Genomic DNA, 55291 nt, shown 5'->3' with positions numbered 1-55291 from the left:
GTCAACTGAAGCATGGCAGATTTTGTTGGTGCTCTGAAAAAGACGCTCGATAAACTCGACAACCCGACGCCGGAGATACGCGCGAGGGTCTATGACAAGGCCCGTTCGACGATCGCGGACAAGCTGGCCAAGAACATACCGCCGCTGGCGCCTTCGGTCGTTGCCCAGCATAAGCGCACCCTGGAGGAGGCCATCGCCAGCGTCGAGCGGGAGTACGCCAAGCCTGTGCCGGCATCCGATCCGCTGTCGGAGCTGGAGGACATCTTCTCCTCCATCGACCGCAACAAGAACCAACCCAGCCACGTCCGGCAGCCGGAAAAGGCCGAGCCGGCATGGCAACCGGCAAAGACCGAGCCGACATGGCAGCCGGCGCCTGCCGCCAAAGCCGCGCCGAATTGGCAAAAACCGCCATCCGTTGCTTCTCCGCCAGAGCGCACCGATGCGGTGCCTTCGGACGCGGATTTTCCGGCGGCGGACGAGAAGAGCGATACGTTTCGAGACGATGTCTTTCCCAACGACGAGGAGCCTGCGCCGGACACCTTTCAGCGTCTGCGTCCTGCCGAGCGCAAGCGCAGCTATGGCGGGCTGATTGCCGCTGTCGTCGCTTTGCTCGTCGTCGCCGGCGGCGGCTACGGCGTCTGGCTGAACAAGGACGCGTTCACCAACATGATGGGTCTCAACAGCACGACTGTTGCAACCATAGAACCGTTGGTGAAGCCGACCCCGGCCGAGCCGGCTACCGAGGCCGCGGCAAGGCCCCCGGCCGCAGCGGCTCCAACGGATGCCGAGGGCACAAAGTTCACCCAGCGGCTGACACCGGAGGGCGGTGAGGTCGATCCCGGCCCCGCTTCAGGACAAAGCGGTATCGGAGAGGGCGAATCCGTCGCAGCACTGACCACACCGCCGCCGGCCGCACCTGCGCCTACAGCGCCGGCCGGCGATACGCCAGCCACGACTGCGCCCGCCACGCCGGGCGCTGCCCCCACAACACCGCCTGCCGATGAAGGAACGCCGGCGCCGGCGGCGCCGACCGATAGCGCAGCCGCCCCGGCAGCGCCGGCCCCGGGTGCTGCGCCGGCCGCGCCGACAGCCGCGCCTGCGGAAACCGCGCTGGCGGTCGGCCAAAAGGCAATCTTCTACGAGGAGCGTACCAGCACCGCCCAAGGCTCGGCCGAGCCCGGCAGCATCGTCTGGTCGCTGGTGCAGGAATCGCCCGGCGGCAATTTGCCGCCCGAGCCGGCAATCCGCGCCGAAGCGAGCATTCCGGGCAAGGACGTGCAGCTGCGCATGACCATCCGCCGCAACACCGACCAGACACTGCCGGCCAGCCATATCATCGAGATGATTTTCCTGACGCCCGATGGTTTCGACGGCGGCGGCGTCGACAATATCCTGCGCGTCGCCATGAAGGGGTCTGAACAGGATGCCGGCAGCCCGCTGATCGGCATCCCGGCCAAGATCGCCGACGGCTTCTTCCTGGTCGCTCTCAACGACACCAAGGCGGACGAAGACGCCAATCTGACCCTGCTCCGGGGGCAGAACTGGATCGACGTGCCGGTCGTCTACAAGACCGGACGGCGGGCGCTGCTCACCATGGAAAAGGGCATCCCCGGCGAGAAGGTGTTCGACGAGGCGCTGAAGGCCTGGCAAACAAAGACGGCGGGCTGAGGCCGGCTCACCAGCCTCAACGCTCCCTTTGGCTCAGAAGCCTTGGAACAGCATGTCGAGTGCGGCCACGATGTCGTCGTGACGACTGGAAAGATTTCCTTCGGCAGCAGGCAATTCAGAAGCCCATCAAGGCTAATATGAATTGAGTGACCATGACATGGTCACTGCCGTTGATCGTGAAGGTGGGGTTTAGCCGGCGGCCCGGCACCGGGGCCGTGTTGGGCGGCATCAACGGGATGACAACCCTTGTGTTTAGACTTTTAAGAAGATCAGCCTGAACGTCGAGCAGATAGCCGTCGCCTTCAGCTCTCCGGTAGAAATCGTAACGCGCGATCAAAACGGCCGGTACTTGGCCAGTGGCAGTCCGTTGCGCCTGACATAGCCGTTAGAGCTCTCGATCGTCTCCCTGTTTTCCTCCTGCCACCGGCGCGTTTTTTCGGCTGAAATCGCCTTGGCGATACCCTCCTCGGCGGCGCGAGATATGTTAATACCGAGCGCCTTGGCGTCTTCGATCAATGGAGCAGCTCCCATTCATGCGCATAAGGTAGGCGCATAAAAGCACGCATGAAATCCCTACCCCTCCATCTCCTCGCGCAGCATCTCCAGCTCCAGCCATTCCTCCTCGAGCGCTGCCAGCGTGGCGCGCTCCTTATCGAGGGCGGCGATGGTCTTCTGGAATGAGGCCGGGTCGCGCTCGTAATAGGCCGGGTCGGCGATGTTGTTCTCCAGCCGTGAGATCGAGGCATTCACCGCCTCGATCTTCTTCGGCAGTGATTCCAGCGCGAATTTCTGCTTGAACGACAGTTTCTTTGCTGGACCCTTCGGCGCAGCTGCTTCGGTCCTGCCTGCCGCCGCCACTTCGCTGGTCTCCGCCTTTGGCGGCCGTGCCTTGCGGTTGTCTAGCCTGGTGCCGCCGCGCTGCGCTAGCATGTCGGAATAGCCGCCGGCATATTCGATCCAGCGGCCGCCGCCGTCCGGCGCGATTAGGCTGGTCACCGTGCGATCGAGGAAATCGCGGTCGTGGCTGACCAGGATGACGGTACCGGCAAAACCGGCGACCAGTTCCTGAAGCAGTTCCAGTGTCTCCATGTCGAGATCGTTGGTCGGCTCGTCGAGCACCAGCAGGTTTGCCGGCCGCGCCAGCACGCGGGCGAGCAGCAGCCGCGCCCGCTCGCCGCCCGAAAGCTCGCGCACCGGCGTGCGCGCCTGTTCCGGCTTGAACAGGAAATCCTTCATATAGGAGACGACGTGGCGCTGCTCGCCATTGATGACAAGGTTCTCGCCGAGCCCGTCGGTGAGGTATTGCGCCAGCGTTTCGGCCGGGTCGACCGCCTCGCGCTTCTGGTCGAGCGTGGCGACCTCCAGATTGGTGCCGAGCCGCACCGAGCCTGAGTCCGGCTTCAATTCGCCGGTCAGCATCTTCAACAGCGTCGTCTTGCCGGCGCCGTTCGGGCCGACCAGGCCGACACGATCGCCGCGCTGGATGCGGGTCGAGAAGCCCTTGACCACGGTAAGATCGCCAAAGCTCTTCTCGATGTTCTTGGCCTCGATCACCAGCTTGCCGGATTCGGCGGCGTCGCTGGCCACCATGGTCGCCGCACCCTCGGCGCCGCGATGGCCACGAAAACGCTGGCGCATGGTCTGCAGTTCGCCGAGCCGGCGCATGTTGCGCTTGCGCCTTGCCGTCACGCCGTAGCGCAACCAGTGCTCCTCGCGTACGATCTGGCGGCCAAGCTTGTGCTGCTCGCGCTCTTCTTCTTCCAGCACGTTGTCGCGCCATTCCTCGAAATGGCCAAAGCCCTTGTCGAGCCTGCGGGTCTGGCCGCGATCGAGCCAGACAGTGGCGCGTGACACGCGCTCGAGGAAACGGCGGTCGTGCGAGATGACGATCAGCGCCGAAGAGGTGCGGCCAAGCTCCTCCTCCAGCCACTCGATGACCGACAGGTCGAGATGGTTGGTCGGCTCATCAAGGAGGAGAATGTCGGGCTCCGGCGCCATGACGCGGGCAAGGGCGGCACGGCGCGCCTCGCCGCCGGAGAGATCGTTCGGCCGCTCGTCGCCGGACAGGCCGAGATGCTCCATCAGATAGGTGGCGCGGTAGGGATCGTCGGCGGGTCCGAGCCCCGCCTCGACGTAGGCGCGGACGCTGGCGAAACCATCCATGTCGGGCATTTGCGGCAGGTAGCGCACTGTCGCCGAAGGCTGGCGGAACACCTCGCCGTCCTGCGGCTCGATCAATCCCGCAGCGATCTTGAGCAACGTCGACTTGCCCGAGCCGTTGCGGCCGACCAAAGCGATCTTGTCGCCCGCCGACGCCGTCAGTTCCGCTCCGTCGAGCAGCGGCGTGCCACCGAAGGTCAGTTTTATCCCGTCGAGATTGAGAAGTGGCGGCGCCATGTCAGCTTTCGGTAAGCGGGAATGGGTGGGCGAGCAACAGCGCGCGGCCGCTACCCAGCGCGATTTCGAGCCGGCCCTTGACCTCATTGGAAATGGTCAGCGACGAGCCGAACGCCATCTCGATATGGTTCAGCGGCCATTTGGCGCCGGTCACGGTCAGGCCGGAAAGGTCGGAAAAGCCGAGAATCGAAAACAGCGTGCCATCGGCGTAGTCGAAGCCGGCCTTTCCGCGAAGCAAGGGGATGCCTTCCTGTGCGCCGCTGGTCAAAAGCACCTCCGTCCCTGCCTCGGCCAGTCGGACGCTGAGCGCCAGGTGCAAGAAGGCGTGGTCGGTCCGCTTGCCACCGAACGCGCCGGCAAGCACGAGGCTGGTCGCGCCGCGTTCGAGCGCGGCGGCGATAGCCAGTTCGCCGTCGGTCTTGTCCTTTTCTGCCGGAAACACCTGGCGGGGCACGGCGGTCAGCTCGTCCGGCAGATCCGCCGGCACCGAATCGAAGTCGCCGACCCAGAGTTCCGGCGTCAGGCTCAGCGTCCGGGCATGGCTCATGCCGGCGTCGGCGGCGATGACACGCGTGCCAGCGACCTGGCGGTCGAGCAGCGGCGTGCGGATCAGATCGCCGCCAAGCAGGATGGTGAATTTGCTCATATGCGTGGCCCTTACCAGCCCTGCTTGCGAAACGGAAGGCCGCGTTCCGGATGCCCGGCAAACTTCCGCTTGCGCCACACCTGGGCCGGGCCTATGTGTCGAAACGCTCTAACGGGGTGCTGGACGCGATCTTCGCGGACCAGCTGAGAGGCAACCATGCCAACCCGCTGAACCTGATCCGGTTTGTACCGGCGGAGGGATTAGACGTTTCGGACAGCCCGACGCCTCAATTCCTTTCAACGTGAACGAAGGAGGCGCCGATGCGCACGTTTTTATACACTCTTGTTTCGGCAATGCTGCTTGCGGCGGCCCTTCTCGCCGGCATCGGGCCGGCATCCGCGCAGGAAAAACTCACCGTCTATACCTATGAGAGCTTCACCGCCGACTGGGGTCCAGGCCCCGCGGTGAAGAAGGCCTTCGAGGCCGAATGCGGCTGTACTCTCGAATTCGTCGCGGTCGCCGACGGCGTCGCCCTGCTCAACCGTGTCAAGCTGGAAGGCGCCGCAACCAAGGCCGACATCGTGCTCGGCCTCGACACCAATCTGACGGCCGAAGCCAAGGCCACCGGCCTGTTTTCGCCGCATGGCGTCGTCATCGACGTCAATGTGCCGGGTGGCTGGAGCGACAATATTTTCGTGCCGTTCGACTATGGCTATTTCGCCGTCGTCTACGACACCGAAAAGCTAAAGACCCCGCCGAAGAGCCTGAAGGAATTGGTCGACGGCAATGCCGATGAGAAGATCGTCATCCAGGATCCGCGCACCTCGACGCCCGGTCTCGGCCTGCTGTTGTGGGTGAGGTCGGTTTATGGCGACAAGGCGCCGGAAGCCTGGGCCAAGCTTAAGGCAAAGGTGCTCACCGTGACGCCGGGCTGGAGCGAGGCCTATGGCCTTTTCACCAAGGGTGAGGCGCCGATGGTGCTGTCCTATACCACGTCGCCGGCCTATCACATGGTCGCCGAAAACACTGAACGCTATCAGGCGGCGTCCTTCGAGGAGGGCGAGTATCTGCAGATCGAGGTTGCCGGCATAACCACCACGGGTGCGAAGAACCCGTTGGCGAAACAGTTCTTGACTTTCATGACCGGGCCGAAATTCCAGGATGTCATCCCCGAGACCAACTGGATGTTTCCTGCCGGCAAAACTGACAAGCCGCTCAATCCGGCCTTCGACAAGCTCGTCAAGCCGACCAAGACTTTGCTGTTCAGCCCCGAAGAGGTCGCCGCCAACCGCAAGGCCTGGGTCGACGAATGGCTGTCGGTGATGAGCAAGTAGCTTGTGATTGAAAGATGATCACTCTACGGCGCCCCCCTCTGTCCTGCCGGACATCTCCCCCTCAAGTGGGGAGATCGGCTGTCACTTCCGCTTTCGCCAATCGCGACAGTCGAAAGATTGAGGCGAGGGTAAAGCTGCCAATCTCCCCCCTTGGGGGGGAGATGTCCGGCAGGACAGAGGAGCGTGGGCGGGAACTCGGCCTCAGCCATATTTTCTGCTTCGACGATCGTTGAACCAGGCAGGGCGGCATGCATACCGGATATCCTGCCGATCCCCGCGTCACCGCCGGCACCATCGCGCTTGCCGCTGTTGCGCTGCTGATCGGCGGAGCGTTCGCCGGGCTCATCCTTGAAGCTACACGCAACCCGACCGGCGCCGCGTCGACTTTCGATTCCTACCTCTTCCGTGTCGCCCGTTTCACGCTGTGGCAGGCTTTGCTGTCGACACTGCTTTCCGTGGTGCCGGCGCTGTTCGTTGCGCGGGCGCTTTCGCGGCATCCGCGCTTCTTTGGTCGTGCCTTGATCCTGCAGCTCTTCGCCGTGCCGCTTGCGCTGCCGGCCATCGTCGCCGCACTCGGCATTCTGGCTCTCTATGGCCGTGCCGGCTATTTCGCCGGCGTGCTCACCGCGATTGGCGGTCAGGGCTGGCCGGGCATATACGGCCTGTCCGGCATCCTCGTAGCCCATGTCTTCTTCAATCTGCCGCTGGCGACGCGGCTGTTCCTCGAGGCGCTGGCGACGGTGCCGGCCGACCAGTGGCGGCTGGCGAGCCAGCTCGGCATGGGTGCCAGGCCCGCATTCCGGTTGATCGAATGGCCGACGCTGCGTGCGGCACTGCCAGGCGTCGCCGGGCTTGTCTTCATGCTCTGCATCACATCCTTTACCATCGTGCTCACGCTGGGCGGCGGGCCGCGCGCGACGACACTGGAGGTCGCCATCTATCAGGCGCTGCGTTTCGATTTCGATCCTGCCCGCGCGGTGACGCTGACACTGCTGCAGATCGCGCTGACCTTCATCGTGGTGCTTGCATTGATGCGGCTTGGCTCCAACACCGTCGGCGACGCCAACCTGCCGGTGGCACCGCGCCGGTATCTTTCGGCTGGTACGGCCGAGACCGCGCTGAACGCAGCATTGATCGTTCTGGCATTGCTGTTCGTCGCCGGGCCGATGGCGGCCACGGTGACGTCAGGCCTTGGCGCCGATCTCGGCCGGCTGGCGGCCGAGCGCGCGGTGCGGCAGGCAACGCTGACCAGCGCCGTGCTCGCCTTGCTGGCGGCGCTGCTTTCAGTGGCGCTGTCGCTGTCGCTCGTCATGGCACGACGGGCGCTGGCCTTGAGGCGTCGCGTCGACGCCAAGACGCTGCTCGAATACGCCACCGATACCGGCGCCGGCCTCGTCCTCGTCGTGCCGCCCATCGTAATCGGCGCCGGCTGGTTCCTTCTCCTGCGTACTTTTAGCGATGTCTTTGCCATCGCCCCTGTCATGGTCGTCGCCGTCAACGCGGTGATGGCGATGCCGTTTGCCATCCGCGCCATTCGCCCCGGCTATGATGCGGCGAGCGAACGCCACGAACGGCTCTGTTTACTGCTTGGCATTTCGGGCTGGGACCGGTTCCGGCTGGTCGACTGGCCGTCGCTGCGGCGGCCGCTCGCCACCGGTTTCGCGTTCGCGATGGCTTTGTCGCTCGGCGATCTCGGCGTCATTGCCCTGTTCGGCAGCGACTCCCTGCAGACGCTGCCTTATCTCTTGCTGTCGCGCATGGGCAGCTACCGCACTATGGACGCGGCAGGCCTGGCATTGCTGCTCGGCCTGGTCTGTCTCGCGCTTGTCCTGGCCGCGGAGTGGCTGGGACGGGGAGAAAAATCATGACGCTCAACAGCGAAAGCGGTACGGCTGTGCGGCTGGAAAAGGTCTCGTTCAGCTATGGCGAAGCGCCGTTTTTATTCGATGTCGAGTTCGCCGCCTCGAAGATCACCGCCATCATGGGGTCGAGCGGTTCGGGAAAATCGACACTGCTCAATCTGGTGGCCGGCTTCGAGACGCCGCGATCGGGCCGCGTGCTGATCGGCGGCGCCGATTTCGGCGCCAAACCGCCGTCGGCGCGGCCGGTGTCGATGGTGTTCCAGGAAAACAATCTCTTTGCCCATCTTTCGGTCGAACGAAATGTCGGCCTTGGCCGCTCACCGTCGCTCAGGCTGACCGAGGCCGACCACGCTGCGGTCGCCGCAGCGCTCAAGCGCGTCGGCCTTGCCGGCAAGCAACAGCGCCTGCCGCGCGAACTCTCCGGTGGCGAGCGGCAACGCGTCGCGCTCGCCCGCGTCCTGGTGCGCGACCGGCCGGTGCTCTTGCTCGACGAACCGTTCGCCTCGCTCGGACCGGCCTTGCGCGACGACATGCTCGATCTGGTAGCCGACGTTCATGCAGAGCGGCGCATGACGGTGCTGTTCGTCACGCATCAGCCGGAGGACGCCCACCGTATCGGCCAGGACATGGTGTTCCTGGACAATGCCACGGTTGCCGCAACCGGGACTGTCGCCGATTTTTTTACCAAGGCTGGACCGGAAGCCTTCCGGCACTATATCGGTGCAGGTCCGTTTGGCGCGGGATCACGAGATGTTGCCCGGAAGCGGACATAATTTACGGCCAAACCGGGTTCAGGCGATGTGGTGCTTGCTTGCCATGGTCAAAGTAGTGTGGCTAGGTCCTCCGATACTGGTCCGGCATAGGTTGTGATTTGCCACTTCGGTGTCATGCGTGCTCGTGGGCGCGAAGGACGCTGTGGCAGTTGATTGTGCGTATGATCCTTTCTGAAAATCGATGCCCGATTTTCGGGGCCATGTGCTGAGACCCGAAAGGAAGCTGTTCTGCCGACCGGCACCGACAGAGTGAGAAGGAAACCGCTGGCGCGCTTCCTCGCGCTGGCCGGCTTTGCCATGGCGCTGGCAAGCTGCCAGATGTTCACGCCTCCGGACGTTCAGGAATCCGGGTTCCAGCCTTCCAACAAACCGATCACGGTCGACAATGTCGCCGCCAACAGCAAGCTCGCTGAAATGGCGAAGGCGCAGCACCCGCGCATCCTCGCCACCTATGGCGGCGAGTATTCCGATCCTAAACTCGAGCGCATGGTCGCCAAGGTCGTCGGCAGTCTGACCGTGGTGTCCGCCAACCCGACCCAGACCTACCGCATCACCATCCTCAATTCGCCCAACGTCAATGCTTTCGCGCTGCCGGGCGGCTATCTCTACATCACGCGCGGCCTGTTGGCGCTGGCCAACGATTCGGCCGAGCTCGCCGCGGTCATCGCGCATGAGATGGGCCACGTCACTGCAAACCACGGCTTGCAGCGCCAGCAGCTCGAGGCTGAGGAGGGGTTTGCAACCAAGGTCGTCTCGGATGTGCTCGGCGACAGCCCGACCGCCAAGGCGGCACTGATCCGCGGCAAGCTGCGGCTTGCCCAGTTCTCGCGCAATCAGGAGCTTGAGGCCGACGGCATCGGCATCAAGTCGATCGGCGAGGCGGGCTTCGATCCCTTTGCCGCCGGCCGCTTCCTGCAGTCCATGTCGGCCTACACCGATTTCCGCTCTATCAGCGGCGCCACCGACGCCAGCCTCGACTTCCTGGCGACGCATCCCAACACGCCGCAACGCATCGATCTGGCGCAGCGTCATGCCCGACAGTTCGGTGCGCCCGGCGTCGGCACGCGCGACCGCGACGCCTTCCTCGCCGGCATAGACGGCCTGCTCTACGGCGACACACCAGAGGAGGGCTATGTGCGTGGCGAAACCTTCCTGCATCCGGGGCTCGGCGTGTCGTTCTCGGTGCCCGACGGCTTCATCATCGACAACTCGGCCGCGGCGGTGACGGCAACCGGGCCAGGCGACATAGCGATCCGCTTCGACGGCGTTTCGATCGACAAGAGCCGCTCGCTGACCGACTACATCCGCAGCGGCTGGGTGGCCGGTCTCGACGAAAGCAGCGTGCGCCAGGAAACGATCAATGGCAACGAGGCGGCGACAGCGCATGCCAGCGCCGAGGGCTGGCAGTTCGACATCGCGGTGATCCGCGCCGGCGGTCAGGTCTACCGGCTGTTGACCGCGGCACCTTCCGCAAGCACCTCGCTGGATGCCGTGGCGCGCTCGGTCAGCGGCTCCTTCCGTATCTTGAGCGCAACCGAGAAAGCGGCGCTGAAGCCGCTGCATATCCGCGTTGTCACGGTGCGGCCGGGACAGACCATGGGGTCGCTCGCCGCGCAGATGGTCGGCGTCGATCGCAAGCTGGACCTGTTCAGGGTGCTCAACGCGATGTCGCCCGGTGCAGCAGTGTCCGCCGGCGACAAGGTCAAGATCATCACCGACAAATAAGATTCAGGCGGCTGTCGCCAGAAACTCGGGGTTTTGCTTCACCAGCGCTATCTTGAGCTTTTCCATGGCGCGTGCCTCGATCTGGCGGACGCGCTCCTTGGAGATGCCGAGCGCCTCGCCGAGGGCTTCGAGCGTCGCGCCCTCGTCGCTCAGCCGGCGCTCCTCAATGATCCTGAGCTCGCGGGCATTGAGCGCGCCGAGCGCCGTTTTCAGCCAGACAGAGCGGCGTTCGACATCAATCGTGTCGCCTACGACCTCGTCCGGCAAAGGATCGTCAGAAACCAGGAAATCCATTCGCTCGGTGGCGCCCGCATCGTCGGCGAGCGGCTGGTTGAGCGAGCTATCCGGTGCCGAAAGGCGGGAGTCCATCATCGCCACGTCGGCCTCCGAGACGCCGAGCGCCACCGACACCTCGCGGTAGAGCGAGGTATTCGAGATCGGCTCGGCGCCGTTCGCCAAGCGGGCGCGCAGGCGCCGCAAATTGAAGAACAGCGCCTTTTGCGCCGAACTGGTGCCGCCACGCACGATCGACCAGTTGCGCAGGATATAGTCCTGCATCGAGGCGCGGATCCACCACGTCGCATAGGTCGAAAACCGCACCTCGCGCTCCGGTTCGAAACGGGCCGCTGCCTCCAGCAGGCCGACATGGCCTTCCTGGACCAGATCGCCGAGCGGCAGACCGTAGTGGCGGAATTTCGAGGCCATGGAAATGACCAGCCGCATATGCGCCATGGCGATTTGGTGCAGCGCCTGCTGGTCGTTGTCTTGCTTCCAACGCAGCGCGAGAAGATGCTCCTCGTCGCGCTCGAGATAGGGGGCTTTCATCGCCGCGCGGACCATGGTTCGCCCCGCCATATCTTCCATCATGCCACGCTCCCTGTTCCGGGCGTTGCGGTGCGATCGCTCGACCCTGAGCTGGCATCGTGGTTGAATTGGCGACGCCGCGCCCTACAACAGCCAAGAACGTGCCACGCGGGCGAATGGTTCCGCCGCTGATGTCGCGTGGATTGCACTGGCGAAAGCTCGTTGCGGCGGTCGCTACGCGGTCGGTTGGCGTGACTCGATGTGGTTTTGAGAATTGGATTTCAAAAGCGTCTTATTTTTGAAATCCGGTTCCTTATTTCGCCAGCCTGCATCTGTCAGTTTCCGGCGCTCAACAAATACGCCGGACGCCGGCCAAGCACGGGATCACAGAAAAATGAAATGGCTTAAATCGCTTATCGTCGCCGGAACACTGCAGGTTTTGGCCGTCACATCAGGCCATGCCGGCGCAAATCTCGATCAGATCAAGCAGGTCGGCGTCCTTAAGGTCGGCACCGAAGGCACCTATGCCCCCTTCACCTATCATGATGCCTCGGGTGCATTGGTCGGCTTCGACGTCGAGATAGCCCAGGCGATTGCCGAGCGCCTCGGCGTCAAGGCCGAATTCCTCGAAGGCAAATGGGACGGGCTGATCGCCGGCCTCGACGCCAAGCGTTATGACGCCGTCATCAATCAGGTCGGCATCACCGAGGCGCGCAAGGCCAAGTATGATTTCTCCGATCCCTACATCGCTTCCAAGGCGGTGCTGATCGTGCGCGGCGACAATACCGATATCAAGAGCTTTGCCGACCTCAAGGGCAAGAAGGCGGCGCAGTCGCTGACTTCGAATTTCGGCAAACTCGCCGAAACGAACGGCGCCGAGCTCGTCGGCACCGATGGTTTCGACCAATCGATCCAGCTGCTTCTTACCGGCCGCGCCGACGCCACCATCAACGACAGCCTGTCCTTCCTCGATTTCAAGAAGCAAAAGCCCGACGCCAATGTGAAGATCGCCGCGCAGGAAGAAAACGCCGACTATTCCGGCGTCATCGTGCGCAAGGGCGATCCGGAACTGGTCGCCGCCATCAATCAGGCACTGGCCGACATCAAGGCCGACGGCACCTACCAGAAGATCGCCGACACCTATTTCGGCCAGGACGTTTCGAAGTAAGCGCATCGCACGGAGCGGGCCGGTTGCCGGCCCGCATGGCAAGCATCGCGGCGAGCCGTCTTTGACGGCCGCCGCTTTTCGCGTGATATGACGATCGTATGGTCGCGCCTCGATGCTGCCGGGCCGGTTTTTGGGCGGCAATCTCGCAAGGAGGGTTTTCGTGCCCCACTGGCTGCAATTGATGCTGGACTCATTGCCGACGCTGCTATGGGCCGCGCTGATCTTCACCGTGCCGCTAACGCTCCTGTCGTTCGCATTCGGTCTCTTCGTAGGGCTGGTTGCGGCGCTTGTCCGGCTGTTCGGCCCGAAGCCGCTGGTCGCCGTGGTCCGCTTCTACATCTGGATCTTCCGTGGCACGCCACTTCTGGTGCAGCTCTTCCTGATCTTCTACGGCCTGCCCTCGGTCGGCATCCTGCTCGACGCTTTTTCAGCCGCGTTGATCGGCTTCACGCTCAACATCGGCGCCTATACGTCGGAAATCATCCGCGCCGTCATAGGCTCAGTGCCCAAGGGGCAGTGGGAGGCGGCCTACTCGATCGGAATGACCTGGAGCCAGGCGATGCGGCGCACCATACTGCCGCAGGCCGGCCGCGTCGCGGTGCCGCCGCTGTCCAACACCTTCATCTCGCTGGTCAAGGATACATCGCTGGCCGCCGCCATCACCGTGCCGGAAATGTTCCAGGCGGCGCAGCGGATCGTCGCCACCACCTATGAGCCGCTGATCCTCTATATCGAGGCGGCGGCCCTGTATCTGGCGCTGAGCTCGGTGCTGTCGGCATTGCAGACGCGCTTGGAAAAGCGGCTTAACCGCTATGGCGGCTTCCTGGAGGCGCGTTCATGATCGGCCTCACCGACATCGAGAAGCGCTTCGGCGACAACCTCGTGCTGAAGGGCGTGACCGTCACCATCGAGGAAGGCAGCGTCACAGCCCTTGTCGGTCCCTCGGGCGGCGGGAAAAGCACGCTTCTGCGCTGCATCAACCTGCTTGAGATCCCGACTTCGGGCACGGTGCGCATCGGCGACGACGCGCTCGAATTCCACCCTGGCGGCAAGGTTTCCGCAACGGCCATCCGGCGCCTGCGGCTGCAGACGGGCATGGTGTTCCAGAATTTCCAGCTGTTCCCACACCGAACCGCGATCGAGAATGTCATGGAGGGGCTGGTGACGGTGCTGAAATGGCCGACCGCGAGGGCGCGCGAGCGGGGGCTCGCTCTGCTCGAAAAGGTCGGGATGGCGCATAAGACCGATGCCTGGCCGGCGACGCTGTCGGGCGGCCAGCAGCAACGCGTTGCGATCGCCCGGGCGCTGGCGCCATCGCCGAAAGTGCTGTTGTGCGACGAGCCGACCTCGGCGCTCGATCCGGAACTGGCGCAGGAGGTGGTCGACGTGCTCAGCCAACTTGCCCGCGAGGGGACCACCATGGTGATCGCGACGCACGACCTGCGCCTCGCATCGAAGATCGCGCAGGAGGTGGTGTTCCTCGACGCCGGCAGCGTCGTCGAGAAAGGCCCCGCCGCTGTCCTGTTCAGCAATCCGGAGCGCCAGCGAACCAGGCGGTTCATCGCGACGCTGAAGCAGGAGGCAGAGAAGGAAGGAGGCGGCGAAGGTTAATGCATGTCGCCTAAAAGTTCGTAGCGGTTTTGGGTTAACGACATGCATACAAAGAAAAACCCGGCGCGAGGCCGGGTTTTTCCAATTCGAAGGCGAGAAGCGCTCAGGCAGCTTCTTCCTGCTCGGCTTCTTCGTTGTCGGCCTTGGCGCCGCGCTTCGGACCCTTGTTGAGGTTCACCTCGATGAGGCGCACCGCTTCGGTTTCCGACATGCGGTTGACGGCCGCGATCTCGCGCGCCATGCGGTCGAGTGCCGCCTCATAAAGCTGGCGCTCGGAATAGGACTGCTCCGGCTGGTTGTCGGCGCGGTAGAGGTCGCGCACCACTTCCGAGATCGAGATCAGATCGCCGGAATTGATCTTCGCATCATATTCCTGAGCCCGGCGCGACCACATGGTGCGCTTGACGCGGGCGCGGCCCTGCACGACCTTCAGCGCGCGATCGACATAATCCTCTTCCGACAGCTTGCGCATGCCGATGGAGGTCGCCTTGGCAACCGGAACCTTCAGACGCATCTTGTCCTTCTGGAAGTCGATGACGAACAGTTCCAGCTTGTGGCCCGCAACTTCCTGCTCGTCGATCGAGACGATCTGGCCGACGCCATGCGCCGGATAGACGATGTACTCGCCGGTCTTAAAACCGTGACGCGCTGCGCTGGACTTCTTCTGCGGGGTGATTGTTGCCATTACGCCATGAACTCCTTGGTGTGGTACCGGCATTCTGCCGGCCGAACTCGCGCGATCGGGTAACCGATCGTTAGCCGCACAACTGCGAAACCACCGGAATAGCCGAGGTCGGCAAGCCGCATAATTGCGACTGCCTGCCCCAGATCACTCTGGTCCGGATTGAGAAATTCACCTTTCAGTGATTTGGGGCGTTTGCGCCATAAATCGACGTTGTGTCACCGGCATGTTTGGCTGATATAGCACAAAAAGTCGGAAGAATCAAGGCTTTGCTGCACGCGCGAAGGTCAAGCGCGATCTCCGCCTATCAGCGCAGTTAATGTGCGGTGCCTATTACGCCGGGTCATGCCGATCAAATCGGCGTCGCCGTTACAGCGCCACGCGCCCGTTTTGGACGTGCACGGGACGCTGTGACAGTTTTGATCTTGCGCATGATACTTTTCGAAAATCGATTCCGACTTTCGGAGTCAGGCGCTAGTCGCCCTCGCCGGGCTCGGGGGAGAAATACTTCTCGAACTTGCCGGCCTCGCCATCGAAGGATTTGGCGTCGGCCGGAGGCTCCTTCTTGGCGGTTATGTTGGGCCATTTATCGGCATATTCGGTGTTGATCTGCAGCCATTTGTCGAGCCCCGGCTCGGTGTCAGGCTTGATCGCGTCGGCCGGGCATTCCGGTTCGCAGACGCCACAGTCGATGCACTCGTCGGGATGGATGACGAGCATGTTCTCGCCCTCATAGAAACAGTCGACCGGACAGACCTCGATGCAGTCCATGTATTTGCATTTTATGCAGTTATCGGTCACGACATAGGTCATCAGTCGGCTCCGGGACGTCACGTTTTATCAGAGCGAGGTGCGTCCTATCGGACGCACAAATGCACGCTCTAACGCTTTGAATTCACGCATCGTGTTCCCCAATGCGGTAGGCTTTTTTGGTGAGGTAACGTCTTTGCCCGCCGCTTGCAAGAGCAGCCATTGCGCGATGCCGGCGTTTCCGGAATGGAATTCCAGACGGGCCATGCGACGAAAGCCAGTTATGCGTCAGTCATCGCCGAGCAGCCGGTCGGTCTCCCGGCGTTCCTTCTTGGTGGGGCGGCCACTGCCGGCATCGCGCAGTGCGGGAATCGCATCGGGAACGGCCTCGCCTTTTGGCACCGGCGGTGGCGACATATCCTCATAGAGCAAGCGCGCTTCCTCTGCGGGGCCGCGCCGGCTTCCCGTGCCGAGCACCTTCCAGACGAAGATGCGCCGCTCGAGAGTGATGGTCAGGACGTCGCCGGCGCGGACCAGATCGGAGGCCTGCGCTGCTTTGTCGCGATTGATGCGGACGCGTCCGGCCACCACCAGCTTCGCTGCAAGCGAGCGCGATTTCACCGCACGCGAAAAGAACAGCCATTTGTCGATGCGCTGGCGGGCATCAGCGACCATCGGAGCGAGCGAACCTACTTCTTCAGCTGGTCGCGCAACGCGGCGAGCTTGGCGAAGGGGGAATCCGGGTCGAAGCGCACGGGACGCTCCTCGCGCGGTTTCGGCTGGAACGCGGGCTTTCCACCGGGCGCGCCACCCTTGCCCTCCGGCCTGCCGCCCTTCCAGTCGGGTCGGCTTTCGCGACGATCGGAACGCTCGCCCTGCGGCTTGCCGTCGCGCCGCTCTCCCGTCTCGCCCTGGGGCTTGGGCTTGAACTTGCTGCGGTCGAAGCGCGGTTTGCCGGCGCCGTCGCGGCGTCCTTCATGGGCGGGCCGGCTGCCTGGAGCGCCGACCGGTTGTCCGCCGGTGGCATCTGCCGGTGCGTCGCCACGGCCATCGCGCGCGGCTTGCCCGTTGCGCGGGCGATTGTCCCTTTCACGGGGCCGGTTGTCATGGTGGCGGTGGCGCGGGCGCTGGTCGAAGCGGCCCTGCCGCCACAACAGAATGGGCTTTGGTTCCTCGGCTTCTTTCTCGGCCTGGGGAGCAGCCTCGCCGGTGGCGGCTTCCGCCGTCGCGGCAGGTTCGGCCGACACTGCTTCCGTTGCAGGCGAGGCTTCGGAGGCCGGCTCCGCCGATGCGACTTCAACCTCGGCGGTTTCGAGTTCTGCCTCTGGTTGAGCCGCTGATACCGGAGGCGCTTCGGCTGCGGCTTCGGCTGCAGGCAGCTCCTCATCCGTGACCTCAGCCGGAGTTTCCCGCTGAGCTTTCGCGACAGGCTCCGCTTCACCTTCGGTGGAGGGTTCCGCAGGGGCTTCGGCCGTGGCTTTTGACACTGCATCCGGCTCAGAACTCCCGGCCGGCGCCTCGGCGGCTGCGTCCGCAATCGCGGCTTCGGCTGCCTTGGCCTGCTCGGCTTGTTCTTCCGCCGCCTGCTTGGCCGCGGCGGCTTCGCGCGCGGCATTGTCCTGTGCCTCGAGCCGCGCCCTCACCTCGACCGCCGGCTTCGCCTCTGCCCGGTAGCCGAGGCCTTTCAAAATCTCTTCCATGTCGTCGGCCGTGGCGCCGAGGATCGACATCATCGGCGGCGTCACCATGAAGGACTGACCATCATAGGCGCCGTCGGGGCGCTGGCCGAGGCCCGGCTTCCAATTGGTTGCGGGCCGGATCAGGTCGGCCAGCCGTTCAAGGATGTCGACGCGCACCGCGCGACGGCCGAGATTGCGGTAGCCGGCCAGCTTGTAGAAGGTCTTGTCGAACGTGGGATCGATGACCACCGAGGTGCGACCGGAGGCCAGCGCGTGTACCACGTCGCCAAAGCCGGGCTTGTCCTTGCCGTCGCTCCTCAGCGCCCACAACAGCGTCACCAGTCCAGCCGGGGCGGGCTTGATCAGCGCGGGCACGAAGACGTGGTAGGCGCCGAAGCGCACGCCGAGTCGGCGAAGGGCGGCGCGGCCTTCCTGGTCGAGCGACTTCATCTCCTCGGCGATGTCACGGCGGTTGATGAGGCCGAAATGCTCGACGAGCTGGAAGGCGATGCCACGGCCGATGCCGGTGATCTGCTCGGCGTTCTTGAGGTCGACCAGCGGCTTCAGCAGGGACTCGATCTGGAAATTGACGAAGCGCTCGGCGCGGGCCGCGACCTTATCGCGGGCGGGTCCGGTGAGCTGCTCGTCGGCCAGCAGCACAAGGCGCGGCTTCAGCGGCTCGTCGCCTGCTACCAGCGTGCCAATCGGCGCGCCGATCCAGCGCAACGTGCCGTCGGAGCCGAGCGCGATGTCGCCGTTGGCCGAGGCGCCGAAGCGTTCGGCCCGCGCCTCGAATTCGGCTGCAAGCGCCTTCTGGGCTGCTGCACGCACCGCCTTGGCGTCCTCGCCGCCGGCGCTTTGGTCGGCGGTGAAGCGGAACCCCTGCAACTCGCCGACATGATGGCCTTCGACGAGGACGGTTCCGGTTGGGCTGATTTCGGCTTCAGGCATGGTATTTTCTCTAAGGCGCCGCATGAGGACGGAAGTCCTGCGGTCTACGAAGCGTTTCGTCAACCGCTCATGCAGCGCATCCGACAATCTGTCTTCGATTTCGCGAGTCTTTTCCTGCCAGTGTGCCTGATCGGCCAGCCAGCCGGGCCGGTTGGAAACGAAAGTCCAGGTGCGGATCTGGGCGATCCGGTGCGACAGCGTGTCGATGTCGCCCTCGGTGGTGTCGGCACGGCGCACCTGCTCGGCCATGTAGTTCTCGTCGACATGGCCATGCCTGGCCAGGTCCATATAGATCGAGGCGATCAGGTCGGCATGCTGGGCTGGCGCGATCTTCCTGTAGTCGGGAAGGGCGCAGGCCTCCCACAACAGCGCCACGCGCCTGGCGTCGGTGGCAAGCGCCCGAATGTCCTCGTCGCGGGACAGGTGCTCGAGCGCCTGCGCATCCACCGCCGGCAGCGCGCGCGTCAGGCCTTCAACCGGGGCGTTGGTCTCGATCGAGCGCTTCAGCGCGTCGAGGTTGGCGAAATCGAAACGCGCGGTGCGCCATTGCAGCACCTTCACCGGGTCGAAATCATGCGCTTCGATCTTCTTGACCAGTTCCTCATCCAGTGGATCGACCTGGCCGGTGACGCCGAAGGTTCCGTCGCGCATGTGCCGGCCGGCGCGGCCGGCGATCTGGCCGAGTTCGGCCGCCGTCAGATTGCGGTACTGGTAGCCGTCGAATTTGCGGTTCTGGGCGAAGGCGACATGATCGAGATCGAGATTGAGGCCCATGCCGATCGCATCGGTGGCGATCAGATAATCGACATCACCCGATTGGAACAGCGCCACCTGCGCGTTGCGGGTGCGGGGCGATAGCGCACCGAGCACGACGGCCGCACCGCCCTGCTGGCGGCGGATCAGTTCGGCGATCGCATAAACCTCGTCGGCGGAAAAGGCGACGATCGCCGTACGTCGCGGCAAGCGGGTGAGCTTCTTCGAGCCGGCATAGGCGAGATGCGACAGCCGTGGCCGCGTCACCACCGACACGCCCTTCAGCAGACGCTGGAGGATGCCGTGCATGGTGGCCGCACCCAGCAGCAGTGTCTCCTGGCGGCCGCGCAGATGCAGGATGCGGTCGGTGAAGATGTGGCCGCGCTCGAGATCGCCGGCCAGCTGAACCTCGTCGATGGCAACGAACGCGGCGTCGGTCTCGCGCGGCATGGCTTCCACCGTACAGACCGAATATCTGGCGCCGTCGGGCTGGATCTTCTCCTCGCCGGTGATGAGCGCCACCTTGTGAGCGCCGACCTTCTCGCAGACGCGTGTATAAACCTCGCGGGCGAGGAGCCGGAGCGGCAGGCCGATAATGCCGCTTTCATGCGCCACCATGCGCTCGATGGCGAGATGGGTCTTACCGGTGTTGGTCGGCCCGAGCACGGCGGTCACGTCGCGGCCCGACAGGATCAGCGGTTCAGTGTGTTTCGGCTGGATGTTCATCGACCTGGAAATAAGGCTCTCTGCCTCGCGTTGTCGGGAGCGCGCCCCGTGCTGGCGCGTGTGACAAGCGACACATAGGGATTTCGGGCGCGAAGCGAAAGCGGAATGTTCCGACGGCAGCTCGAAGGCTCCCCTCAGCTTCGATAATCTGTTCCGATTAGACAGTAGGGCGTTCCGATTTAACAGTTGGAACGAGTCTGGAACGAATCGGCTACGAATCGCTGACTCGCGCGGATTCAGGGTTTGTTCACGGCTACATCTGGATTTTTCGCCGGCGAGTCTCACCACATGCTGAATCGCCGAAATGGCCCGTTTCATGCAGGGCTGACTCGCCGTTAACCTTTGCCGATGAACGATCGACAGCAGGTCGGCGGGTGTCATCCAACATTTTGAAATTATTAATCTTTCCTAACGCGCCTTAACCATTTGGGGATGTTTTCAGCCTTTTGTAGTTAACCTTCCGCTCAAAGCCGGAACGAAACGGCGACGAATCAGCGCTGGCGGGAGTTTCCCGGTCTGTTCACCCCAATATGTAGTGTCGTGAACAGGTTTTCCACCGGGTATCCACAGTCGGGGAACAGGTTTTGCACAGGCTGTGCGGCCGCCGTTAACTTTTGCGTGCCGCTTCGGCACAAGGTCGGCGTCGCGTCCATCGTCGGCGCACTCGCTGCACGAGGACCAGTGTGCCAGCAATACAGAACGGATGGGTTCAAGACCCGTCCTCTCCCACGGCATAGCGCTGCAAAGTAGGGCCGACTTTCTGGATAATTTCGTCGTGGGACAGGGCGACGACTGGCGGAAGCCGCAGCAGGTACCGGCACATCGCCAGACCCAGCAGCTGGCTCGATACGAGCCCGGCCCGTCGACCCGCATCGGCGGGGTCAGAGACCGCCGCAACCACCGGCCTCACCTGGTTGCCAAATACGTCGCGCAATTTTTCCGCGGCGAATTCGTTCGACGTCGCCGAACGCAGCAGAATTCCCATGCCAGGACCGCTGGCCGGGCCTTCCCAGATTTCGAGAAAACGCCTGACCAGCGTTTCACCGATGGCGTTTCGATCGATCACCCGCAGCGCCGGCAATTGCAGGTCGACGACCGCCGCCCTGGCAAACAGTTCGTCCTTGCTGCGGAAATAGCGGATCACCATGGCCGGATCGATCGAGGCATGCGCCGCGACGTCGCGGATGGAGGCGCCGTCATAGCCGTGCTCGGCGAACAGGAGCCTCGCGGCCTCGAGGATTTGGGCGCGCGTGCGGTCCGACTTGCTGGGTTTCTTCGGCTGATTCTCGGTCATGAAATTCATATGCCAACGGCCGTTGACAAATGCAATGGGTTCGACTAGAAAGTCAACGATCGTTGACAAATGGAGAGAGAGATGTTGCCCGACACTACGGAAGTCCTGATAATCGGCGCCGGGCCGACCGGCATGGCGCTGTCCATCGTGCTGCACCAGGCCGGTGTCGATCATGTTTTGATCGACAGGCTGGCGCAGCAGCTTCAGACGTCGCGGGCTGGCGTCATCCACGCGCAGACGCTGGAAACGCTGCAGCCGCTCGGCGTCACGCAGCGGCTGAGCGAACTTGCCCTGAAGCTGCAGAATTTCGCCATCCGCGACCGCAATCGGGCGCTGCTCAAGCTCGATTTCAGCAAGCTTCCGTCAAGGCATCCCTATCTGATGATGCTGCCTCAGAACCTGACCGAGCAGGTGTTCGCCGAACGGATCGCAGCCCTGGGCGGCGTGATTCATCGCACGGTCGAGGCCAAGGCGGTCGTTCAGGACGCTGACGGCGCACGCGTGACGGTGATCGAGAACGGCCGCGAGAAACTGATATCGGCACGCTACGTCGTTGGTGCCGACGGCATGCACAGCTTGGTGCGCAGGTCGACCGGCATCGAGTTCGACGGCGCGGCCTATGACGCTTCGTTCGTGCTCGCCGATGTTCGTCTCGACTGGCCGGTTGGGCCGACCGAAGTGTCGCTGTTCTTTGCACCGGCCGGGCTGGTGGTGGTGGCGCCGCTCCCGGACGGATCGTACCGGGTCGTCGCAACAATGGATGACGCGCCGGAAAAGCCTGAGATCGGCGACAATCCAGGCGCTGCTCGACAGTCGTGGACCGACCCAAAAAAGAGCCCGGGTGCTCGATCTGTCGTGGAGCTCGCGTTTTCGCGTCCATCACCGCTTGGTCCGCTCGTACCGCAAGGACCGGTTGTTTCTCATGGGTGATGCCGCGCACGTGCACAGCCCGGCGGGAGGGCAGGGCATGAACACCGGCATCATCGACGCGGTCGTGCTTGGCCAGTTGCTTGGCGACGTGGTGAACGGCGTGCGCCCGGAAGCCGACCTCGACCTCTACGAAACGCTGCGACGCCCGGCGGCCGAAGAGGTGCTTGAACTGGCGGGCACGACGACCGTCATGGCGCTTACCCGCAGTGCGGTGAAGCGGTTCGTCCGCAATCTCGTGCTTTCGATGCTGAACCTCAATCCATTCCTGAAGCGTCGTATCGCCTTGAAACTATCAGGCCTCAGCCGGGCGCCGCTTGCCCGCCTGCCGGCACCTTCGCGCGAGCCGATCGCCCAGACCAAGCCTGCAGCCGAACCAGGGCTGAAGCTTGTCGCCTGACAGCGGCGATTGTGCGGCTCCCAGCCTCGGTCTTGGCGATTGGGCTCGGCCCGGTACATCAGCTGCCAGCGAGGGCCGACGCCTCAGGTGATATACTGGCCGCCATTGGCGGTTAGGGTCGAGCCGGTGATGAAGCCTGCATCGTCGGAAGCGAGGAAAACGACGCAGCGTGCGATCTCTTCCGGCTCGCCGAGGCGGCCGACCGGGATCTGCGGGATAACGCGCTCGTTGAGCACCTTCTCGTCCATCGCCCTGACCATCTCGGTGGCGATATAGCCGGGACAGATGACATTGACGGTGATGCCGGCCCGCGCCCCTTCCTGGGCGAGCGCTTTGGTGAAGCCGATATCGCCGGCCTTCGAGGCCGAATAATTGACCTGGCCGGTCTGGCCCTTCTGGCCATTGATCGAGGAGATGGTGATGACGCGGCCGAACTTGCGGTCGCGCATGCCGCCCCACAGCGGGTGCGTCATGTTGAAGACGCCGGAAAGATTGGTGTCGACGACCTCTTTCCACTGCTCGCGCGTCATCTTGTGGAACATGGCGTCGCGGGTGATGCCGGCATTGTTGACCAGCACGGAAACCGGACCGAGATCGGCCTCGACCTGCTTGATGCCGGCAGCGCAAGCATCGTAGTCGGCGACGGACCATTTGTAGACCGGGATGCCGGTCTCTGCCTTGAATTTCTGCGCCGCTTCGTCATTGCCGGCGTAGTTCGCGGCAACCTTGTAGCCGGCGGTTTTCAGGCCGATCGAAATCGCGGCGCCAATACCGCGCGACCCACCGGTGACGAGTGCTATCTTTGTCATGATGTCCTCCCTTTTTTCCTTCATGAACGGCGGGCGACGAAACCGGGAACGCTCTAACGGCGATTGAGCCCCGTTCGCCACCGACTATCTCACGGCTCGCTCACCTTGTCTTCACGACGCTTCGCATATGACTTCACAGCGCTTCCACGCACATGGCAACGCCCATGCCGCCGCCGATGCACAGCGTGGCAAGGCCTTTCCTGGCACTTCTGCGGCGCATCTCGTAGACCAGCGTGTTGAAGATTCGGGCACCGGAGGCGCCGATCGGGTGGCCGATGGCGATGGCGCCGCCATTGACATTGACGATGGACGGATCCCAGCCCATGTCCTTGTTGACGGCGCAGGCCTGCGCGGCGAAGGCTTCGTTGGCCTCGACCAGGTCGAGATCGCCGACCGACCAGCCGGCCTTGGCCAGCGCCTTGCGCGAGGCGGGAATAGGCCCGGTGCCCATGATCTGCGGATCGACGCCAGCGGTCGCCCAGGACACGATGCGCGCCAGCGGCGTGATGCCGCGCTTTTCGGCTTCCGCTTCGGTCATCAGCAGCACGGCGGCGGCGCCGTCATTGATGCCGGAGGCATTGGCGGCGGTCACGGTGCCCTCCTTATCGAAGGCCGGTCTTAGCTTGGTCATGGCGTCGATCGTGGCGCCGTGGCGGATGTATTCGTCTTGGTCGACAATGGTGTCGCCCTTCTTGCCCTTGACGGTGAAAGCCACGATCTCGTCCTTGAATTTGCCGGCCTTCTGCGCGGCCTCTGCCTTGTTCTGGGAGGCCAATGCGAGCCGGTCCTGGTCCTCGCGGGTAATCTGGAACTGGCGTGCGACGTTTTCGGCCGTGTTGCCCATGTGGTAGCCATTGAAGGCATCCCACAGCCCGTCCTTGATCATGGTGTCGATCATCTTGTAGTCGCCCATCTTGACCCCGGCACGCAGGTGTTGAGCGTGCGGGGCCAGCGACATCGATTCCTGCCCGCCGGCGACGATCACCTTGGCATCGCCGGTGGCGATCTGCTGCATACCGAGAGCAATAGCGCGCAGACCTGAGCCGCAAACCTGATTGAGGCCCCAGGCGGTGGTTTCCTTTGGCAGGCCGGCATTGATAGATGCCTGGCGGGCGGGGTTCTGGCCCTGAGCCGCGGTCAGCACCTGGCCGAGGATGACCTCGTCGACCTCCGCCGGCTCGACGCCGGCACGAGACAGCAGTTCCTTGATGACAACGGCACCAAGCTCATGCGCCGGGGTGGCGGCAAAGGCGCCGTTGAAGGAACCGACGGGCGTGCGCGCCGCACTGGCGACAACGATGGCAGCGGACATGTTCTTCTCCAGACTTCGAGGTATCGTATCGTCAGGGCTTTTCTTGCCCTTTCAATGGTCCAAGTCAAACCGGAAATGGGCACGCTGGCCATGCGCTGCAAGCAGGTTGCGCCTCGTGGTGGAAACAGCCCGCCCATTGCTGCGCAGCATTTACTGGCCGCCATGCAGCATTAATTGATCCCGCACTGCACAAACCGCTTGGAATTGCGACGCTTTTGCGCATATCCTTGAAAAGGCGCAATCGTTACCGGCAGCTTACACAAGTGCGCCGGTGTCCTGGGAGGATGCTGATGGCCGCGAAAGACGAACCGATTATCATCAAGAAATATGCCAATCGCCGCCTCTACAACACCGGCACCAGCACTTATGTGACTCTCGAGGACCTTGCCGAAATGGTCAAGAAGGGCGAGGAGTTCACCGTCCAGGACGCCAAGACCGGCGACGACATCACTCATCCGGTGCTGACCCAGATCATCTTTGAACTGGAAAACAAGGATGGGCAGAACATGCTGCCAATTCCGTTCCTGCGCCAGTTGATCGCCTTTTACGGCGACCAGATGCAGATGATCGTGCCGAGCTTCCTCGAGCAGTCGATGATCGCCTTCTCAAAGGAACAGGAACGCTTCCGCGAGCAGATGAAGGGGGCGTTGGGCAAGTCGCCGCTGGACATGATGAAGATCGCCACGCCGATCAAGGCACTGGAAGAGCAGACGCGCCGCAACATGGAGATGTTCCAGAATGCCATGCGGCTGTTCACGCCCTTCCCACCTGTAGCCTCGAATGGCTCTTCCGCAGCGCCGGCGGAGCCGGCCAGGAAAGAAACGTCGGATAAACCCGACGACCTTCAAGAGTTGAAGGAACAGATCGCCGCCATGCAGCGCAAGCTCGACACGATGTCGTGATCGCCGGCTGGACTAAACCCGGCCGAAATCTCCCATCAGCAGACCGTGTCAGAACATCTCTGCCACGCTATTTCGTCGTCACCGTCACCAGCGCAGTAACGGGTTTGCCGTCCACTAGAATGGGCTTGTGATGATCATCGGCAAGTAGGACGCCGATCGCGTGCTTGCCGGCGGCATCCGGACAATGGCCGAAACGAGCCTTGATAAGATCGCCGCCAAAGTCGCTGTTCACGCTGTTGTACGGCTTGCCGGCGATATTGCAGGTATCTCCGGCGGGATCGATCTTCATATGCACGTGCCCGCATTGGCTGACGCCGTCGCATTCACCCGCTGGCAGCAGCGTGAAGTTGCTCCTGACCACGACGCCTATCGCCCTTTCGGGATCATTGCCGAGTTCGATGACCGAACCGGCCACCGGCCAGACGATTTCCAGAGTTGGCCGATCTTCGGCCTGGGCAGACCCGAGCGACAATAGGGAGAAAGCGAGGGCAGTCGTTGCGATGATGCGAAGCATGGTAACCTCCATTCATGCTGTAATCACTGATTACATATGAATCGCTGGGGCGCAAGAAAATAATCGGTGATCACATTTCGGCCCCGTGCTACTGGGAGGGCATGACCAACACCACGGATTCCAGCGAAGCCGCCAACCCCAAGCGCTATCATCACGGCAATCTGGTCGAGGCCTTGATCGCGGCAACCGTGGAGATCATCGAGGAACGCGGAGCAGAGCATGTGTCTGTGCGCGAGGCCGCAAAGCGTGCCGGCGTTTCGCCCGGCGCGCCATTCCGCCATTTTCGGTCGAAATCAGCATTGCTGACCGCAGTCGCCGAACAGGCCATGAACCGGCTGACTGAGGCCGTTGCCAATGCACAGTCCAACGTCGACAGCGCAGATCCCATTGTGGCCTTCGAAGCAATCGGACAGGGCTATCTGGAATGGGCGATCAGCAATCCCACGCATTTCCAGATCATCAGTTCTCGGACGCTGATTGATTTCGACGCGTCGGATAGTCTTCGTGATCAGAATGAAGCCATTCGCCGGAAGATGATCGACCTGCTGATCCAAGCGCAGCAACAAGGTCGGCTCGCTCCGGACACCGACTTCGATCATCTGGTGCTTGCCGCGCGCGCATTTGTCTACGGATTGGCACGCATGGCAATCGATGGTCATTTCCCGGAGTGGCATCCGTCCGAGCCGCCATCCCTCGCCGCACGGAGAGCTCTCCACCTTTTCATGAGCCGGATGACCAACTCCAAAAAGCAACCTCACGAGCACCCCGAAGTGGCTTGCGGGGATCGCTGACGCACTGTCTCACACAGCCTGTTCAGGCGCACAACTTCGGGTGAGAATGGCCTCTTCATGACAAAAATTTCATGTCATTGCGTGCATCACGCCGCTGTTCTTGCGCCACACGAGACATATATGCTGCACTGCAATATGTCTCCGTTAGCACCGCACTGAAGGATTTCGCCTTGCCCAGCAGAAAAACCGCCATCGTCACCGGTTCCACCTCGGGCATCGGCCTGGCCATCGCCCATGCGCTCGCAGCGGAAGGGTGCAACATCGTCGTCAATTCCTTTTCCGACACGGCCGACGACCAGGCCATCACCGATGCGATCGCCAAACATCACAAGGTGAAGACCGCGTACATCAAGGCAGACATGTCGAAGCCGGCCGAATGCCGGGCTTTGATCGTGAAAGCAGCCGAGACATTCGGCTCGGTCGACATCCTGGTCAACAATGCCGGCATCCAGCATGTCGCGCCGGTGGAAGAATTTCCGATCGAGAAGTGGGACGCGATCATTGCCATCAATCTGTCGTCGGCCTTCCACACCATCGCCGCCGCGATCCCGCTGATGAAGCAAGCCGGCGGCGGCAGGATCGTCAACATCGCCTCGGCCCACGGGCTGGTCGCCTCGCCGTTCAAGTCGGCCTATGTCTCGGCCAAGCACGGCATCATGGGGCTGACCAAGACCGTCGCCTTGGAACTGGCGCGCGACAAGATCACATGCAACGCCATCTGCCCCGGCTATGTGCTGACGCCGCTGGTCGAGGCGCAGATCCCCGACCAGATGAAGGCGAACAAGATGGACCGCGACACTGTGGTCCGCGAGGTCATGCTCGAAAAGCAGCCGTCCAAGGAATTCGTCACGGTCGAGCAAGTTGCCGCTGCCGCGGTGTTCCTGTGTTCGGATGCAGCGGCGCAGATCAACGGCACGCATATTTCGGTCGACGGCGGCTGGACCGCCCAGTGAATTTGCTGCGCGAAACAAATCTGGCCGACAAATCAAGGGCAACGCCATGACGACAAACGGCAAGGTGGAGGAGCCCAAGAAGATCAACGTCGCGCTGCAGGGCGGCGGCTCGCACGGCGCCTTCTCCTGGGGGGTGCTCGACCAGCTGCTGGAGGACGGACGGCTCGACGTCGCGGCGGTTTCGGGCACCAGCGCCGGCGCCATGAACGCGGTGGCCCTGGCCGACGGCTTCGTCCGAGGCGGCGTCGAGGGGGCGCGACAGAAGCTCGACGATTTCTGGCGCGCGGTGGCGCTGAAGGGCCGGTTCAGCCCGGTACAGCGCATGCCGTGGGACGTGGCCTGGGGCAACTGGTCGATCGAGAATACGCCGGGCTATCTCTTTTTCGATACCATGTCGCGGGTGTTTTCGCCTTATGTCGCCAACCCGCTCGGCCTCAACCCGCTGCGCGACGTGATCGAACAGGAGATCGATTTCGGCAATGTGCGCGCCTGCAAGTCGATGGAGCTGTTCATCTCCGCGACCAATGTCGAGACCGGGCAGTTGCGCGTCTTTTCCGATGGCGAGATCGATCTCGACACGGTGATGGCGTCGGCTTGCCTGCCGCAGCTGTTCCGCGCTGTCGAGATCAAGGGAGTGCCCTACTGGGATGGCGGCTATGGCGGCAATCCGGCGCTATTCCCGTTCTTCAAGACGGCTGCCACTGAGGACGTGCTGTTGGTGCAGATCAATCCGGTGGTCCGCGAGGGAACGCCGAAGAGCGCCAATGAAATCCAGAATCGCATCGACGAAATCACTTTCAATGCCGGGCTGCTGCGCGAATTCCGTTCGATCGCCTTCGTCAAGGAGCTGATCGCCGCCGGCCGGTTGCCGCATGGCGAATACCGCGACATCCGCATGCACCGCATCGATGCCGACGAGGCGTTCAAGGATCTGTCGGCATCGTCCAAGGTTAATGCCGAATGGGCGTTCCTGACCTATCTGCGCGACCTTGGCCGCACTGCCGCCAGCGATTGGCTGGAGGAGAATTACGACGCCGTCGGCAAACGGCCAACGCTTGATCTCTCAGGCGAGCTCGACGACGGCTTCAAGCCGATGCGTGGTCCGGCACCGGGCCGGCGGGTCAAGGAGTTCCTCGCGGCCCGCAAGAAGCCCGAGGCAGCGCGTCGCCAAGCCTGAGGCGTTTTGGATTGTCAGCTTTTTTGCAAGGCCAGATCGATCACCTTGATCAGCGCGGCCGCCGCCTGCCGCTGCTCGTCCGGATCGCTGATACGCATCTTCATCCCATCCAGCCCGTCGAGCAGCATGTCGGCGAGCAGTTTTACCGACAAGCCCTTGGCGGTGAGGTCGACGCCATTGCGTTCGGCTTCGCTCCGGATCGCTGCGGCGATATGCTCGGCAAACCGGCCGCGCCAGCAGCCGATCAGATCGGCGAGGCTCGACTTCATGTCAAGGAGTTCGGCGCCATGCGGCGAGGCATTGACGGCCCGCGTCATCGAGATCAGTGCCTCGTCGATGGCCCGCATCGTGCGCTCGGCAAATGGTTCTTCGCCGGCGAGCGCCGTTTTCGCCTGCTCGAGCGAGCGGGAAAGCAGCATCAGCGCGATGGCGCGATAAATGTCGGTCTTATTCTTGAACTGGAGATAAAGCGCCGGCCGCGACATGTCGGCGGCACGCGCAATGTCGTCCATGGTAGTGCGAGCGAAACCATAGGCCAGAAACACCTTCATCGCGCTGTCCAGAATGCGGGCGCGCTTGGGGTTGGTGGCGATGTTCTCGATCTCGATCATGGCGCGACTTTATCCTGCAAAAGCGCTGTTGACAAAATGACGTAATTTGTCAAGATGTATGAGGACGAAATGGCCGACCGGCCTTTCGCCTTGGGCTGCGGACGACAACAAAGGGTATCCCCATGCGCCTCACCGTCGACGGGCAGGCATTCGACGTCAATGCCGATCCCGAAATGCCGCTACTGTGGGCGCTGCGCGATCTCATGGGCAAGACCGGGCCGAAGTTCGGCTGCGGCATTGCCGCCTGCGGCGCCTGCACGGTGCATGTCGACGGCCAGCCGGTGCGCTCCTGTTCATTGCCGGTCGGTGAGGTCACCGGCACAGTCACCACGATCGAAGGCATCGGCACCGAAGGCAGACTGCATCCGGTACAGCAGGCATGGCTGGAAGTGCAGGTCGCCCAATGCGGCTACTGCCAGGCCGGCCAGATCATGAGCGCGGTGGCGCTGCTCGACGAGGTTGCCGAGCCGACCGATGCCGACATCGACAACGCCATGGGCGGCAATCTCTGCCGCTGCGGCACCTATCCGAAGATCCGCGCGGCGATCAAACGAGCGGCCGTCCTCAAGACGGCGGGGATCTGACCATGGCCGGTGTCGGAAAGATCGCCCGCCGCACGTTTCTCATCGGCGCGGCTGCCATCGCGGGCGGTGTCGCCGTGGGCTACTATTACTACCGCAAACCCTATCCGAATCCGCTGGAGGGCGATCTCACCGCTGACGAAGCGACCTTCAACCCCTATGTGAAGATCGGCGCCGACAACACGATCACCATCATCGCGCCGCGTGCCGAGATGGGCCAAGGCATCTCGACGACGCTTGCCGCCATGGTTGCCGAAGAGCTCGATGTCGACCTCGGACAGGTCAAGGTCGAGCACGGCCCGGCCTCCTACGCCTATTACAATGCGGCGATCCTGGAAGAGGGCGGTCCGTTCGCCTTCTTCGACGAAAGCATGACTGCGGAAATAGTGCGCGCCGGCATGGGCGTGGTCGGAAAATTCCTCGCCCTCCAAGGCACCGGCGGCTCGGCCTCGACGCGCGACGGTTTCGACAAGATGCGGCAGGCCGGCGCCGCCGCGCGGCAGATGCTGATTGCAGCGGCCGCGCAAAAGCTCGGTATAGCTGCTGCCGATCTGGAAACGGCCAATGGCTCGATCCTGCACAAGGCGTCGGGCAAGTCGCTGACGTATGGCGCGGTCGCCGCGACCGCTGCGATAATGGCGCCGCCTGCTGATATCAGGCTCAAGGACAAAGCCGACTGGAAACTGCTCGGCAAACCGCAAAAACGCATCGACATGCTGGCCAAGGTGACCGGGGCGCCGATCTTCGGCATCGATGTGACCTTGCCGGACCTGCTGTACGGCACGGTCAAGATGAGCCCGCGTTTCTGGGCCAAGCCGGTCAAGGCCGATTTCTCCGAGGCCGAGAAAATGCCTGGCGTGATTAAAATCGTGCCGATCGACACGAATTACGGCCACGGCTTCGGCATCATCGCCGAAAACACCTGGGCGGCGTTCAAGGCGGCGGAGGCGATCGACACCGAATGGGCCGATCCCGAATATCCGCTGGATAGCGTCGGCATTTCAGAGGCGCTGAAGCGGGCACTCGGCACAAAAGGGTCGGTGATGCGCGACGATGGCGACGTGAATACCGCCTTCGCCGACGCGCCGCGCGAAAAGATCGTCGAGGCCGACTACGCGGTGCCTTATCTGGCACATGCGACGATGGAGCCGATGAACGCCACGGCGCGGTTGAAGGATGGCGTCCTCGACATCTGGTGCGGCAACCAGGCGCCGACCTTGGTGCGGCAGCTTTGCGCCAATGCTGTCGGCATCGAGCAGGACAATGTCAACGTCCACACCACCTTCATGGGCGGCGGCTTCGGCCGACGTGTCGAGGTGGATTATGCGCTCTGTGCCGCACTGATGGCGAAAGAAACGGCAGGCCGGCCGATCAAGGTGATCTGGACGCGCGAGGAGGACATGCGCCACGACGCCTACCGGCCGGCTTCTGTCGGCAAATTCCAGGCGCGGCTTGGCAACGACGGCATGCCGATTGCCGTCGACATGACAATCGCCTCGCCATCGCTGATAGCCAGCACCTTGCGCCGGCTGTTTCCTTCGATATCGCCGCTCGGGCCCGACAAGTCCATAGTCGACGGAGCCCATAACCAGCCCTATACGATCCCGAATTACCGGGTGACCGGCGTCGCTGCACCCGTCTCGATCCCCGTCGGCTCCTGGCGATCGGTCGGCAGTTCGATCAACGGTTTCTTCCATGAAGGATTTCTGGACGAGATCGCTGTCGCCGGGAAAACCGACCCGGTCGATCTGCGCAAGAAGCTTATGGCTGCCTATCCGGCAGCGGTGAAGGTGGTCGAGAAGGTCGCCGAAATGGCGAAATGGGGCGAGACGCTGCCCGCCGGCAAGGCCAAGGGCATCGCGTTCACGCTGTCTTTCGGCAGTTGGGTCGGCGAGATCGTCCAGATCGCCGACACGCCGTCCGGAATCCGCATTGAGAAGGTATGGATCGCCGCCGATGTCGGCACCGCACTCGATCCTGATATCATCGAGGCGCAGCTCATCTCCGCCGCCGTCTATGGCTTGTCGGCGGCGATGGGTCAGGAGATTACTTTCGCCGACGGCATGGTCGAGCAGTCGAATTTTCACGATTACGATGCCATGCGCATCTTCCAGTGTCCGGCGTTCGAAGTTGCAATCCTGGAGAATTTTCACAAGATGGGCGGCGTCGGCGAAGTCGGCACACCGCCGGCGGCACCGGCACTCGCCAACGCCGTCTTCGCACTGACCGGCAAGCGCATCCGGACGCTGCCCTTGTCGAAGGAGGTGACCTTTGCATGAAATATTCCCATCATGCTGACAGCTGCTGCCATGCCGTTTCGATAGCGCCTCCCCAGCGGCAGAGGAAAGCCTAAGGCACGGCAACGACGACGGTTGATGCAGCCAAGGGTTCGTCGAGGGTCGCGGTCTAGCGGTTGCTTTCGTATCCGCGCTGCGCCGACCGCCATGTGGCAGACGGAACGGCTGCGCTGATCCGGCGCGCCTCGTGGCGGCGGGCGCATCCTGCCCAGCGAAGTATTACCCATCAACTTTTCTGACTATATTGCGGTGCAACTTTGATGTAGAAGCTCATTCGCCGATCACGGCAAGTTGAACACGGCCTTGCGCGCACCCATATCGGCGACGCGCCCGAGTTAGAAGACGCGGCCTGGCCGAACCCCGCGCACTGGAAAAACGACGATGCCGAAATACAGGTTTCACAAGCTTGCAGCCATTGTTGTGCTTGTCGGGTTCGCTGCATGGATGGTGACGGGCGAGTTCTCGTCCGTCGGCAGCGCGGCCGCCGACAACGAACCGGAGGTCGAGCAGCCAAAAGCGGCTGACGCCAGCAAGGCCAAGCCCAGTGAGGCAGAGCAGCCCAAGGCGCCCCTGCGCACCGTCGCGACCATAACTCCGCCCAGGCGAACCTATGCGCGCGCCATCCGCATTTCCGGACTGACCGAAGCCGATAAGCGCGCGGTCCTGGCGACGCGCGTCGCCGGCGTCATCGACAAGCTTCCGGTCAAGCAGGGACAGCGCGTCAAGACCGGCGACCTCGTGCTGATGTTGGCAGCCGAGGAAAAGCTTTCGGCGGTCAGCAACGCCAAGCAGCTTCTGGTTCAGCGTCAGGCCGAACTCGACGCGGCGTTGCGGTTGGCGAAAACCGGCAATCTGCCCAAGCTGCAGCTCGATACGGCGCGCTCGAATTTGACCTCGGCGCAGGCTCTGCTGGAGACGGCGCAAGCCGAGCTTGACCGCAACGAAGTGAAGGCGCCCTTCGACGGCGTCATCGACCGAGTGCCGGTGGAGCTTGGCAGTTCCGTGATGCAGGGCGGCGAAGTGGCGACCATTCTGAGCCTTGATCCGGTGATCGCCCGCGGCGAGGTCAGCGAACGCGATCTCGGCTATCTGAAGATCGGCGACAAGGCGAATGTCCGGTTGGTCAGCGGCCAGAATGTCGAGGGCACCGTGCGCTATATCAGCCGCGACGCCTCGTCCGCCACCCGCACCTTCCGCGTCGAGATCGCAATCCCCAACCCCGAGGGCACTATTCCGGCCGGGATGACCGCCGAGATCGCGCTAAGCGCGCAGCCGACCGACGCCGTCATTCTGCCGCGCTCCGTGGTGACGCTGGGCGACAAGGGCGACCTCGGCATTCGCGCCGTCGACAAGGACGACAAGGTCGTGTTCTTCCCGATCGACCTGGTCGACGACACGCCAACCGGCCTAGTGCTCGGCGGCATCCCCGTCGATGCGCGCATCATCGTCGCCGGCCAGGAACTGGTGAAGGAAGGCGAAGTGGTCAAGCCGGTCGAGGCCGACCGGGCGACCATCCAAAAGCTGTTGGGCGAAGCGACGGCCGGGACGCAATAATCATGGATATCGTAAAACTCGCAATCAACAACGCCCGGCTGACCATTTCGGTCCTGGTCTTCCTCATCCTTGCGGGTGCGGTCGCCTATCAGTCGACACCGAAGGAAGCGGAACCCGACGTTCCGATTCCCATGATGTATGTCAGCCTGATCTATCAGGGCATCTCGCCTGAGGATTCGGAACGCCTTCTGCTGCGGCCGATGGAAGCCAAGCTGAAAAGCCTCAAAGGTCTCAAGGAGATGCGTTCGGCCGCCTTCCAGGGCGGCGGTTACGTGCTGGTCGAATTCCACCCGCAGACGGATCTGGCGACGGCGTTGCAGGACACGCGCAGCAAGGTCCAGGATGGCAAGGCCGACCTGCCGCAGGCTGCCGAGGAGCCTGTAGTCTCCGAAGTCAACGTCTCCGAGTTCCCCGTCCTTGTCGTGACCCTGTCGGGCGAAGTGCCCGAGCGCATGCTGACGGCGGCGGCGCGCGAGTTGCGCGACCGCATCGAGGAAGTGCCTGGCGTGCTGGAGGGCTCGCTGCAGGGCGCCCGCGACGATCTCGTCGAAGTCGTCATCGATCCGATGAAACTGTCTTCCTACGGGCTGCAGCTCGAGCAACTGATCGGTGCTGTCGGTGATTCCAACAGTCTTGTCGCCGCCGGCAACATCGAAGGATCCGAGGGCAAATACGCGGTCAAGGTGCCGTCGCTGATCGAGACGCCGGAGGACGTGGCGGCGCTTCCGATCGTCGCCGGCCCCAATGCCGTTGTGCAGGCCAAGGATATCGCCACCGTCCGCTCCACCTTCAAGGACGCCGAGACGGTGACCCGTCTCGACGGCAAGCCGGCGATCGCCATCGAGGTGAAGAAGCGCATCGGCTCCAACCTGATCGACACGATCGCCCAGGTGAGGGCCGTGTCCGATGCCTTCATAAAAACCATGCCGGAAGGTATGCACGTCACCTACACGCAGGACAAATCGATCTTCGTCAACCAGTTGCTCGGCGATCTGCAGAATCACGTCATGATCGCCGTGATCCTGGTGTTCATCGTCATTCTCTACGCGCTCTCGGGCCGTGCATCGCTGTTGATCGGACTGGCCATCCCATCGTCCTTCCTGATCGGCATTCTGCTGTTGGCCATGATGGGCTACACGATCAACATGATCGTGCTGTTCAGCCTCATCCTGGCGGTCGGCATGCTCGTCGATGACGCCATCATCGTCACCGAATTCGCCGAGCGGCGGATGAGCGAAGGCATGCCTAAGGCAGAGGCCTTCGCACTTGCCGCCAAGCGCATGGCCGGTCCAGTTATCGCCGCGACGATGACGCGCATCGCCGCCTTCTCGCCGCTGCTGTTCTGGCCGGGTATCATCGGCGATTTCATGAAATACATGCCGATCACGCTGATCGTCACGCTTTCGGCCTCGATGCTCTATGCGCTGGTCTTTGCGCCGGCGCTCGGCGCCCTGTTCGCCAAGGCGCCGCCGCATCACGAGAATGACAACCGCGACGGCTGGTACATGGCCGTGGTCAAGCAGGCGGTTCGCTTTCCCATTACCGTACTTCTGCTCACCGTTGGCCTTTTGTTCGGTGTCGGCTTTGCATATTCGAAATACGGCGCCGGCGTCGAGTTCTTCCCGAATGTCGAGCCTGACTACGGCCTGCTCTATGTGCACGCCCGCGGCAACCTTTCGCTCGCCGAAATGGATGCCGCCACGAAGACCGCCGAGAACCGGCTTCTTGGCTGGCCGGGCGTGAAATCGGTCTACACCCGTGTCGGCAAGACCCAAGGCGGCGGCCAGGACATTCCTGAAGACGTAGTCGGCGTAATCCAGTACGAGTTCGTCGACTGGCGCGAGCGCAAATCGGCGAACGCGATCCTGGACGAACTGCGCGGCGTCATGGCCGGCATTCCCGGCGTCGATGTCGAGGTTCGCGTGCCCGAGGCCGGCCCGCCCACCGGCAAGCCGATCCAGATCAGGCTTTCGGCCGTCGACCCGAAAGGTCTCGACGACAAGGCGCGCGCCGTCGCCGCGCGCATTGCCAAGGTGCCCGGCGTCATCGACATTTCCGACGGCCTGCCGCCGCCCGGCGTCGACTGGGCGCTCGACGTCGATCGCGCCAAGGCGGCGCAATACGGCATCAGCCCGACCTCGGTCGGAACGGTTGTGCAACTGGTGACGAACGGGCTGAAGCTCAGTGAATACCGGCCAGCCGGTGCTGACGACGCCGTCGACATCAGGCTGCGTCTGCCCGAGGACCGGCGCACGCTGTCGACACTCGACGACCTCCGGGTGCAGACTTCGCAAGGTTCGGTGCCGATCTCGAATTTCGTCGTGCGCAAGCCCGAGCCGACCGTCGGTATCCTCAACCGCATCGACGGCGCGCGCACGGTGGTCGTCCAGGCCAATGTCGCCGCCGGCGAGCAAGTCGCTTCTGTCCAGCAGCAGGTCAGCCAGGCGGTCGCCGATATGGATCTCGGCAGCGGCATACGCTGGAAGCTCGCCGGCTCGAACGAGGACAGCGCCGAGGCCAGCGCCTTCCTCAGCAAGGCCTTCGGTGCCGCGATCTTACTGATCTTCTTGGTGCTTCTGATGCAGTTCAACAAGTTCACCAGCGTCTGGCTGGTGCTGTCCTGCGTGGTTATGGCGACGGTCGGGGTGTTCCTGGGATTGCTTTTGACAGGAGAGGCGTTCGGCATCGTCATGTCGGGCATCGGCGTCATCGCGCTCGCCGGCGTGGTGGTGAACAACAACATCGTGCTGATCGACACTTATGACCGGCTGCGCGAAGAGGGCTGGGACAAGATGGACGCGGTGCTGCAGACCTGCCGTGAGCGTGCCCGGCCGGTCGTGCTGACGGCGGTGTCGGCGATCCTCGGCGTGCTGCCGATCGCTTTCGGCCTCGGTCTCGAAATCTTCCATCACGAGACGACGATCAACGCGCCGTCGACGCAATGGTGGATATCGCTGTCGTCGGCGATCGTCTTCGGCCTGTCCTTCGCCACCTTGCTGACGCTGGTGGTGACACCGTCCATGCTGATGGTGTTCACGCGCAGTAAGAACAGCCGCTTCTATGCATTCTTCCGTCGGGTGTTCCGGCGCGGCAAGACAGTCGGGGCGACTGTCGAGGCCCCCGCAAGACCGGGCTCGCTTGACGAGTCGGCGATCGCCTTCCCGAAGGCCGCCGAATAGGCCAACTTTGCTTGGAGTGCCGAGCGTATTCTGATCGCGCAAAGAAAAGGCCGCCGGGAACAACCCAGCGGCCTTTTGCATTGTCTGTCATGCGACACCTCAAAGCGGGGAGTTTCTCATGACGCTCAGCACCATTCTCGTCATCATTCTGATCCTCATTCTGATCGGCGCGGTGCCGGCATGGCCTCATTCGCGTTCCTGGGGTTATGGTCCCTCCGGCATCGTCGGCGTCATCCTGATCGTGTTGCTGGTGTTGCTGCTGATGGGCAGGATTTGACCCGGAGTTTGGTGCGCTCGACAACGTACAGCGCTGCGCGACTTCTGAGGGCGCAGCGCTGTAGCATTTGATTTTCGCTTGGTTCTTTCCGAGCCTTCGGTTCGGACCATCCGCTGGGTACCATTTTCCGTTTTCAGGCAGCTTTCGAAACGCGGTCAATCGTGGCGACACTGAGATCATCGAGAGCGCCTGCCACCGCCTTATGCAGGGGCGTATGCGGGATCGTGCCGATGATGCCTTCCAGCCTTGCCGAGACCAGCCGGTGCGGTTCGAAGCGCAGATAGGACATCGAGACGATCTCGCGCCACATTGCCACGAACGGGCTGCCAGCGCGCAGCACCCACCACGGCATCGACGTCAGTTTCAGCGTGCGCCCGAGCGCTTTTTCCGCGGCCGCCTTGATCTCGAGATCGGTAACGGCGTGGTCGGGAAAGTTCAGCGATTCGTAGGAGCCGAGCTTGTCGAGATTCTCGGCTAGCCCGACGAACGCCTTGGCCAAGTCCGGAAGGTAGGCCCATTCATGCACGAGATCGACCGGCCCGGGAGCGGTATAGACGCCCTTGTCCATCTTGGCGGCGACGATCAGATCGAACCACGCTCCGCTGCCGGTGCCGCCGAAGAAATCGCCGGCCCGCAGCAGAATGGTGCGCACTCGACCCGCTTCGGCCTCGCGGCGAAAGAGGTCTTCCATGGCGACGCGGATGCGGCCCTTTTCGGTCGTCGGGTGGAACGGCGTGTCTTCGGTGATGACCTCCGGCATCGGCGAGCCGTAATTGTAAACGCTACCGGGAGCGAGGTGCAATGCGTCGTTCGCCCGGCACGCGGCCATGACATTCTCGGCCATCGGCAGGCACTTGCCCCAGTCGGTGTAGATCGGGTTGAGGCCGTTGAAGATGATGTCGACGCCTTCGGTGGCGCGGATAAGCGCTTCGCGATCGAGCCCGTCGCCGGCGACGGCGATGGCGCCTGTGAGTTCTGCCGCGATCTTGCCGCTGCGGGTGATGGCGCGGACTTCATAGCCAGCGTCGATGAAGGCCTTGGCCACCACGCGGCCGAGCCGGCCATTGGCACCCAGAATTGCGATCTTCGTCATTTTTCGTCTCCGTGTTTGCGTTACAGTCACAATATGATCCGTCCGCAAACGAATAGAAATTGACTGAATTTTGCGACGTGATATTCAGTTTTGAATGGAATTCGACTGGAACCTGATCAAGAGTTTCGTCACAGTGGCGGAAACCGGCAGCCTGTCCGCTGCCGCGCGCAAGCTGGCTGCAAGCCAGCCGACGCTCGGCCGCCATATCGCCGAGCTGGAGCAGGCGCTCGGCGTCACCCTGTTCCGGCGCGGGCGGCGCGGCTATGCGCTGACGGAAGCCGGCAGCACGCTCTACGAACGCGGCCGGGCAGTGAGCGAGCAGGCAAGCGCCTTTTCGCTATTGGCGCTGGGATCGGTCGAGGCGATCGAAGGCACGGTACGCATTGCCGCCAGCGAGGTGTTGGCTGCCTATGTCCTGCCCGAGATGACGGCTCGGCTGGGCGCCGAGGAACCCGGCATCGAGGTCGAGATCGTCGCGTCGAACCAGGTCGAGAATCTCTTGCGCCGCGATGCAGACATTGCCATCCGCATGGTGAAGCCGGCGCAGAACGAGTTGGTGGCGCGTAAAGTGGCAGACATTCCGCTCCGCGCCTGCGCGGCAAAATCCTATCTCGATCGGCGTGGCCGTCCGCGCGAACCCGGCGATCTTGCCGGCCACGATCTGATCGGCTTCGACCGCAGCGATGAGATCATTCGCGGCTTTGCCCAGTTTGGTGTCCCGCTCACCCGCAATGCCTTCCGCTTCAGGACCGACAACCAAATGGTGCTTTGGGAGGCGGTGCGGGCGGGAAACGGCATCGGCTTCGGCCAGGAGCCGCTGGCCAATCGCGATCCGCTGGTGGAGACAGTGCTGCCGGCCCTCGCGCTGCCGACGCTGCCGGTATGGCTGGCCATGCACCGGGACGTGCGCACCAGCGTGCGCATCCGCCGTGTCGCGGATTTCCTCTATGAGGAGTTGAAACGCTATTCGGCTGGTGCTGGGTCGGGCGCGAATTCGGCGCGGTGAGCGAGCCCGGCCATCAAAAATACGACGACCAGCAGTCCCGACAAAGCCACGAAGATCGGACCGAAGCTTGAATGCTCGGCGATGAAGCCGATTGCCGACGGCGCCACCAGAATGCCGGAATAGCCCATGGTGGTGACGACGCTCATGCCGGTGCCGGACGACATGCCTTCCTGGTTGCCACCGGCCGAAAACAGGATCGGCACCATATTGGCGATGCCGAAGCCGCAAAAGGCAAAGGCTGAGATGGCGAGCCAGGGCGAGGGCGCCAGCCCGGCCACCAGCATGCCGGCGGCGGCGACAAGCGCCGAGACGCGCAGCGTCGTCACGGCACCGAAACGGTTGCGGACTCCGTCGCCAGCGAAGCGCATGACGGCCATGACGCCGGAAAAAGCGGCGTAGGCCAAACCCGCTATGGCAAGGTCGGTACCGAGTTCCTGTTGCAGGTAAAGCGCCGCCCAGTCGAGCACCGCACCCTCGGAGATCATCGTCAGCAGCGCCATCAGTCCGACCAGATAGACCAGCGGATTTCCAGGCAGCGCGAATTTGTGATGGTTGGTCACCTGCGGCTTATCCTCGGCGACCAGGTAGCGGACTGCCACTGCAATCACTGCGAAAGCGAGAGCCGTCACGACCATCGCATGGGCGAGATGACCGTAGCTCTGGATGGCGAAGCCGCCGAGAGCGCCGCCGGCGAAACCGCCAAGGCTCCAGAAGCCGTGCGAGGACGACATGATGGCGCGGGACAACCGCCGTTCCACCACGACCGCATTGGCGTTCATAGCGACATCCATGCCGCCGATCGAACCGCCGAAGATGAACATGGCTATGGCCGCCAGCGGCACGTTGGGGGCAAGCGCCACAACCAGCAGGCCGAAGCTGCCGATGAGACCGAACCAGCGCAGCACGGTGCGCGAACCATGCCTGGAGATCAGGTGGCCGCACCAAGTCATGGCTGTGACCGCGCCGGCGCCGAACAGCAAGATCAGCAGGCCAAGCGTAAATTTGCTGATATCCAGCCGGGTCAGGACCACCGGGATCTGCGGCGCCCAGGCGCCGGTCAGAAAACCATTGGCGAGGAAGATGGCCGCGACGGCCCATCGTCCACGAATGGCGGTCTGCATGATTTTTAGCGTGTCCATCGTGTAGAATCCGGTGCCACAATAGGTTCGCGCGGCAAATTAGATCGATTCAAACCTCGGTCAAGCGCTCGTTCTTGAAAGTGCTTGGGCCAAGCGACTCGCGACTCGAGGTTGATGAGAGCCGATCGGTTAGTGATCCCTGGGGCCTCTTGCCTCGAACTCCGCCTTCTTGGCATCGGAGGCATCAGTCTGGTTGAGCGCCTGCCATTCGGCATAGGGCATTCCGTAGATGATCTCGCGCGATTGGTCCTTGCTGAGATCGACGCCCTCGGCCTCCGCGGCGTCGCGATACCAGTTGGAGAGACAGTTGCGGCAGAAGCCGGCGAGGTTCATCAGGTCGATGTTCTGCACGTCCGTGCGTTCGCGCAGATGCGCGACCAGCCGGCGGAAGGCGGCGGCTTCGAAATCGCGTTTTTGCGCGTCGCTGAGTTCCGTCATCGAAACCTCCTTACAGCGGCCCGGTGCGCGAGCCGAATCGTTTGACGTGATGTATATCGGGACGGCGGTTGATCGCGTCAACGATCGGCGCCAGCCGTTCGGCCCAGGCGACCGCATCCTTCCGACCGGCGATCAGGTCCTGACGGATTTCGATCAGCGCATGGGCAAAGCCGTTGACTATGGCATGCCTGAACATGGTGTCGCCGCGCAATGCGCCGTCATAGGGCTCGTTGTCGCCGACGATTAGGCTTTTGTCCTCGGCAAGCATTTCGATCAGCGGTCGCGCCACCCGGTCGTCGCGATCCCACAAGACACCAACATGCCAAGGGCGCACGAATCCCTGCATGAATGGGGTGAAGGAATGTACCGAAAAGATGAAGGGCGCGCTTGCGGAAGCCTGTGCCACCGAGGCGATCATTGCGCCGACCGCATCGTGATAGGGCCGATAGAAGCGGTCGAGCCGCCTTTCACGTTCTTTCAAGGCAAGTGGATAATTTCCCGAAATGACGGTGCCGTCATAGAGTTGGCGGATCAGCGTCGGATCGTCCTCGCCGCGATTGGGATCGATCAGAAGTCGCGAAAAATTGGCGAGTACCGCCGGCACGCCGAGCAAAGCTGCCAGTGCGCGCGTCACCGTCTCGACACCGATGTCGTAGGCGATATGGCGATCGAATTCCGCCGCCGGCAAGCCGAGGCTGCCATACTCTTCCGGCAAGTCGCGACGGGCGTGATCGGCCAAAAGCACGATGCCTCGCTTGCGGTCGCCCTCGACGATGTCGAAAGGCGCGAAAACTGTGGATCGGGTCATCGGCGGGAAATGGTCTGTTCGCTGGCTTCCGGGGAGGATGGTATCGTCATTCCACGAAGGGGATGATTACGCAATGCCGTCGTTTGGCCACGGTTTCTGCGGAAATCTGGCGGAAGGCAAAAGATCGTGCGCCGAAGCCTTTCTAAATCGATTGGAATTGAGCAAAAGGCCGCGTTGACATGCGCACGGACTTTTCCGAAAAGGGGCGTTGAGAGATGCGAATGTGGTTCTTGAGGGATTTCAGGATGGGTTCCGCCGGCAGGCCGCGCGTGCGCTATGCCTTCGCCATGCCGCTCCTCACCCTTGCTGTGGGCCTCGCCGCGATGGTTGCGGCCTCGCCGGCGCGCGCCGATTTCCGTGTCTGCAACGCCACGCAGAACCTGGTCGGCGTCGGCATCGGCTATCGCGCCAAAGCCGGCTGGATCACCGAAGGCTGGTGGCACATCGAGGGATCGAGCTGCAAGACGCTGATCGAAGGGCCGCTGTCATCAAGATTTTACTATCTTTATGCAGAAGACGCCGAGCGCGGCGGGCGCTGGGATGGCCCGATCAACATGTGCGTGGCCGAAAAAGAGTTCAAGATCGCCGGCGTTACCGACTGCGTCGCCCGGGGCTTCCAGCGCGCCGGATTCCAGGAATATGACACGGGCGAGCAGGCAAGCTGGATGGTCCAGCTGACCGATGACCCCGCAACGGGGGGCGTTCCAGCCGCCCCGGGAACAAACAGTCAATGAGACGCAGCCGCAAGGTCAAGATACTCGCCACTATCGGTCCGGCCTCCTCCTCCGAGGACATGCTGAAGAAGCTCTTCGAAGCCGGCGCCGACGTGTTTCGCATCAATATGAGCCACACCGATCATGAATTGATGCGCACACTTGTCGGTCGCATCCGTACCGTCGAGAAAGCGGTCGGCCGGCCGATCGGCATTCTCGCCGATCTGCAGGGGCCCAAGCTGCGGGTCGGCAAGTTTACCAACGGCAAAGAGACGCTGACACTCGGCCAGACCTTCACGCTGGACGACAATCCCGAGCCCGGCAATTCGACCAGGGTCTATCTGCCCCACCCGGAAATCCTGAGATCGGTCGAGGCCGGTCACCGCCTTTTGATCGACGACGGCAAGCTCGAGCTGAAGGCGGTGAAGAGCGACGGCAAGGCGATCGTCTGCACCGTCGTCGCCGGCACCAGCATCTCAGACAAGAAGGGCGTCAGCCTGCCCGACACCGATCTGCCGGTCGGCGCGCTGACCGAAAAGGACCGCAGGGATCTCGATGCGGTGCTGGCCACCGGCGTCGACTGGGTGGCGCTGTCATTCGTCCAGCGTCCGGAGGATTTGGCCGAAGCGCGCAAGATCGCGCGCGGCCGGGCGCTCATCATGGCCAAGATCGAAAAGCCTCAGGCCGTCGCTCGGCTGGCCGAGATCATCGAACTTTCGGATGCCTTGATGGTTGCCCGCGGCGATCTCGGCGTCGAAATGCCTCTTGAAGCCGTGCCCGGCATCCAGAAGCAGATCACCCGCGCCGCGCGCCGCGCCGGCAAGCCGGTGGTGATCGCCACGCAGATGCTGGAATCCATGATCACCGCGCCGGTGCCGACCCGCGCCGAGGTGTCGGACGTCTCGATCGCCGTGTTCGAAGGCGCCGACGCTATCATGCTCTCGGCCGAGTCCGCGGCCGGCGCCTACCCGGTCGAGGCAGTGGCGATGATGAACCGCATCGCCAGCAAGGTCGAAATCGACCCGACCTATGCCGGCATCATCAATGCGCAGCGCTCGGAGCCGGAAGCGACCGGCGCCGACGCCATCTCGCTCGCCGCCCGCGAAATCGCCGAGACGCTGAAACTGTCGGCGATCATCAGCTATACGGCGTCGGGCACGACCGGCCTGCGCGCCGCGCGCGAGCGGCCGCAGGTGCCGATCGTCGCGCTGTCGCCGATCGTCAACACGGCGCGGCGGCTGTCGCTTCTGTGGGGTACGCATTGCGTCGTCTCGCCCGACGCCATCGACCTCGACGACATGGTCGACCGCGCCTGCCGCATCGCTTTGGACGAGGGGTTCGGCAAGCCGGGCGATCGGGTCATCATCACGGCCGGCGTGCCGCTGAGGACGCCGGGCTCCACCAACATGCTGCGCATCGCCTATGTCGGGTCGGACGTGCAGGTTAGAGGTTAATGCAAGTGGCCCAAAAATGCGCAGCGATCTTGGGATGAAAACAAACATCCAAAGCGCGCCGCATGAATCTCTTCAAACGCGACGGGCTTTGAGCCGCTCACCGGCGAATTCACCAAGCTGACGCCTTGCCTCTATGGGGCCATGAGCGCAGCGACTTTCTGGCCCGGACCGAATCAAGTCGGTGAGGCGACGGCGAGCACGATCGAGATTATCAGCAAGAGCGGCCCCATCCATTTGAAATGGCTGGGAAGGCGTGCCAACCAGGCCCGTTGTCCAGCCTGGGGTTGGTTTGGCGTCTGGAGAAACCCGTAGCCGATGCCCGACATCCATAGGCCGACGCAAAACATTATAAATTCGTCGATATAAGCTGCAATCATGATTGCCTAATCCCCCTGACCCCCAGACAGGAAAGTGATGAGGCGGCCCAACACATGCGCAATCGCCTTCACGGCTACTACGACGAGGTCGGCCTCGGGCCCGTGCCCCAACCGTGCGAGCCCTTTCCCAGCTTCGACGAAGAGCGCCTAGACATTGTGCTTGAGCTACGCCCAAAGGTGGTCAGCTTCCATTTTGGCCTGCCCGACACCAAAATTGTGCAACAGCTGAAAGAGGCCGGCTGTGTTCTCTTGTGCTCGGCCACCACTGTCTCGGAAGCGCGGCAAATTGAGGCAGCGGGGGTGAACGCTATCATCGCTCAGGGATACGAGGCGGGTGGCCATCGCGGCACATTCACCGGTGATCCCGCAATCGACACAGTCGGCACGATGGCGCTGGTGCCGCAGATCGTTGATGCCGTGCGCGTGCCTGTCATTGCAGCCGGCGGCATCTTCGACGGTCGCGGCATTGCTGCCAGCTTTGCACTCGGTGCATCTGGTGTGCAGATCGGCACGGCCTTCCTGGCTTGCCCCGAGGCCAATGTGCAGCCAGTCTATCGCGCCGGGTTGCGCGCAGCCTCTGACGAGAGCACGTCGGTCGCTCGTTGCTTCACTGGCCGCCCAGCGCGCGTGGTGCGTAACCGGTTTGTGTTGGAGATGGCTGGCGAGGAAGATGCCGCACTGGAGTTTCCGTTGCAGGCGAGCCTGGCATTGCCGCTTTCGATGGCAGTGGATGAAAGCAGGCGGGCTGATTTCCTGCCCATCTGGGCCGGGCAGGGCGTTGCGAAATTGCGGGAGATGACGGCAACTGCCCTTGTGGAGAAACTCGTCGCGGAAGCTGGTCCATGACGGCACCGACGATGCCATCGGCCGAGAGACATCGGCAGAGAAAACCGGGTATGCGCCCGTGAACTGGGGCTGACGCGACAGTCTCACCAGAGTTTCAGCCTTGCGGGCCCGGCCCTCCGGCATCAGATCCCTTCGCCGGCAAGTTCTTCCGAAAGCGTGCCGACCTGATCCTGCGCGCTGCGCATCATCGGGTAGATACTGAGCACGCGCTGCCACGCTTCCAGCGCCGACTGCTTGTGGCCGGTTACGGCCATGATCTGAGCCAGGCCGGACAGTGCGCCAAAATGGCGCGGCTCGAGCTGCAGCGTGCGGTCGATGTCCGCCATCGATTTTCCAAAGTTATTCATCATGAAATGTACGGTGGCGCGCCGGTTCCAACCTTCCGCATAGGCCGGTTGCAAGGTCACCACCTGGTCGAGGAAGTCGAGCGCCACGTCGAACTTTTTTTCTTCGGCCGCCTTTTGCGACCATTGCATCATCAGGTCGATCGAGGCGCTGCCGGATTGCGACCACTCGTGCGAGATGCGCGCGGCGATGCGCTCGGCGGCCTTTTCATTGCGCTCGCGCTTCAGGTCGACAAACAACTGGTCGAGCCTTGCCTCCCTGGTCGTGGCAACGGGAGGGGCGACCGCATCGTCCGCTTGAGCGGAACCGAAAAGAAAAAGCGCCGCGAAGAATGCAAAGAGAATCCGCATGACCGGAATCTAACCCCGGACAGCAGATCGTCAAACTGAATTTAGCGTGAAAGGGCCGGCAGGCCGGCAAATCATGCAAGCGCGGAGGCAGGCGCCCCACGCGAAAAGACTCAGCCCTGGCGAGCCTTGTAGCGCGGAGCGGTCTTGTTGATGATGTACACGCGGCCCTTGCGGCGAACCAGCTGGTTGTCGCGGTGACGCGCCTTGAGCGCCTTGAGCGAATTCTTGATCTTCATGGTCTTGCCCGTCGGTCTGGGCCCGCTTGGGCCGAATTATTAAGGCGCGCTCGGAAAGCGCGCCTCTCAACTTGTGCGTGGCTCATAAACGAGGAGCCTTGCCCGTGTCAACCGCAGCATGTGGCGAGTTTGAGTTTCCGCCCTATCGAAGGCATTAGAGCAGCGCCGTCCAATAGCCTCAAACGTGACGGCTCATTCGCGTAAAATGGCCCATCTTGCGGCCGGGGCGCGCTTCGGACTTGCCGTAGAGATGCAGCATCAGATCAGGCTCGGCGAGCAGGGCTGGGACGCGCAGGACATCGTCGCCGATCAGGTTCTCCATGACGCAGTCGAAATGGCGGCCGGGATTTCCCAGCGGCAGGCCGGCGACGGCGCGAATGTGCTGCTCGAACTGCGAGACGATGCAGGCGGCTTCCGTCCAGTGGCCGGAATTGTGGACGCGCGGCGCGATCTCATTGGCCAGCAGCGCGCCGTCGGTAAGGACGAAGAACTCGATGCCGATGACACCGACATAATCGAGCGCGGCAAGTATTTTTGCCGCCGCCGCCTGCGCTGCAGCGGCGGTCTCGGACCCTATCCTGGCCGGCAGGGTCGAGCGGTGCAGGATGCCGTCACGGTGGACGTTTTCTGCCGGATCGTAGGCGGCGAGCGAACCATCCATGCCGCGCGCCGCGATCACCGAAAACTCCCGCTCGAAGTCGACGAAGGATTCGAGGATCAACGGCACGTTGCCCATCGCCTCGCAGGTGCCGGCAAAGCCGCCCGTTTCCATGTTGCGGAACACGCGCTGGCCCTTGCCGTCATAGCCCATGCGCCGCGTCTTCAATATGCCGCTGCCGTCGAACTTTTTCAGCGCCGCCGTCAACTCGTCGTCATTGTCGACGGGACAGAAATCTGCCGTGGGAATGCCGATGCCGTTGAGGAATTTCTTCTCCGCCACCCGGTCCTGCGCCACTTCCAGCGCGCTTGCCGGCGGATAGACCGGGACTGTGACGGCAAGCGCGCTGGCGGCCATGACCGGCACGTTCTCGAACTCATAGGTGACGACGGCGCTGACTGCCGCCAGTTCGGCGAGCGCAGCCGTGTCGTCATACGCGGCGGCAATCTGCCGGTTGGCGACCTGTGCCGCCGGGCAATCCGGCTGCGGCTCCAGCACGACGGTACGATAGCCAAGGCGGGCGGCGGCCATGGCCAGCATGCGGCCGAGCTGGCCGCCGCCGATGATGCCGATGGTCGATCCGGCAGGCAGGCTCATGGCGTGTCCGTGGGCTCTGCGGCGACCTTGGCGGTCTGGGCGGCGCGCCAGGCATCGAGCCGGGCGGCGAGCTTTTCGTCGGTCAGCGCCAGCACGGCCGCGGCCAGAAGAGCGGCATTTGTGGCGCCCGCCTTGCCGATGGCCAGCGTGCCGACCGGGATGCCGGCCGGCATCTGCACGATAGAGAGCAGCGAGTCCTGTCCGGAAAGCGCCTTCGATTCTACCGGTACGCCAAAAACGGGAAGCGGCGTCATCGCCGCCGTCATGCCCGGCAGGTGCGCCGCACCGCCGGCGCCGGCGATGATCACCCGAAAACCGGCGGCCTTGGCGCCCTTGGCGAAGTCATAGAGCCGGTCGGGAGTGCGATGAGCCGAAACGATCAGCCGCTTGTGCGGGATGCCCAGTGCCTCCAGCGTTTCGGCGGCGTGGCGCATCGTCGCCCAGTCGGACTGACTGCCCATGATGATGGCGACGTCGGCGCGGTGATCATCCAAGCTTCTGCTCCCGGCGGCAAAGGCGCGCATTAGCGGAATTCGGGATCGACGGCAAGCATGCGATGCCTTTGCGCAGCATTCGGGCGCATGGCGCCATCGTTACCTAATCCGGCCAGCGCAAGGCGCCGGCGCTATCCTTGCGAGCCGACTTCATGGCATCCGCAGGACGGTCACTTGCGCTCAACACTGCCCGCAGGCGCTCGGCTACGATCTCCGCCTCGCCAGGATGAAGGTTGCAAGGGTCGAGGAAGAAGTGACCGCGCTCGACCTCGTGGTTGCGGACGATAACGGGAGGCGAACCTGCCGCCAGCGCCGAGGCAAGGCCGGCGGCGGTGAACCTGCTTTCGGGCGTAACAAACACCTGCAGGCGGTCGAGCGGATTGCCGGTCGGATCTGGAATGACATGCCCGGCGATACCGGGCAGCCCTTGCAATGCGTCTCTCCACAGATGCAAAGCCACTTCTTCCCGCTTGCGGATGCCGGCATGGTCGCGCCGCTCCCAGGCCTCCAGGGCGGCCATGGTGCCGGCGATGCTTTCCTTGCCGATTTTCATTGCCCGCGCAACGCCACGATTCTGCAGATAGGCGGCCCGCACCAGATCCTTGCGCCCGGTGACGATGCCGCTTGTCGGTCCGCTGAGGAATTTGTGCCCGCTATAGACGACGATGTCGGCGCCGCGTGCGAGAAAGCCGCGCAAATCGTATTCGGAGGCGGCGTCAACGATCACCGGGACGCCCCTGGCATGGCAGATTTCACAGAATTCCTCGAGCGAAAGCATGCCGTATTGCACGGTGTGGTGCGCAACGACATAGAGGCCTGCCGCGGTACGGTCGTGGATCGCCTCGCGCACATGATAGTCCTGCGTCACGCTGACAGTGCCGGCCGGTACGGCCCTGGCCCCGGCAAGCCGGATCGACTGGTCGATCGGCGCGCCGTAGTTGACGATGTGGCCGAGCTGGACGATGACCTCCGACTTGAGGCCCTCGGCGTCGTCCGGCAGCCGCTCGATCGCCAGAAGATTGGTGCCGGTCATTGTACCGGCAATGGCCATGGTGATGCCGCTGGCGCAGCAGGCCGTGATGAAGCCGGCCTCGCCTCCGGTGAGGCGCGCGACGACCGTGCTTGCGGCGCGTTGCAGGTCGTCCATCTCCACCCATTGCGACGCGATCTCCGACATCGCGGCGATCGCTTCCGGGACGATGATCGAGGCGCCGAGCGCTGTCATCGTGCCGGAAACGTTGATGATCGGGCGGAGGCCGAGCCGTTCGCGAATTGTCGTGTTGGAGCCGTTTGCCGAATAGGTTTTCATTTTTGCGGATCCCATTTGGTACACATCAGGCGGCGATCTCGACCACCGCCTCGATTTCGACAGTGATGTTGCCCGGCAATGAGCCGACACCGATCGCCGAGCGGGCGTGCCCGCCGATATTATCAAAGACAGCGGCGAAAAGATCGGAGCAGCCGTTGACCACTTTCGGATGGTCACTGAAGGTCGGGATGGCGTTAACGAAGCCAAGCAGCTTGACGACGCGCACGATGCGGCCGAGGTCGCCTGCCGCGGCGTGCATGACGGCGAGCAGGTTCAGGCCGGTGAGACGAGCATGCCTATAGGCCTCCTCCACCGTGACGTCCTCGCCCACCTTGCCCGTACAAAGCGTGCCGTCGGCGCGCAACGGCCCCTGGCCGGAGAGGAAGATCAGCCGTCCGCTTTCGGCGTGGGTGACGAAGTTGGCGATCGGCGCCGGCGGCTCGGGCAGCGTCAGGCCCAATTCGGCGAGCCGGATGTAAGGCGTCATGAAAGGCTCCTTGCGACAGCTTTCGCCGTCCGGATGTCAGAAATGCGAGGCACGAAACCGCGCCAGGAAACTGCGGAGACGCTCATTGTCGATCTCGGTGCCCAGAATCTCGGCAGGCGGCCCTGCGGCGCTGACGCCGCCATCCGCCATGAAGACGATGCGGCTCGAGGCGTCGCGCGCAAAGGCCATCTCGTGCGTGACCATCACCATCGTCATGCCGTCCTCGGCCAGGCTGCGCACGACCTCGAGCACCTCGCCGACGAGTTCCGGGTCGAGCGCGGATGTTATCTCGTCGAGAAGCAGGATTTTCGGCTCCATCGCGACGGCTCGGGCGATGCCGACGCGCTGCTGCTGGCCGCCGGAAAGCTCGGCCGGCAGGCTGTCGGCCTTGTGGGCGAGGCCGACCCGGCCGAGCCAGTGCTCGGCAATGGCACGTGCTTCGGTACTGCTCTTGCCGCGCACCTTGCGCAGGCCAAGCATGATGTTGCCGGCCGCCGTCAGATGCGGAAACAGATTGAAACTCTGGAACACCATTCCGGTTTCGGCGCGCATCTTCGCCAGGTCGCGCTCGCTGCGGCGCTGGCGTGTTCCCGTGTCGCGGAAGCCGACCTCCTTGCCGTCGATGCGGATGGAGCCGCTGTCGTAGCTCTCCAGGAAGTTGACGCAGCGCAGCAGCGTGGTCTTGCCGCTGCCGGAAGGTCCGATGACAGTCACCACCTCGCCGCGTGTCACCTGCAGGCTGACGGAGCGCAGGACCTCGACGGATCCAAAGGATTTGGAAACGTCGGAGATGTCGAGAAGCGCCAGATTGGCGGGCGGGGCGATGGACATCTTACTATTCCCGGATAAAGGAGAAACGCCGCTCCAACCGTCGGCTGGCCAGGGAGAGGGCGTAATTGACGACGAAGTAGATGACCGCACCGAGGATGTAGAGCGGCATCGCCTCGTAGGTGCGGCCGATGACCTGGTTGATGGCGTGCATCAGGTCGGTGATGCCGAGCAGCGAGACCAGCGCGCTGCCCTTCACCGCATCGGTGACGCCATTAATCCAAGGCGGCAGGAAGCGCCTGAACGCTTGCGGGAAGATGACGTAAGCCAGTCGCTGGCGAAAGGTCAGCCCGATCGCCATCGCCGCCTCGGACTGCCCCTTCGGTATGGAACCGACCGCACCGCGCAAATACTCGATGACCTGCGCCGTCTTGAACAGGGTGAGTGCCAGCACGGCTGCCCAGAAGGATTCCAGATGGATGCCGACGGCAGGCAGGCCGTAATAGACGAAGAAGATGAGCACCAGGATCGGAATGCCACGTATGGTGTCGCTGAAAATCCGCACCGCCCAGCGCAGCGGAGCCGGGCCATAGACAAGGCCGACGCCCATCATCACGCCGGCGACGAGCGACAACACCACGACCAGCAGCGACACCCATAGTGTCACGGCAAAACCTTGGGCCAGGAAAGGCAAGGCATAGGCGATCTGGCCAAGCATCCTAGTGCGCCGCCCTGAACCGGCGCTCGACAAGCCGAAGCGCATAAAGAAGCGCATAGCCGGTCAAGAGGTACATCGCCGTCACTACAAGATAGACCTCGACGATGCGGAAGGTGTTGAAGTTGATCCACTGGGCGCCGTAGGTGAGCTCGGGCACCGAAATGACCGAGGCAACGGACGTGTCCTTGAACAGCGATAGGAACGTGTTGGAAAGCGCGGGCAGCGTTATCCGTAACATCGTCGGCAGGCGCACATGGACCAGCCTTTGCCAGGGCGTCAGGCCGATCGCCTTGCCGGCGTCAAGCTGTCCGCGCGGAACCGCTTCGAGCCCCGAGCGGAACACCTCGACCAGATAAGCGCCGCTATAGAGCGACAGCGTGGCAATGAATGAGGTCTGCGCGCTGTAGGCGATGTCGACCACCGTCGGCAGGCCGTAGAAGACGAGATAGACGAGCAGGATCAGCGGCACGTTGCGGATGAACTCGACATAGGCGGCGATGACGGTCCGCACCGCACGCCCGGCCGACACGTACCAGACCGCCAGAAGCAGCCCGATGACGATGCCGATCGCGATGGAGATCACGGCCAGCTCGAGGCTGAGCAGCAGCCCTCCCCAGAGCTTGTCGAAATGCCGCCAGATCAGGTTGAAGTTTAGGGTATAGCCCATGTGTCCCTGTGATATCGAGGGCCGTCGACGAGAAGGAGGCGGAAGGGCGCGGCCCTTCCGCCAGCTTGCATCAGATGACCGGGAAGCCGGGATGGCGCGCCGGCGGCTCCTGTCCGAAATAGTCCTTGAATGCAGCGTCATAGAGCGCCGTCTCATGGCCGAACATGGCGGTGGTGAAAGTCGTGTTGACGAAGGTCAGCCAGTCGAGGTCGCCTTGCCGAAGTGCGGCGCCGTAAAGCATCGAGAACCAGCTCTTGCCGGCATCGAAGTATTTGTCCGGATTACGCGAGGCGAGCCAGCGGACCGTCGACAGATCGACGGCGGCGCCGTCGACGCGCTTCGATTCCAGTGCCTGCAGCACGTTGGCCTGCGTGTCGATCTGCATCACCTGCGCCTCCGGCAGGACGATTCGCACATTTGCCTCGGCATCGACGTTCTGCAGGATGGAAATCCGTGTCGCCGAACCGCCGGCAAGCAGCTTGTCGAAGGTCTTGTTTTCGGCCTTCGGAAGGGTCAGCAAGGCGATGCCTTCGACGTAATAGGGCCGGGAGAAGTGGATAAGCTGCGAGCGCTGGGCGGTCATGGTCATGAACTGGATCGAGATGTCGACCTTGTTGGTGGTCACGTTCGGAATGCGCTGTGCCGGATCCTGCATGACGAATTCGACCTTGGTCGTATCGTCGAAAAGCCCCTTGGCAAGAATGCGCCCCATGGTGATGTCCATGCCGACCAGCTCGCCGGCATCGTTTTCGAAGTGCCAGGGCGCGTTGGTGCTGCCGGTGCCGACGATCACCTTGCCGCGCTCAAGAACAGTGCGCAGCAGGCTGTCCGGTGCAGCTTGCGCTGCCGCCTTCTGAACATCGATCGTTGCTGCTGCGCTCACCACTCCGGCCGTTGCAAGCCCTGCCATTCCCAGTTTCAGAAATTCACGTCTTTTGGATGTGTCGTTCACGGCGACCTCCTTCGTGTTGTGTTCCCCTTGCCGATACATGCGTCAGTGATCTGCGGGATTGTCTCTTACAAAAGACACATGTATCCTGTACAAGACAGATACTAACATCAGGAATCAGTAATGCAAGATGGCTATGCCTTGGCAGCGCGGTCGGAAGCTGGTCCGGACGAAGACAAGATTGCGAGCTCCCGCGAGAAGGGTCTCAACCGGGTGCTCCATATTCTGGAGTTTCTCCACGCGAACCAGCGAGCGATCGGGATTGGAGATCTCGCCAAAGGAGTGAATGCGCCGCGCTCGACGATCTACACGCTTGTGCGCTCGCTCGTGGATGCGGGCCTGCTGGAAATGGCCGGCGACGGCAATCGGGTCTATTTCGGGAAGAAGCTTTATCTCTACGGAATGGACTATGTGCGCGGCAACGACTTGCTCAGGAGAGGGCGTCAGGAAGTCGACAATCTGTCGCGCGAGACAGGCGAGACCTCTGAATTGTGCATGCTGCAAAGCGGCCGCTATACGATTGTCCATTCAAGCCCGGGCACCAGGCCGTTCCGGATCAGTTCGGCCACAGGTCTGCAGATACCGCTTCCCTGGACCGCGTCCGGGCGATTGCTTCTCGCCGGTTTCGAACGGGCCGTGATCGAAGACATGGTGTCTGAGGACGATCTCGTTCTGCCGGACGGCCGCAGATTGTTGCTGGATGACTTCATAGAAGATATCGTCACGGCCGGGGCTGCCGGCTACTGTGTGACCTCCGGTCTTGTCGACGCCTATACAAAATGCCTGGCCGCGCCGGTGTTTTCAGCTGCCGGCAAGGTCGAGGCGACGATATGCCTGGTGGTTCCCATCGACACTTCCGAGGAGAAGACCGGCCATCTCATTGCCTTGCTGCGCGAACGCGCCGCAAGGCTTTCGATCTCGGGATGAGCAGGATTTGCCGCGACGGTAAGTGGATTCGCTCACGCGATGATGTCGGGTATAATCCGGTCTTCCAGCGCCATCAGCCGGTCTTTCAGGAAAAGCTTTTTCTTCTTCATGCGCTGGATCTGCAGAGGGTCGCAGCCGATGGCGATCATCGCGTTGATCGCCGCGTCAAAATCGGCGTGCTCTTGCTTCAGCCGAGAATATTCGAGGCGGATATCGGCCTGTTCCTGTTCGGACATTATCTACCGTCTGCACGTCTGCGGCGCCCAAAAATGGGCCTGATTGGGCGGGGCCGGAGGTATCTTGCACCGGCGCGCAGCCAATACCACATTTCGTATTGTCGTGGAATGCTACCACGCAGCATTCGACATCGATGCCCTTTAGTGGCACACTGTCATTATGCCGTCATAGAAGCGAGCCTGCGGTGGACGCGCCTTGACGGCTGCAATCGAGGAAACCATGAAAGGGAGAACCAATCATGTCTCTTGCATCCCATCTTGATGAGCTGCAGCGGAAACACGGCGACATCGAACGCGAAATCGATGATGCGATGAACCATCCATCGGTCGACGACCTCGAAATCGTGAATCTCAAGCGGCGCAAGCTGGCACTCAAGGACGAGATTGAGAAATTGAAGGCGAAACCGAAACCCACCACGCACTGACGCTCATCTACAGCGCCGCGCGTCCTTTGGACGCGCAACGGGCGCTGTCGTGCTTCTGATTTTGGCGCATGATCTTTCCGAAAATCGTTTCGATTTTCGGGGTCATGTGCGGGGGTGCGCGCTTTGCGCGCGACCATCTTCTCCGGTGGCAAGCCCATGCCGCCGGAGCGTTTCCTTTTTGTCCGGCGGTCGATTTGACAGGTCTGACTGCCTGTCGCCATTGACAAGCCATCTTTGCTCCTCCACCTCATGCCGGGACCTTCTACGGCGCCGCGCGTCCTTTCGGACGCGCAAACGACGCTGTATTTTGATTTTTGCGCATGATTGTTTCCGGAAACCGATTCCGGAATTCGGCGCTAACAAAGGGCAGCCGGCCATGACCGGATATTTTTCTTCACCCTTCCCGCGCCGTACATCGGTCGGTGTCGATGTCGGCGGCGTGATGGTCGGCGGGGGTGCGCCTGTCGTCGTTCAGTCGATGACCAACACCGACACCGCCGACGTCGACCAGACAGTCGCTCAGATTGCGGCGCTGCATCGCGCCGGCTCCGAGATCGTGCGCATCACCGTCGATCGCGACGAGAGTGCTGCCGCCGTGCCCGCCATCCGCGAGCGGCTCGAACGGCTCGGCATCAACGTGCCGCTGGTCGGCGATTTCCACTATATCGGCCACAAGCTGCTCGCCGACCACCCGTCTTGCGCCGAGGCGCTGGCCAAATACCGCATCAATCCGGGCAATGTCGGCTTCAAGGACAAGAAGGACCGGCAGTTCGCGGCGATCGTCGAGATGGCGATCCGGTACGACAAGCCGGTGCGCATCGGCGTCAACTGGGGGTCGCTCGACCAGGAGCTTCTGACTCGGCTGATGGACGACAACCAGCGCCGAGGCTTTCCGCTGACCGCGCAGGAGGTAACGCGCGAGGCGATCGTGCGGTCGGCGATCCTTTCGGCCGAAATGGCCGAGGAGATCGGCCTTGGCCGCGAGAAGATCATCCTGTCGGCCAAGGTCAGCGGCGTGCAGGATCTGATCGCCGTCTACACCGAGCTTGCCACCCGCTCCAACCACGCGCTGCATCTCGGCCTCACCGAGGCCGGCATGGGTTCGAAAGGCATCGTCGCCTCGTCCGCGGCGATGGGCATCCTGCTCCAGCAAGGCATTGGCGATACGATCCGCATCTCGCTGACACCGGAGCCGAATGGCGAC

The 55291-nt window shown here is 62.9% G+C and carries 57 protein-coding genes and 1 riboswitch (1 of these 58 running past the window's edge); of the genes, 26 read left to right on the top strand and 31 right to left on the bottom strand.

The window, feature by feature from the left end:
• Nucleotides 1-12: 12 nt before the first annotated feature.
• Nucleotides 13-1668, top strand: coding sequence for a hypothetical protein (locus tag CIT31_RS06900; protein WP_095517977.1), 1656 nt, complete (start codon nt 13-15; stop codon nt 1666-1668).
• Nucleotides 1669-1783: 115 nt separating this feature from the next.
• Here the strand turns inward: CIT31_RS06900 and CIT31_RS06895 are convergent, their stop codons facing one another.
• The 4 genes from CIT31_RS06895 to CIT31_RS06880 are packed head-to-tail and all read right to left on the bottom strand — an operon-like array spanning nt 1784 to nt 4711.
• A complete protein-coding gene (locus CIT31_RS06895; RefSeq protein ID WP_342586909.1) occupies nt 1784-2005 on the bottom strand; it encodes a CcdB family protein in 222 nt (73 codons plus the stop codon).
• Nucleotides 2002-2199 (bottom strand): type II toxin-antitoxin system CcdA family antitoxin, encoded by a 198-nt coding sequence (locus CIT31_RS06890; protein ID WP_095517976.1) that lies wholly within the window; start codon nt 2197-2199, stop codon nt 2002-2004. The genes CIT31_RS06895 and CIT31_RS06890 overlap by 4 nt, the downstream gene beginning before the upstream one ends.
• Nucleotides 2200-2241: 42 nt before the next feature.
• Nucleotides 2242-4065, bottom strand: a complete 1824-nt coding sequence (locus tag CIT31_RS06885) for an ABC-F family ATP-binding cassette domain-containing protein (RefSeq protein ID WP_095517975.1) — start codon at nt 4063-4065, stop codon at nt 2242-2244.
• A 1-nt stretch (nt 4066) separates the two neighbouring features.
• Nucleotides 4067-4711, bottom strand: coding sequence for a thiamine diphosphokinase (locus CIT31_RS06880; protein WP_095517974.1), 645 nt, complete (start codon nt 4709-4711; stop codon nt 4067-4069).
• A gap of 102 nt (nt 4712-4813) precedes the next feature.
• Nucleotides 4814-4928, top strand: a riboswitch (TPP riboswitch).
• Between the two features lie 43 nt (nt 4929-4971).
• Between CIT31_RS06880 and thiB the strand changes: the two genes are divergently transcribed.
• The 4 genes from thiB (at nt 4972) to CIT31_RS06855 (ending at nt 10345) form a co-directional block, all read left to right on the top strand.
• Nucleotides 4972-5985: a thiamine ABC transporter substrate binding subunit gene (thiB, locus tag CIT31_RS06875; protein ID WP_095517973.1), complete on the top strand. Its 1014-nt coding sequence runs from the start codon at nt 4972-4974 to the stop codon at nt 5983-5985.
• A 248-nt stretch (nt 5986-6233) separates the two neighbouring features.
• Nucleotides 6234-7853, top strand: a complete 1620-nt coding sequence (thiP, locus tag CIT31_RS06865) for a thiamine/thiamine pyrophosphate ABC transporter permease (protein ID WP_095517971.1) — start codon at nt 6234-6236, stop codon at nt 7851-7853.
• Nucleotides 7850-8620: a thiamine ABC transporter ATP-binding protein gene (gene thiQ / locus CIT31_RS06860; protein ID WP_095517970.1), complete on the top strand. Its 771-nt coding sequence runs from the start codon at nt 7850-7852 to the stop codon at nt 8618-8620. Before thiP ends, thiQ begins: the two co-directional genes overlap by 4 nt.
• 297 nt (nt 8621-8917) lie before the next feature.
• The gene (locus CIT31_RS06855; protein WP_065011346.1) at nt 8918-10345 is read left to right on the top strand and encodes a M48 family metalloprotease; all 1428 of its coding nucleotides are present in this window, start codon (nt 8918-8920) and stop codon (nt 10343-10345) included.
• A 3-nt stretch (nt 10346-10348) separates the two neighbouring features.
• Here the strand turns inward: CIT31_RS06855 and CIT31_RS06850 are convergent, their stop codons facing one another.
• The gene (locus CIT31_RS06850) at nt 10349-11212 is read right to left on the bottom strand and encodes an RNA polymerase factor sigma-32 (RefSeq protein ID WP_065011276.1); all 864 of its coding nucleotides are present in this window, start codon (nt 11210-11212) and stop codon (nt 10349-10351) included.
• A gap of 331 nt (nt 11213-11543) precedes the next feature.
• On the opposite strand from CIT31_RS06850, the gene CIT31_RS06845 reads away from it, so the two are divergent.
• From CIT31_RS06845 to CIT31_RS06835, 3 genes are all read left to right on the top strand, one after another.
• Nucleotides 11544-12317 carry an amino acid ABC transporter substrate-binding protein gene (locus CIT31_RS06845; RefSeq protein ID WP_029348818.1) on the top strand — a complete coding sequence of 258 codons (774 nt, stop codon included), beginning with the start codon at nt 11544-11546 and terminating at the stop codon, nt 12315-12317.
• Between the two features lie 160 nt (nt 12318-12477).
• Entirely contained in the window at nt 12478-13158 is a 681-nt protein-coding gene (locus CIT31_RS06840) for an amino acid ABC transporter permease (protein ID WP_095518115.1), read from the top strand.
• A complete protein-coding gene (locus tag CIT31_RS06835; RefSeq protein WP_095517969.1) occupies nt 13155-13928 on the top strand; it encodes an amino acid ABC transporter ATP-binding protein in 774 nt (257 codons plus the stop codon). Before CIT31_RS06840 ends, CIT31_RS06835 begins: the two co-directional genes overlap by 4 nt.
• 103 nt (nt 13929-14031) lie before the next feature.
• Here the strand turns inward: CIT31_RS06835 and CIT31_RS06830 are convergent, their stop codons facing one another.
• The 6 genes from CIT31_RS06830 to CIT31_RS06810 all read right to left on the bottom strand — a co-directional run bounded on the left by CIT31_RS06830 (nt 14032) and on the right by CIT31_RS06810 (nt 20937).
• Nucleotides 14032-14613 (bottom strand): CarD family transcriptional regulator, encoded by a 582-nt coding sequence (locus CIT31_RS06830; protein WP_027152934.1) that lies wholly within the window; start codon nt 14611-14613, stop codon nt 14032-14034.
• Nucleotides 14614-15084: 471 nt separating this feature from the next.
• A complete protein-coding gene (gene fdxA / locus CIT31_RS06825; RefSeq protein WP_023762879.1) occupies nt 15085-15423 on the bottom strand; it encodes a ferredoxin FdxA in 339 nt (112 codons plus the stop codon).
• A 27-nt stretch (nt 15424-15450) separates the two neighbouring features.
• Nucleotides 15451-15627, bottom strand: a complete 177-nt coding sequence (locus CIT31_RS34120; protein WP_165778368.1) for a hypothetical protein — start codon at nt 15625-15627, stop codon at nt 15451-15453.
• Between the two features lie 21 nt (nt 15628-15648).
• On the bottom strand, nt 15649-16035 hold the full coding sequence (locus tag CIT31_RS06820; protein WP_029348806.1) for an RNA-binding S4 domain-containing protein: 387 nt from the start codon (nt 16033-16035) through the stop codon (nt 15649-15651).
• Nucleotides 16036-16049: 14 nt separating this feature from the next.
• Nucleotides 16050-19469: a helicase-related protein gene (locus tag CIT31_RS06815; RefSeq protein WP_095517968.1), complete on the bottom strand. Its 3420-nt coding sequence runs from the start codon at nt 19467-19469 to the stop codon at nt 16050-16052.
• Between the two features lie 709 nt (nt 19470-20178).
• Complete coding sequence (locus CIT31_RS06810) at nt 20179-20937, bottom strand: TetR/AcrR family transcriptional regulator (RefSeq protein WP_245316131.1); 759 nt, start codon at nt 20935-20937, stop codon at nt 20179-20181.
• Here CIT31_RS06810 and CIT31_RS06805 point away from each other — a divergent pair.
• The gene (locus CIT31_RS06805; RefSeq protein WP_280950311.1) at nt 20896-21693 is read left to right on the top strand and encodes an FAD-dependent monooxygenase; all 798 of its coding nucleotides are present in this window, start codon (nt 20896-20898) and stop codon (nt 21691-21693) included. The two genes, CIT31_RS06810 and CIT31_RS06805, sit on opposite strands and share 42 nt — an antisense overlap.
• Nucleotides 21605-22090: an FAD-dependent oxidoreductase gene (locus CIT31_RS35695; protein ID WP_280950310.1), complete on the top strand. Its 486-nt coding sequence runs from the start codon at nt 21605-21607 to the stop codon at nt 22088-22090. Before CIT31_RS06805 ends, CIT31_RS35695 begins: the two co-directional genes overlap by 89 nt.
• An 83-nt stretch (nt 22091-22173) precedes the next feature.
• On the opposite strand, the gene phbB is transcribed toward CIT31_RS35695, so the two are convergent.
• Both phbB and CIT31_RS06795 read right to left on the bottom strand, forming a co-directional pair.
• Complete coding sequence (gene phbB, locus CIT31_RS06800) at nt 22174-22899, bottom strand: acetoacetyl-CoA reductase (protein ID WP_029348801.1); 726 nt, start codon at nt 22897-22899, stop codon at nt 22174-22176.
• Between the two features lie 133 nt (nt 22900-23032).
• Nucleotides 23033-24211 carry an acetyl-CoA C-acetyltransferase gene (locus tag CIT31_RS06795; RefSeq protein WP_095517967.1) on the bottom strand — a complete coding sequence of 393 codons (1179 nt, stop codon included), beginning with the start codon at nt 24209-24211 and terminating at the stop codon, nt 23033-23035.
• Nucleotides 24212-24501: 290 nt separating this feature from the next.
• On the opposite strand from CIT31_RS06795, the gene phaR reads away from it, so the two are divergent.
• On the top strand, nt 24502-25113 hold the full coding sequence (gene phaR, locus CIT31_RS06790; protein ID WP_095518113.1) for a polyhydroxyalkanoate synthesis repressor PhaR: 612 nt from the start codon (nt 24502-24504) through the stop codon (nt 25111-25113).
• 67 nt (nt 25114-25180) lie between these two features.
• Here the strand turns inward: phaR and CIT31_RS06785 are convergent, their stop codons facing one another.
• On the bottom strand, nt 25181-25627 hold the full coding sequence (locus tag CIT31_RS06785; protein WP_095518112.1) for a hypothetical protein: 447 nt from the start codon (nt 25625-25627) through the stop codon (nt 25181-25183).
• 101 nt (nt 25628-25728) lie between these two features.
• Here CIT31_RS06785 and CIT31_RS06780 point away from each other — a divergent pair, with 101 nt between their 5' ends.
• The 3 genes from CIT31_RS06780 to CIT31_RS06770 all read left to right on the top strand — a co-directional run bounded on the left by CIT31_RS06780 (nt 25729) and on the right by CIT31_RS06770 (nt 28548).
• The gene (locus tag CIT31_RS06780; protein WP_095517966.1) at nt 25729-26418 is read left to right on the top strand and encodes a TetR/AcrR family transcriptional regulator; all 690 of its coding nucleotides are present in this window, start codon (nt 25729-25731) and stop codon (nt 26416-26418) included.
• A gap of 170 nt (nt 26419-26588) precedes the next feature.
• Nucleotides 26589-27371, top strand: a complete 783-nt coding sequence (locus CIT31_RS06775) for a 3-hydroxybutyrate dehydrogenase (RefSeq protein ID WP_095517965.1) — start codon at nt 26589-26591, stop codon at nt 27369-27371.
• A gap of 46 nt (nt 27372-27417) precedes the next feature.
• Nucleotides 27418-28548: a patatin-like phospholipase family protein gene (locus CIT31_RS06770; protein WP_095517964.1), complete on the top strand. Its 1131-nt coding sequence runs from the start codon at nt 27418-27420 to the stop codon at nt 28546-28548.
• A gap of 14 nt (nt 28549-28562) precedes the next feature.
• On the opposite strand, the gene CIT31_RS06765 is transcribed toward CIT31_RS06770, so the two are convergent.
• Nucleotides 28563-29159: a TetR/AcrR family transcriptional regulator gene (locus tag CIT31_RS06765; RefSeq protein WP_095517963.1), complete on the bottom strand. Its 597-nt coding sequence runs from the start codon at nt 29157-29159 to the stop codon at nt 28563-28565.
• Nucleotides 29160-29281: 122 nt separating this feature from the next.
• On the opposite strand from CIT31_RS06765, the gene CIT31_RS06760 reads away from it, so the two are divergent.
• The 5 genes from CIT31_RS06760 (at nt 29282) to CIT31_RS06740 (ending at nt 37047) form a co-directional block, all read left to right on the top strand.
• Nucleotides 29282-29743 carry a (2Fe-2S)-binding protein gene (locus CIT31_RS06760; protein ID WP_095517962.1) on the top strand — a complete coding sequence of 154 codons (462 nt, stop codon included), beginning with the start codon at nt 29282-29284 and terminating at the stop codon, nt 29741-29743.
• 2 nt (nt 29744-29745) lie between these two features.
• A complete protein-coding gene (locus tag CIT31_RS06755; protein ID WP_095517961.1) occupies nt 29746-32019 on the top strand; it encodes a xanthine dehydrogenase family protein molybdopterin-binding subunit in 2274 nt (757 codons plus the stop codon).
• A gap of 399 nt (nt 32020-32418) precedes the next feature.
• Nucleotides 32419-33591 carry an efflux RND transporter periplasmic adaptor subunit gene (locus CIT31_RS06750; protein WP_095517960.1) on the top strand — a complete coding sequence of 391 codons (1173 nt, stop codon included), beginning with the start codon at nt 32419-32421 and terminating at the stop codon, nt 33589-33591.
• Between the two features lie 2 nt (nt 33592-33593).
• The gene (locus CIT31_RS06745) at nt 33594-36770 is read left to right on the top strand and encodes an efflux RND transporter permease subunit (RefSeq protein ID WP_095517959.1); all 3177 of its coding nucleotides are present in this window, start codon (nt 33594-33596) and stop codon (nt 36768-36770) included.
• A gap of 118 nt (nt 36771-36888) precedes the next feature.
• Complete coding sequence (locus tag CIT31_RS06740; protein WP_036267059.1) at nt 36889-37047, top strand: DUF3309 family protein; 159 nt, start codon at nt 36889-36891, stop codon at nt 37045-37047.
• 133 nt (nt 37048-37180) lie between these two features.
• On the opposite strand, the gene CIT31_RS06735 is transcribed toward CIT31_RS06740, so the two are convergent.
• Nucleotides 37181-38140 (bottom strand): SDR family oxidoreductase, encoded by a 960-nt coding sequence (locus tag CIT31_RS06735; RefSeq protein WP_095517958.1) that lies wholly within the window; start codon nt 38138-38140, stop codon nt 37181-37183.
• Between the two features lie 94 nt (nt 38141-38234).
• Here CIT31_RS06735 and CIT31_RS06730 point away from each other — a divergent pair, with 94 nt between their 5' ends.
• Complete coding sequence (locus tag CIT31_RS06730; protein WP_095517957.1) at nt 38235-39146, top strand: LysR family transcriptional regulator; 912 nt, start codon at nt 38235-38237, stop codon at nt 39144-39146.
• Here CIT31_RS06730 and CIT31_RS06725 read toward each other — a convergent pair.
• The 3 genes from CIT31_RS06725 to CIT31_RS06715 form a co-directional block, all read right to left on the bottom strand.
• Nucleotides 39104-40285: an MFS transporter gene (locus CIT31_RS06725; RefSeq protein WP_095517956.1), complete on the bottom strand. Its 1182-nt coding sequence runs from the start codon at nt 40283-40285 to the stop codon at nt 39104-39106. The two genes, CIT31_RS06730 and CIT31_RS06725, sit on opposite strands and share 43 nt — an antisense overlap.
• A gap of 129 nt (nt 40286-40414) precedes the next feature.
• Nucleotides 40415-40723 carry a DUF1244 domain-containing protein gene (locus CIT31_RS06720; protein WP_065011291.1) on the bottom strand — a complete coding sequence of 103 codons (309 nt, stop codon included), beginning with the start codon at nt 40721-40723 and terminating at the stop codon, nt 40415-40417.
• 10 nt (nt 40724-40733) lie between these two features.
• Complete coding sequence (locus CIT31_RS06715) at nt 40734-41531, bottom strand: N-formylglutamate amidohydrolase (RefSeq protein ID WP_095517955.1); 798 nt, start codon at nt 41529-41531, stop codon at nt 40734-40736.
• A 287-nt stretch (nt 41532-41818) separates the two neighbouring features.
• On the opposite strand from CIT31_RS06715, the gene CIT31_RS06710 reads away from it, so the two are divergent.
• Together CIT31_RS06710 and pyk are read left to right on the top strand one after the other, a co-directional pair.
• Nucleotides 41819-42265 carry a DUF1036 domain-containing protein gene (locus CIT31_RS06710; RefSeq protein ID WP_245316137.1) on the top strand — a complete coding sequence of 149 codons (447 nt, stop codon included), beginning with the start codon at nt 41819-41821 and terminating at the stop codon, nt 42263-42265.
• Complete coding sequence (gene pyk, locus CIT31_RS06705; protein ID WP_095517954.1) at nt 42262-43698, top strand: pyruvate kinase; 1437 nt, start codon at nt 42262-42264, stop codon at nt 43696-43698. Before CIT31_RS06710 ends, pyk begins: the two co-directional genes overlap by 4 nt.
• Nucleotides 43699-43871: 173 nt before the next feature.
• On the opposite strand, the gene CIT31_RS06700 is transcribed toward pyk, so the two are convergent.
• Entirely contained in the window at nt 43872-44075 is a 204-nt protein-coding gene (locus tag CIT31_RS06700; RefSeq protein WP_095517953.1) for a hypothetical protein, read from the bottom strand.
• Here CIT31_RS06700 and CIT31_RS06695 point away from each other — a divergent pair.
• The gene (locus CIT31_RS06695) at nt 44061-44921 is read left to right on the top strand and encodes an NAD(P)H-dependent flavin oxidoreductase (RefSeq protein WP_342586910.1); all 861 of its coding nucleotides are present in this window, start codon (nt 44061-44063) and stop codon (nt 44919-44921) included. The two genes, CIT31_RS06700 and CIT31_RS06695, sit on opposite strands and share 15 nt — an antisense overlap.
• 122 nt (nt 44922-45043) lie before the next feature.
• On the opposite strand, the gene CIT31_RS06690 is transcribed toward CIT31_RS06695, so the two are convergent.
• The 10 genes from CIT31_RS06690 to CIT31_RS06645 all read right to left on the bottom strand — a co-directional run bounded on the left by CIT31_RS06690 (nt 45044) and on the right by CIT31_RS06645 (nt 52502).
• The gene (locus CIT31_RS06690; protein WP_095517951.1) at nt 45044-45616 is read right to left on the bottom strand and encodes a tetratricopeptide repeat protein; all 573 of its coding nucleotides are present in this window, start codon (nt 45614-45616) and stop codon (nt 45044-45046) included.
• A 110-nt stretch (nt 45617-45726) separates the two neighbouring features.
• Nucleotides 45727-45852 (bottom strand): type B 50S ribosomal protein L36, encoded by a 126-nt coding sequence (gene ykgO / locus CIT31_RS06685; protein WP_006327841.1) that lies wholly within the window; start codon nt 45850-45852, stop codon nt 45727-45729.
• Nucleotides 45853-46030: 178 nt separating this feature from the next.
• Nucleotides 46031-47107, bottom strand: coding sequence for a 5-(carboxyamino)imidazole ribonucleotide synthase (locus CIT31_RS06680; protein ID WP_095517950.1), 1077 nt, complete (start codon nt 47105-47107; stop codon nt 46031-46033).
• A complete protein-coding gene (gene purE / locus CIT31_RS06675) occupies nt 47104-47601 on the bottom strand; it encodes a 5-(carboxyamino)imidazole ribonucleotide mutase (RefSeq protein ID WP_065011353.1) in 498 nt (165 codons plus the stop codon). Before purE ends, CIT31_RS06680 begins: the two co-directional genes overlap by 4 nt.
• Nucleotides 47602-47704: 103 nt before the next feature.
• On the bottom strand, nt 47705-48910 hold the full coding sequence (locus CIT31_RS06670; protein ID WP_095517949.1) for an aminotransferase class V-fold PLP-dependent enzyme: 1206 nt from the start codon (nt 48908-48910) through the stop codon (nt 47705-47707).
• A gap of 25 nt (nt 48911-48935) precedes the next feature.
• Nucleotides 48936-49397 (bottom strand): RidA family protein, encoded by a 462-nt coding sequence (locus CIT31_RS06665; protein WP_029348765.1) that lies wholly within the window; start codon nt 49395-49397, stop codon nt 48936-48938.
• Between the two features lie 36 nt (nt 49398-49433).
• Nucleotides 49434-50228 carry an amino acid ABC transporter ATP-binding protein gene (locus CIT31_RS06660; protein WP_095517948.1) on the bottom strand — a complete coding sequence of 265 codons (795 nt, stop codon included), beginning with the start codon at nt 50226-50228 and terminating at the stop codon, nt 49434-49436.
• A 4-nt stretch (nt 50229-50232) separates the two neighbouring features.
• A complete protein-coding gene (locus CIT31_RS06655) occupies nt 50233-50883 on the bottom strand; it encodes an amino acid ABC transporter permease (RefSeq protein WP_095517947.1) in 651 nt (216 codons plus the stop codon).
• A gap of 1 nt (nt 50884) precedes the next feature.
• Nucleotides 50885-51550: an amino acid ABC transporter permease gene (locus tag CIT31_RS06650; protein ID WP_065011301.1), complete on the bottom strand. Its 666-nt coding sequence runs from the start codon at nt 51548-51550 to the stop codon at nt 50885-50887.
• Between the two features lie 70 nt (nt 51551-51620).
• Nucleotides 51621-52502: a transporter substrate-binding protein gene (locus CIT31_RS06645; protein WP_095518111.1), complete on the bottom strand. Its 882-nt coding sequence runs from the start codon at nt 52500-52502 to the stop codon at nt 51621-51623.
• 120 nt (nt 52503-52622) lie between these two features.
• Between CIT31_RS06645 and CIT31_RS06640 the strand changes: the two genes are divergently transcribed.
• A complete protein-coding gene (locus CIT31_RS06640) occupies nt 52623-53426 on the top strand; it encodes an IclR family transcriptional regulator (RefSeq protein ID WP_095517946.1) in 804 nt (267 codons plus the stop codon).
• A gap of 32 nt (nt 53427-53458) precedes the next feature.
• Here CIT31_RS06640 and CIT31_RS06635 read toward each other — a convergent pair whose 3' ends face one another.
• Nucleotides 53459-53662: a YdcH family protein gene (locus CIT31_RS06635; protein WP_029348759.1), complete on the bottom strand. Its 204-nt coding sequence runs from the start codon at nt 53660-53662 to the stop codon at nt 53459-53461.
• A 239-nt stretch (nt 53663-53901) separates the two neighbouring features.
• On the opposite strand from CIT31_RS06635, the gene CIT31_RS06630 reads away from it, so the two are divergent.
• Both CIT31_RS06630 and ispG read left to right on the top strand, forming a co-directional pair.
• Nucleotides 53902-54087 (top strand): YdcH family protein, encoded by a 186-nt coding sequence (locus CIT31_RS06630; protein ID WP_023797036.1) that lies wholly within the window; start codon nt 53902-53904, stop codon nt 54085-54087.
• Nucleotides 54088-54463: 376 nt separating this feature from the next.
• Nucleotides 54464-55291: the 5' portion of a flavodoxin-dependent (E)-4-hydroxy-3-methylbut-2-enyl-diphosphate synthase gene (gene ispG, locus CIT31_RS06625; RefSeq protein WP_095518110.1), read on the top strand. 426 nt of this gene lie beyond the right edge of the window; the window shows 828 of its 1254 coding nt (coding positions 1-828); the start codon lies at nt 54464-54466; its stop codon lies off the right edge, out of view.

The sequence above is a fragment of the Mesorhizobium wenxiniae genome, assembly GCF_002284535.1.
Taxonomy (GTDB): Bacteria; Pseudomonadota; Alphaproteobacteria; order Rhizobiales; family Rhizobiaceae; genus Mesorhizobium; species Mesorhizobium wenxiniae.
Note: the sequence above shows the minus strand (reverse complement) of the source record. Positions and strands in the feature narration are given on the sequence as shown.

Coding starts and splice junctions, on each gene's coding strand:
- CIT31_RS06900 (WP_095517977.1), top strand. CDS start 13: ATGGCAGATTTTGTTGGTGCTCTGAAAAAGACGCTCGATAAACTCGAC.
- CIT31_RS06890 (WP_095517976.1), bottom strand. CDS start 2,199: ATGGGAGCTGCTCCATTGATCGAAGACGCCAAGGCGCTCGGTATTAAC.
- CIT31_RS06885 (WP_095517975.1), bottom strand. CDS start 4,065: ATGGCGCCGCCACTTCTCAATCTCGACGGGATAAAACTGACCTTCGGT.
- CIT31_RS06880 (WP_095517974.1), bottom strand. CDS start 4,711: ATGAGCAAATTCACCATCCTGCTTGGCGGCGATCTGATCCGCACGCCG.
- thiB (WP_095517973.1), top strand. CDS start 4,972: ATGCGCACGTTTTTATACACTCTTGTTTCGGCAATGCTGCTTGCGGCG.
- thiP (WP_095517971.1), top strand. CDS start 6,234: ATGCATACCGGATATCCTGCCGATCCCCGCGTCACCGCCGGCACCATC.
- thiQ (WP_095517970.1), top strand. CDS start 7,850: ATGACGCTCAACAGCGAAAGCGGTACGGCTGTGCGGCTGGAAAAGGTC.
- CIT31_RS06855 (WP_065011346.1), top strand. CDS start 8,918: ATGGCGCTGGCAAGCTGCCAGATGTTCACGCCTCCGGACGTTCAGGAA.
- CIT31_RS06850 (WP_065011276.1), bottom strand. CDS start 11,212: ATGATGGAAGATATGGCGGGGCGAACCATGGTCCGCGCGGCGATGAAA.
- CIT31_RS06845 (WP_029348818.1), top strand. CDS start 11,544: ATGAAATGGCTTAAATCGCTTATCGTCGCCGGAACACTGCAGGTTTTG.
- CIT31_RS06835 (WP_095517969.1), top strand. CDS start 13,155: ATGATCGGCCTCACCGACATCGAGAAGCGCTTCGGCGACAACCTCGTG.
- CIT31_RS06830 (WP_027152934.1), bottom strand. CDS start 14,613: ATGGCAACAATCACCCCGCAGAAGAAGTCCAGCGCAGCGCGTCACGGT.
- fdxA (WP_023762879.1), bottom strand. CDS start 15,423: ATGACCTATGTCGTGACCGATAACTGCATAAAATGCAAATACATGGAC.
- CIT31_RS34120 (WP_165778368.1), bottom strand. CDS start 15,627: ATGGCCCGTCTGGAATTCCATTCCGGAAACGCCGGCATCGCGCAATGG.
- CIT31_RS06820 (WP_029348806.1), bottom strand. CDS start 16,035: ATGGTCGCTGATGCCCGCCAGCGCATCGACAAATGGCTGTTCTTTTCG.
- CIT31_RS06815 (WP_095517968.1), bottom strand. CDS start 19,469: ATGAACATCCAGCCGAAACACACTGAACCGCTGATCCTGTCGGGCCGC.
- CIT31_RS06805 (WP_280950311.1), top strand. CDS start 20,896: ATGGCGCTGTCCATCGTGCTGCACCAGGCCGGTGTCGATCATGTTTTG.
- CIT31_RS06810 (WP_245316131.1), bottom strand. CDS start 20,937: ATGATCGACACCGGCCTGGTGCAGCACGATGGACAGCGCCATGCCGGT.
- phbB (WP_029348801.1), bottom strand. CDS start 22,899: ATGACAAAGATAGCACTCGTCACCGGTGGGTCGCGCGGTATTGGCGCC.
- CIT31_RS06795 (WP_095517967.1), bottom strand. CDS start 24,211: ATGTCCGCTGCCATCGTTGTCGCCAGTGCGGCGCGCACGCCCGTCGGT.
- phaR (WP_095518113.1), top strand. CDS start 24,502: ATGGCCGCGAAAGACGAACCGATTATCATCAAGAAATATGCCAATCGC.
- CIT31_RS06785 (WP_095518112.1), bottom strand. CDS start 25,627: ATGCTTCGCATCATCGCAACGACTGCCCTCGCTTTCTCCCTATTGTCG.
- CIT31_RS06780 (WP_095517966.1), top strand. CDS start 25,729: ATGACCAACACCACGGATTCCAGCGAAGCCGCCAACCCCAAGCGCTAT.
- CIT31_RS06770 (WP_095517964.1), top strand. CDS start 27,418: ATGACGACAAACGGCAAGGTGGAGGAGCCCAAGAAGATCAACGTCGCG.
- CIT31_RS06765 (WP_095517963.1), bottom strand. CDS start 29,159: ATGATCGAGATCGAGAACATCGCCACCAACCCCAAGCGCGCCCGCATT.
- CIT31_RS06760 (WP_095517962.1), top strand. CDS start 29,282: ATGCGCCTCACCGTCGACGGGCAGGCATTCGACGTCAATGCCGATCCC.
- CIT31_RS06755 (WP_095517961.1), top strand. CDS start 29,746: ATGGCCGGTGTCGGAAAGATCGCCCGCCGCACGTTTCTCATCGGCGCG.
- CIT31_RS06750 (WP_095517960.1), top strand. CDS start 32,419: ATGCCGAAATACAGGTTTCACAAGCTTGCAGCCATTGTTGTGCTTGTC.
- CIT31_RS06745 (WP_095517959.1), top strand. CDS start 33,594: ATGGATATCGTAAAACTCGCAATCAACAACGCCCGGCTGACCATTTCG.
- CIT31_RS06740 (WP_036267059.1), top strand. CDS start 36,889: ATGACGCTCAGCACCATTCTCGTCATCATTCTGATCCTCATTCTGATC.
- CIT31_RS06735 (WP_095517958.1), bottom strand. CDS start 38,140: ATGACGAAGATCGCAATTCTGGGTGCCAATGGCCGGCTCGGCCGCGTG.
- CIT31_RS06730 (WP_095517957.1), top strand. CDS start 38,235: ATGGAATTCGACTGGAACCTGATCAAGAGTTTCGTCACAGTGGCGGAA.
- CIT31_RS06725 (WP_095517956.1), bottom strand. CDS start 40,285: ATGGACACGCTAAAAATCATGCAGACCGCCATTCGTGGACGATGGGCC.
- CIT31_RS06720 (WP_065011291.1), bottom strand. CDS start 40,723: ATGACGGAACTCAGCGACGCGCAAAAACGCGATTTCGAAGCCGCCGCC.
- CIT31_RS06715 (WP_095517955.1), bottom strand. CDS start 41,531: ATGACCCGATCCACAGTTTTCGCGCCTTTCGACATCGTCGAGGGCGAC.
- CIT31_RS06710 (WP_245316137.1), top strand. CDS start 41,819: ATGCCGCTCCTCACCCTTGCTGTGGGCCTCGCCGCGATGGTTGCGGCC.
- pyk (WP_095517954.1), top strand. CDS start 42,262: ATGAGACGCAGCCGCAAGGTCAAGATACTCGCCACTATCGGTCCGGCC.
- CIT31_RS06700 (WP_095517953.1), bottom strand. CDS start 44,075: ATGATTGCAGCTTATATCGACGAATTTATAATGTTTTGCGTCGGCCTA.
- CIT31_RS06690 (WP_095517951.1), bottom strand. CDS start 45,616: ATGCGGATTCTCTTTGCATTCTTCGCGGCGCTTTTTCTTTTCGGTTCC.
- ykgO (WP_006327841.1), bottom strand. CDS start 45,852: ATGAAGATCAAGAATTCGCTCAAGGCGCTCAAGGCGCGTCACCGCGAC.
- CIT31_RS06680 (WP_095517950.1), bottom strand. CDS start 47,107: ATGAGCCTGCCTGCCGGATCGACCATCGGCATCATCGGCGGCGGCCAG.
- CIT31_RS06670 (WP_095517949.1), bottom strand. CDS start 48,910: ATGAAAACCTATTCGGCAAACGGCTCCAACACGACAATTCGCGAACGG.
- CIT31_RS06665 (WP_029348765.1), bottom strand. CDS start 49,397: ATGACGCCTTACATCCGGCTCGCCGAATTGGGCCTGACGCTGCCCGAG.
- CIT31_RS06660 (WP_095517948.1), bottom strand. CDS start 50,228: ATGTCCATCGCCCCGCCCGCCAATCTGGCGCTTCTCGACATCTCCGAC.
- CIT31_RS06655 (WP_095517947.1), bottom strand. CDS start 50,883: ATGCTTGGCCAGATCGCCTATGCCTTGCCTTTCCTGGCCCAAGGTTTT.
- CIT31_RS06650 (WP_065011301.1), bottom strand. CDS start 51,550: ATGGGCTATACCCTAAACTTCAACCTGATCTGGCGGCATTTCGACAAG.
- CIT31_RS06640 (WP_095517946.1), top strand. CDS start 52,623: ATGCAAGATGGCTATGCCTTGGCAGCGCGGTCGGAAGCTGGTCCGGAC.
- CIT31_RS06635 (WP_029348759.1), bottom strand. CDS start 53,662: ATGTCCGAACAGGAACAGGCCGATATCCGCCTCGAATATTCTCGGCTG.
- CIT31_RS06630 (WP_023797036.1), top strand. CDS start 53,902: ATGTCTCTTGCATCCCATCTTGATGAGCTGCAGCGGAAACACGGCGAC.